General features: G+C 66.3%; 49 protein-coding genes, 3 tRNA genes and 1 CRISPR repeat array. Of the genes, 32 read left to right on the plus strand and 20 right to left on the minus strand.

Features of this window, described 5'->3' with window-relative positions; all coding sequences use genetic code 11:
- Positions 1–411 precede the first annotated feature (411 nt).
- The gene (locus tag EV666_RS18320) at positions 412–570 is read right to left on the minus strand and encodes a hypothetical protein (protein ID WP_165910050.1); all 159 of its coding nucleotides are present in this window, start codon (positions 568–570) and stop codon (positions 412–414) included.
- Positions 571–719: 149 nt separating this feature from the next.
- Here EV666_RS18320 and EV666_RS15925 point away from each other — a divergent pair, with 149 nt between their 5' ends.
- On the plus strand, positions 720–1247 hold the full coding sequence (locus EV666_RS15925) for a gamma carbonic anhydrase family protein (protein ID WP_132010351.1): 528 nt from the start codon (positions 720–722) through the stop codon (positions 1245–1247).
- A 147-nt stretch (positions 1248–1394) separates the two neighbouring features.
- On the opposite strand, the gene EV666_RS15930 is transcribed toward EV666_RS15925, so the two are convergent.
- The gene (locus EV666_RS15930) at positions 1395–2027 is read right to left on the minus strand and encodes a transglutaminase-like cysteine peptidase (protein WP_132010353.1); all 633 of its coding nucleotides are present in this window, start codon (positions 2025–2027) and stop codon (positions 1395–1397) included.
- Between the two features lie 349 nt (positions 2028–2376).
- Between EV666_RS15930 and EV666_RS15935 the strand changes: the two genes are divergently transcribed.
- Entirely contained in the window at positions 2377–3225 is an 849-nt protein-coding gene (locus EV666_RS15935; protein WP_165910051.1) for a rhomboid family intramembrane serine protease, read from the plus strand.
- A gap of 137 nt (positions 3226–3362) precedes the next feature.
- Positions 3363–3794 (plus strand): CBS domain-containing protein, encoded by a 432-nt coding sequence (locus EV666_RS15940; RefSeq protein ID WP_132010357.1) that lies wholly within the window; start codon positions 3363–3365, stop codon positions 3792–3794.
- A 152-nt stretch (positions 3795–3946) separates the two neighbouring features.
- Here EV666_RS15940 and EV666_RS15945 read toward each other — a convergent pair whose 3' ends face one another.
- The 3 genes from EV666_RS15945 to folE form a co-directional block, all read right to left on the minus strand.
- The gene (locus EV666_RS15945; RefSeq protein WP_245514486.1) at positions 3947–5065 is read right to left on the minus strand and encodes a patatin-like phospholipase family protein; all 1119 of its coding nucleotides are present in this window, start codon (positions 5063–5065) and stop codon (positions 3947–3949) included.
- 435 nt (positions 5066–5500) lie between these two features.
- Complete coding sequence (hisI, locus tag EV666_RS15950) at positions 5501–5926, minus strand: phosphoribosyl-AMP cyclohydrolase (protein ID WP_132010359.1); 426 nt, start codon at positions 5924–5926, stop codon at positions 5501–5503.
- Positions 5927–6068: 142 nt separating this feature from the next.
- On the minus strand, positions 6069–6719 hold the full coding sequence (folE, locus tag EV666_RS15955; protein ID WP_132010361.1) for a GTP cyclohydrolase I FolE: 651 nt from the start codon (positions 6717–6719) through the stop codon (positions 6069–6071).
- A gap of 545 nt (positions 6720–7264) precedes the next feature.
- On the opposite strand from folE, the gene EV666_RS15960 reads away from it, so the two are divergent.
- Positions 7265–7696, plus strand: coding sequence for an iron-sulfur cluster assembly scaffold protein (locus EV666_RS15960; RefSeq protein ID WP_132010363.1), 432 nt, complete (start codon positions 7265–7267; stop codon positions 7694–7696).
- Positions 7697–7840: 144 nt separating this feature from the next.
- On the opposite strand, the gene EV666_RS15965 is transcribed toward EV666_RS15960, so the two are convergent.
- Complete coding sequence (locus EV666_RS15965; RefSeq protein WP_132010365.1) at positions 7841–8656, minus strand: MipA/OmpV family protein; 816 nt, start codon at positions 8654–8656, stop codon at positions 7841–7843.
- A 388-nt stretch (positions 8657–9044) separates the two neighbouring features.
- Here EV666_RS15965 and yidD point away from each other — a divergent pair, with 388 nt between their 5' ends.
- Together yidD and thrS are read left to right on the plus strand one after the other, a co-directional pair.
- Complete coding sequence (gene yidD, locus EV666_RS15970; RefSeq protein WP_207906440.1) at positions 9045–9443, plus strand: membrane protein insertion efficiency factor YidD; 399 nt, start codon at positions 9045–9047, stop codon at positions 9441–9443.
- 265 nt (positions 9444–9708) lie between these two features.
- On the plus strand, positions 9709–11736 hold the full coding sequence (thrS, locus tag EV666_RS15975) for a threonine--tRNA ligase (RefSeq protein WP_132010369.1): 2028 nt from the start codon (positions 9709–9711) through the stop codon (positions 11734–11736).
- Between the two features lie 258 nt (positions 11737–11994).
- Here thrS and EV666_RS15980 read toward each other — a convergent pair whose 3' ends face one another.
- Both EV666_RS15980 and EV666_RS15985 read right to left on the minus strand, forming a co-directional pair.
- Complete coding sequence (locus EV666_RS15980; RefSeq protein ID WP_132010370.1) at positions 11995–14118, minus strand: AI-2E family transporter; 2124 nt, start codon at positions 14116–14118, stop codon at positions 11995–11997.
- A gap of 153 nt (positions 14119–14271) precedes the next feature.
- Positions 14272–15264 carry a hypothetical protein gene (locus EV666_RS15985; protein ID WP_132010371.1) on the minus strand — a complete coding sequence of 331 codons (993 nt, stop codon included), beginning with the start codon at positions 15262–15264 and terminating at the stop codon, positions 14272–14274.
- 226 nt (positions 15265–15490) lie between these two features.
- On the opposite strand from EV666_RS15985, the gene EV666_RS15990 reads away from it, so the two are divergent.
- Both EV666_RS15990 and EV666_RS15995 read left to right on the plus strand, forming a co-directional pair.
- Positions 15491–16054 carry a nitroreductase family protein gene (locus EV666_RS15990; protein WP_132010438.1) on the plus strand — a complete coding sequence of 188 codons (564 nt, stop codon included), beginning with the start codon at positions 15491–15493 and terminating at the stop codon, positions 16052–16054.
- The gene (locus tag EV666_RS15995) at positions 16054–16665 is read left to right on the plus strand and encodes a flavin reductase family protein (RefSeq protein ID WP_132010373.1); all 612 of its coding nucleotides are present in this window, start codon (positions 16054–16056) and stop codon (positions 16663–16665) included. Before EV666_RS15990 ends, EV666_RS15995 begins: the two co-directional genes overlap by 1 nt.
- A 111-nt stretch (positions 16666–16776) precedes the next feature.
- Here EV666_RS15995 and EV666_RS16000 read toward each other — a convergent pair whose 3' ends face one another.
- The 4 genes from EV666_RS16000 to mbfA form a co-directional block, all read right to left on the minus strand.
- Entirely contained in the window at positions 16777–17649 is an 873-nt protein-coding gene (locus tag EV666_RS16000) for an HpcH/HpaI aldolase/citrate lyase family protein (protein WP_132010375.1), read from the minus strand.
- Positions 17650–17681: 32 nt separating this feature from the next.
- Positions 17682–18188 (minus strand): MaoC family dehydratase, encoded by a 507-nt coding sequence (locus tag EV666_RS16005; RefSeq protein ID WP_132010377.1) that lies wholly within the window; start codon positions 18186–18188, stop codon positions 17682–17684.
- Between the two features lie 148 nt (positions 18189–18336).
- On the minus strand, positions 18337–19110 hold the full coding sequence (locus EV666_RS16010; RefSeq protein ID WP_132010379.1) for an NAD kinase: 774 nt from the start codon (positions 19108–19110) through the stop codon (positions 18337–18339).
- Positions 19111–19272: 162 nt separating this feature from the next.
- Complete coding sequence (mbfA, locus tag EV666_RS16015) at positions 19273–20256, minus strand: iron exporter MbfA (RefSeq protein ID WP_132010381.1); 984 nt, start codon at positions 20254–20256, stop codon at positions 19273–19275.
- A 152-nt stretch (positions 20257–20408) separates the two neighbouring features.
- Here mbfA and cutA point away from each other — a divergent pair, with 152 nt between their 5' ends.
- Both cutA and EV666_RS16025 read left to right on the plus strand, forming a co-directional pair.
- The gene (cutA, locus tag EV666_RS16020) at positions 20409–20723 is read left to right on the plus strand and encodes a divalent-cation tolerance protein CutA (protein ID WP_165910053.1); all 315 of its coding nucleotides are present in this window, start codon (positions 20409–20411) and stop codon (positions 20721–20723) included.
- A gap of 569 nt (positions 20724–21292) precedes the next feature.
- Complete coding sequence (locus EV666_RS16025) at positions 21293–21577, plus strand: putative quinol monooxygenase (RefSeq protein WP_132010385.1); 285 nt, start codon at positions 21293–21295, stop codon at positions 21575–21577.
- Positions 21578–21746: 169 nt separating this feature from the next.
- Here EV666_RS16025 and EV666_RS16030 read toward each other — a convergent pair whose 3' ends face one another.
- Positions 21747–22724: a PaaI family thioesterase gene (locus tag EV666_RS16030; protein WP_165910054.1), complete on the minus strand. Its 978-nt coding sequence runs from the start codon at positions 22722–22724 to the stop codon at positions 21747–21749.
- Between the two features lie 448 nt (positions 22725–23172).
- On the opposite strand from EV666_RS16030, the gene EV666_RS16035 reads away from it, so the two are divergent.
- The 9 genes from EV666_RS16035 to cas2 all read left to right on the plus strand — a co-directional run bounded on the left by EV666_RS16035 (position 23173) and on the right by cas2 (position 35699).
- A complete protein-coding gene (locus EV666_RS16035) occupies positions 23173–23430 on the plus strand; it encodes a hypothetical protein (protein ID WP_132010389.1) in 258 nt (85 codons plus the stop codon).
- 182 nt (positions 23431–23612) lie between these two features.
- A complete protein-coding gene (locus EV666_RS16040; protein WP_132010391.1) occupies positions 23613–24752 on the plus strand; it encodes an epoxide hydrolase family protein in 1140 nt (379 codons plus the stop codon).
- Positions 24753–25152: 400 nt separating this feature from the next.
- Positions 25153–27257: direct repeats of the CRISPR family, unit length 32 nt; unit sequence GTCGCCCCCCACGCGGGGGCGTGGGTCGAAAC.
- A gap of 176 nt (positions 27258–27433) precedes the next feature.
- Entirely contained in the window at positions 27434–29713 is a 2280-nt protein-coding gene (cas3, locus tag EV666_RS16045; RefSeq protein WP_280990848.1) for a CRISPR-associated helicase Cas3', read from the plus strand.
- A gap of 91 nt (positions 29714–29804) precedes the next feature.
- Positions 29805–30503, plus strand: a complete 699-nt coding sequence (gene cas5c / locus EV666_RS16050) for a type I-C CRISPR-associated protein Cas5c (protein ID WP_132010396.1) — start codon at positions 29805–29807, stop codon at positions 30501–30503.
- A 195-nt stretch (positions 30504–30698) separates the two neighbouring features.
- The gene (gene cas8c, locus EV666_RS16055; RefSeq protein WP_132010398.1) at positions 30699–32468 is read left to right on the plus strand and encodes a type I-C CRISPR-associated protein Cas8c/Csd1; all 1770 of its coding nucleotides are present in this window, start codon (positions 30699–30701) and stop codon (positions 32466–32468) included.
- Complete coding sequence (gene cas7c, locus EV666_RS16060; protein WP_132010400.1) at positions 32468–33418, plus strand: type I-C CRISPR-associated protein Cas7/Csd2; 951 nt, start codon at positions 32468–32470, stop codon at positions 33416–33418. Before cas8c ends, cas7c begins: the two co-directional genes overlap by 1 nt.
- A gap of 75 nt (positions 33419–33493) precedes the next feature.
- Positions 33494–34138, plus strand: a complete 645-nt coding sequence (gene cas4 / locus EV666_RS16065; protein ID WP_132010402.1) for a CRISPR-associated protein Cas4 — start codon at positions 33494–33496, stop codon at positions 34136–34138.
- A 232-nt stretch (positions 34139–34370) separates the two neighbouring features.
- Positions 34371–35405, plus strand: a complete 1035-nt coding sequence (gene cas1c, locus EV666_RS16070; protein ID WP_132010404.1) for a type I-C CRISPR-associated endonuclease Cas1c — start codon at positions 34371–34373, stop codon at positions 35403–35405.
- 3 nt (positions 35406–35408) lie between these two features.
- On the plus strand, positions 35409–35699 hold the full coding sequence (gene cas2 / locus EV666_RS16075; protein ID WP_132010406.1) for a CRISPR-associated endonuclease Cas2: 291 nt from the start codon (positions 35409–35411) through the stop codon (positions 35697–35699).
- Positions 35700–35838: 139 nt separating this feature from the next.
- Here cas2 and EV666_RS16080 read toward each other — a convergent pair whose 3' ends face one another.
- Positions 35839–37077, minus strand: a complete 1239-nt coding sequence (locus EV666_RS16080; protein WP_132010408.1) for an ABC transporter substrate-binding protein — start codon at positions 37075–37077, stop codon at positions 35839–35841.
- Between the two features lie 332 nt (positions 37078–37409).
- Here EV666_RS16080 and EV666_RS16085 point away from each other — a divergent pair, with 332 nt between their 5' ends.
- Together EV666_RS16085 and EV666_RS16090 are read left to right on the plus strand one after the other, a co-directional pair.
- A complete protein-coding gene (locus EV666_RS16085) occupies positions 37410–37910 on the plus strand; it encodes a pyridoxamine 5'-phosphate oxidase family protein (protein ID WP_165910055.1) in 501 nt (166 codons plus the stop codon).
- Between the two features lie 314 nt (positions 37911–38224).
- On the plus strand, positions 38225–38860 hold the full coding sequence (locus tag EV666_RS16090) for a trimeric intracellular cation channel family protein (protein ID WP_132010412.1): 636 nt from the start codon (positions 38225–38227) through the stop codon (positions 38858–38860).
- 85 nt (positions 38861–38945) lie between these two features.
- Here EV666_RS16090 and EV666_RS16095 read toward each other — a convergent pair whose 3' ends face one another.
- Positions 38946–39899: an NAD(P)H-dependent flavin oxidoreductase gene (locus tag EV666_RS16095; RefSeq protein ID WP_132010414.1), complete on the minus strand. Its 954-nt coding sequence runs from the start codon at positions 39897–39899 to the stop codon at positions 38946–38948.
- 237 nt (positions 39900–40136) lie between these two features.
- Here EV666_RS16095 and EV666_RS16100 point away from each other — a divergent pair.
- Together EV666_RS16100 and EV666_RS16105 are read left to right on the plus strand one after the other, a co-directional pair.
- A tRNA-Thr gene (locus EV666_RS16100) sits at positions 40137–40211 on the plus strand.
- Positions 40212–40505: 294 nt separating this feature from the next.
- A complete protein-coding gene (locus EV666_RS16105) occupies positions 40506–41318 on the plus strand; it encodes an enoyl-CoA hydratase/isomerase family protein (RefSeq protein ID WP_132010416.1) in 813 nt (270 codons plus the stop codon).
- A gap of 173 nt (positions 41319–41491) precedes the next feature.
- On the opposite strand, the gene EV666_RS16110 is transcribed toward EV666_RS16105, so the two are convergent.
- A complete protein-coding gene (locus EV666_RS16110) occupies positions 41492–43147 on the minus strand; it encodes an FAD-binding dehydrogenase (protein ID WP_132010418.1) in 1656 nt (551 codons plus the stop codon).
- 307 nt (positions 43148–43454) lie between these two features.
- Between EV666_RS16110 and EV666_RS16115 the strand changes: the two genes are divergently transcribed.
- On the plus strand, positions 43455–43928 hold the full coding sequence (locus tag EV666_RS16115; RefSeq protein ID WP_132010420.1) for a hypothetical protein: 474 nt from the start codon (positions 43455–43457) through the stop codon (positions 43926–43928).
- A 95-nt stretch (positions 43929–44023) separates the two neighbouring features.
- Here the strand turns inward: EV666_RS16115 and EV666_RS16120 are convergent, their stop codons facing one another.
- Positions 44024–44860 (minus strand): LOG family protein, encoded by an 837-nt coding sequence (locus tag EV666_RS16120; protein WP_132010422.1) that lies wholly within the window; start codon positions 44858–44860, stop codon positions 44024–44026.
- A 402-nt stretch (positions 44861–45262) separates the two neighbouring features.
- The gene (locus tag EV666_RS16125; RefSeq protein WP_132010424.1) at positions 45263–46504 is read right to left on the minus strand and encodes an ABC transporter substrate-binding protein; all 1242 of its coding nucleotides are present in this window, start codon (positions 46502–46504) and stop codon (positions 45263–45265) included.
- 568 nt (positions 46505–47072) lie between these two features.
- Between EV666_RS16125 and EV666_RS16130 the strand changes: the two genes are divergently transcribed.
- The 5 genes from EV666_RS16130 (at position 47073) to EV666_RS16150 (ending at position 52863) form a co-directional block, all read left to right on the plus strand.
- Positions 47073–47855, plus strand: coding sequence for an SDR family NAD(P)-dependent oxidoreductase (locus tag EV666_RS16130; RefSeq protein ID WP_245514488.1), 783 nt, complete (start codon positions 47073–47075; stop codon positions 47853–47855).
- A 133-nt stretch (positions 47856–47988) separates the two neighbouring features.
- Positions 47989–49227 (plus strand): ABC transporter substrate-binding protein, encoded by a 1239-nt coding sequence (locus tag EV666_RS16135; protein WP_132010426.1) that lies wholly within the window; start codon positions 47989–47991, stop codon positions 49225–49227.
- A 310-nt stretch (positions 49228–49537) separates the two neighbouring features.
- Entirely contained in the window at positions 49538–51313 is a 1776-nt protein-coding gene (locus tag EV666_RS16140) for an SLC13 family permease (RefSeq protein ID WP_132010428.1), read from the plus strand.
- A gap of 382 nt (positions 51314–51695) precedes the next feature.
- Positions 51696–52055, plus strand: a complete 360-nt coding sequence (locus EV666_RS18325; RefSeq protein WP_165910056.1) for a hypothetical protein — start codon at positions 51696–51698, stop codon at positions 52053–52055.
- A 229-nt stretch (positions 52056–52284) separates the two neighbouring features.
- Entirely contained in the window at positions 52285–52863 is a 579-nt protein-coding gene (locus EV666_RS16150) for a hypothetical protein (RefSeq protein WP_165910049.1), read from the plus strand.
- A 118-nt stretch (positions 52864–52981) separates the two neighbouring features.
- Here the strand turns inward: EV666_RS16150 and EV666_RS16155 are convergent, their stop codons facing one another.
- A complete protein-coding gene (locus tag EV666_RS16155) occupies positions 52982–54661 on the minus strand; it encodes an MFS transporter (protein WP_245514489.1) in 1680 nt (559 codons plus the stop codon).
- A gap of 476 nt (positions 54662–55137) precedes the next feature.
- On the minus strand, positions 55138–55983 hold the full coding sequence (gene rlmB, locus EV666_RS16160) for a 23S rRNA (guanosine(2251)-2'-O)-methyltransferase RlmB (RefSeq protein WP_132010432.1): 846 nt from the start codon (positions 55981–55983) through the stop codon (positions 55138–55140).
- A 297-nt stretch (positions 55984–56280) separates the two neighbouring features.
- On the opposite strand from rlmB, the gene EV666_RS16165 reads away from it, so the two are divergent.
- The 3 genes from EV666_RS16165 to EV666_RS16175 all read left to right on the plus strand — a co-directional run.
- Positions 56281–56365: transfer RNA gene (locus EV666_RS16165), tRNA-Tyr, on the plus strand.
- A gap of 90 nt (positions 56366–56455) precedes the next feature.
- A tRNA-Gly gene (locus EV666_RS16170) sits at positions 56456–56529 on the plus strand.
- A gap of 287 nt (positions 56530–56816) precedes the next feature.
- The coding region (locus EV666_RS16175; RefSeq protein ID WP_132010434.1) for a GTP-binding protein at positions 56817–57463 on the plus strand (647 nt) is incomplete at its 3' end.

Genomic DNA, 57463 nt, shown 5'->3' on the forward strand with positions numbered 1-57463 from the left:
GCCCACGATGCCGTGGAAATGCTGCCCATGATCGCGTGGAACGCGCGCCCATCATCCGGTGGAATCAGTGCCCACCATCCCGTGGAACACGCAGCGCGTGACGTAACGCGAGAGGGGTGACGCATGACCCGGGCGGCCGCCGGCCCGCGCCGGGCAGGCGGTCGTTCGCCCATACGGCTGACGATTCCTCAGTCTGGGGCGCAATCAGGACCGGCAGGAGGCGCCTGATCCGGACTCCTGCCTCGTGGACGCATCCTGGAGGCAGCCTGATTTGGAGGTCAATCGCAATGAATGTTGAGGGTTCGCGCCTTGATTGCGCGCGCCTGAATGCTCAGGCGCGGCCGTCCCTCCCGCCGCGGGACACGTACGCGGCGCCAGGCGGCCCGTTGGCAAAGCCGCCTGAACTGGACGTTACCGGATCAGCGTGCTGACAATGACCGATACAATGGATGCGGCGAAGAACAGAAGGAGAAATGCGCCGCTGGTAATCTCGCTGTGCTGGGGTTGCTGGATCAGGTATTCAGGCGCTTTTCTAAGGGGGCGGTCGCTGCGTATTTGAGTTTCATGCATGTGATGCGCTCCGCATGGTCAAATTATACAGTCGCAAGATAAATATATTCTTTAAATCTTGATTCGGAAAGGCGGAATATTGCGGGGCGCCATGGCCCTTGACGGCGCCATGGAACCTGGATCAACGTCCCGGGACTTTGGAGGAAGCCATGTCTGTATATGCCCTCGGGAATGTCCGTCCCCAACTGCCCCAGCCCGGCGCTTTCTGGGTCGCGCCATCGGCGCATGTCATTGGTAATGTCCGTCTCGGCGAGGACGTGGGCGTGTGGTTTGGCACGGTTATCCGCGGCGATAACGAGCTGATCGACATCGGCCCGCGCTCCAATATCCAGGAGTTGTGCATGATGCACACGGATCCTGGCGCGCCAATCACCATTGCTGAGGAATGCACCATTGGGCATAGCGCCATTTTGCACGGATGCATGATCGGCGCCGGGTCGCTGATCGGCATGGGCGCGACCGTACTCAACCGCGCGAAGATCGGCTCCGGTTGCCTGGTCGGCGCCAATTCGCTGGTGCCGGAAGGCAAGGAGTTCCCGGACAACTGCCTCATTCTGGGCTCGCCGGCCAAAGTGGTGCGGCCACTCAGGGAAGAGGAAGTTGCGCGCCTGCGCGTCAGCGCCCGCCATTACGTCGAGAACTGGAAGCGCTTCGCCCAGACCCTGCAGGAGCTGTGAGCCCAAAAAGTTGCGCCCCAAAGGGTTTCGCCGGAGCGGTTTATCCCCGGATGGCGCGCTGGATGCGCCCTCCGGTCCAAGCCTGGAAAATGAAAAGCCAGCCGAACGGGCTGGCTTTTCTTCTTGCGGAGTGAGCTCTGAAACCGGTTATCGCGACGCGGTGGCCACGGGAGCCTGGGGCGCGCCAAGCGACACCCAGACATTTTGGCTGACGGCGGACTGGCGCTTGATGTAGGCGTAGCCCGTGCGCGTCCACGACAGGATGTCCTGACGGCGGTTGTCCAGCACCAGGTCGCCGCGATCGGTGGTGACCATCAGTACGGCGTGGCCTTCGCCCAGATTATCGCGCACCACCGTCACCAGCAGCGCCTGGCGGGGGTAACCCATGTCGATCAGCATGCGGCGCTTGGCCAGCACGTAGTCCTCGCAGTCACCCTTGCCGTCGTTCGGGTAGTCCCAGCGCTCCTCCGTCTTCCAGTGCTCCATGTCGGTGACCGGGGCGACGGAACGGTTGAAGTGGGCGTTGACCGCGGCGAGATCGCGCCAGCTCTTGCGGGACAGTTTGATGTGGGTGGGGGTGCGAATCTCATGGTCGCACTCACCGGCGTAGCGCTGGCAGAAGTCGACCCAGCCCATGGGGGAGAGGGTGGTTTGCAGCACCGGGGCCTTTGCCTGGCTCATGTCGGCGGGCAGGCCGGCCGTCTTCAGGTCCTGGCCCAGGGCCTGGCTGCTGAAGGCGGCGATCGCCGCGGCGATGATGAGTCCAGACCGGAAAGACACGACATAACCCCAGGGGCTGTTAACGTTTCGGTAACGATTTCACGCGCCCCCCGCCGGCGCAAGGCGCCCGGGCGGCAAACCTAAACAAATGGTAAACGCAATTACCGCCGCGTGGTTCCGGCCGGCGGGGCGGGAGTCCCCCATGGCGGCAGTTTTAAGGGGCGGACAGGCGGCCGGGGCGCCACAGGGGTGCGGCGCGCCGGGCGGCCAGGCTTTCACACGCGGGCGTTGCTTTCTGGCAGCGGCGGCGGCCGAAAGAACGACAAACGTCGCGGGGCTCGCGCGGCTGGAAGTTGAATGTGTTTCAGGCTGCTTGCGTGAATCATGGGCGGCGCCTCATGGTCGCGTCATGAGCAATCCTTCCCAGCGGCGTCAGCCCGATTCACCGCGCCCCGGTCGCGAGCCAATCTTCAACGCGCCGGCTGTCGTGGCCGCGCTGATTGGCGTTTTCCTGCTTGTGCACGGGTTCCGCGAACTGGTGAACGACGACTTCATCTGGCTGTACCAGCTGGCCTTCGTGCCGGCGCGCGTGACCTGGTGGCTGCAGCCGGATGATTTCATGCAGCGCCTTGCGGCCAGCCTTCAGGGGCTGCCGCCCGACGCCGCCGCCGGCCAGCTGGCGTTGGGGCGGCTGATCGTCGCCAGCGGGTCGCTGGCGCCGTGGAGCGTGATCACCCATGCCTTCCTGCATGGCTCATGGACGCACGTCATCCTGAATTCGGTCTGGTTGCTGGCCTTTGGCGCGCCGCTGGCCAACCGGTTCGGCGCGGCGCGGTTCACCATCTTCTTCTTCATCTGCGCCGCCGGCGGGGCGCTCGCCCATTACCTGTCGGGGCCGATGGAGGTGATCCCGATGATTGGCGCCTCGGGGGCGATCTCGGGTTGCATGGGGGCGGCGGTGCGTTTCGCCTTCAATGTGCGCGGCGGCCTGTTCGGCGGCCCCGCCAGCGTTCACCTGGCGCGGGCCGACAGCCTGGTCGACACCTTCCGCAACCGCAGGGCCATGATGTTCGCCGGGGCGTGGTTCGTCACCAATATCCTGTTTGGCGTTCTGGCGCGGCCGTTGGGGGTCAGCGAATCCATCGTGGCGTGGCAGGCCCATATCGGCGGCTTCCTCACCGGCATGCTGCTGTTCGGCCTGTTCGATCCCCACCCGGCCGGATCAAGCGCTTCTGAATGGATGCGCGATACAGACTGATTGCATTGGGGGCGGGTTGCGGACAGTATTTACGTCCGGGGCCTGACAACCGGCGCCTGCGCGTGACCACGCGGGAGCGGCGCTGGCTGGCGGTGGATGGGCAAGCGGAACGGGGAGCGGGCGGAGGGAGAGCGACCATGACAGTTGCGCGCATTCTGGCCGACAAGGGCCGGAACGTCACATCGATCGAGCCGGAAGCGTCCTTGCGCGACGCCGCAGATCTGATGGCCGGGCAGGGCATTGGCGCCGTGCTGGTCCTTGATGCGGCGCGCGCGCTCATGGGCATCCTGTCCGAACGCGATGTGGTGCGGGCGATCTCCCGGCGTGGGCCGGAGGTGCTGCGGGACGAGGTGCGGTTTCACATGACGCGCGACGTCACCAGTTGCACCACAGCCGCCGCGGTCAATGAGCTGATGGCCCTGATGACGGCCAGCAAGTTTCGCCATGTGCCCGTGGTGGAGAACGGCAAGGTCATCGGCGTCATTTCGATCGGCGACGTGGTGAAGTTCCGGCTGGCCGAAATCGAAAGCGAACACCAGGCCCTGCGCGAATATATCGCCACGGCCTGAGGCCTGGGAGCCGCTGGCCTATCCGTGGGGATGGCGCCTGCTCTTTTTGCGCTCCGGCAGATGCGAGAGAGCGGGGCAGTCGGGTTCCCGGCTGGCCGGGCCAGCGCCGGCCCGATGGCTGGGCGCGGCGGCGCGCCTGCTTTCACCCCTGCTCAGCCGGAAATGTCCGCCAGTTCCAGCATTTCCTCCAGTTCCGGCAGGCAACGCTCGGCGGCGTCCGCGCCCAGTTGCATGGCTTCCGCGGCCCGGTGGAAATCGAACAGGCCGATCTGGCCGAGGCGCGGGCTGATCATGAGATTGGGCGGATCACCGGCCAGCCGCGAGCGCGAGATGCGGTCCTGGGTGATGTTGAAGGCGTCCATCATCACCGTGCCGATGCCCGGCGCGCCGTCGGGACGGCGGGCGAAGCGGCCGATGCGGCGGGCGGCGCCAAGCGCGCCGAGAATGCCGCCGTGCTTTTCAGTCGCCCCATCCGGCGCGGCGCCGGCCACGTCGTCTTCAAGCGGCCCGTGGGAGGGGATGGTGCTGGCGCGGTTGGAGCGCAGGTCGCCGTTCAGATTGATGGCCAGCACGAACTCGGCCCCCAGCGCCCGCGCCACGGTGACCGGAATTGGGTTAACCAGCGCGCCGTCCATCAGCCAGCGGCCGCCGATGCAGACGGGGTCAAAAATGCCGGGCAGCGCGTAAGAGGCGCGCATGGCGTCCACCACCGGCCCGCGGGTCAGCCAGACCTCGTGACCGCTGCCCAGCTCCGTCGCCACGGTGGCGAAGCGGCCTGGCAGGTCCTCCATGCGCAGGCGGCCGATATCCTGCTCCAGCAGCTGGCGCAGCCGGTTACCGCTGATCAGGCCAGAGCCGCCCATGGAAAAATCCATGAGACCCATGACGCGCCGGCGGGTGAGCGAGATCGCGAACTCCTCCAGAACGTCGAGCGAGCCGGTGGCGAAACAACCGCCAACCACCGCGCCAATGGAGGTGCCGACCACCACGTCGGGGGCGAATCCGGCCTTCTCCAGCACGCGCAGGGCGCCGATGTGGGCCCAGCCCCGCGCCGCGCCGCCGCCGAGCGCCAGGCCAAGGCGGACAGGTCGTCGCGGCTGGGGCGGATTGCGCGGGCGACGCGGGGACGGCGGCGTTTGCGCCGGTTCGCCGGACCCGGCCTGCGGCGCCGCGGTGGAAGCTTCGCCTGTTTCCATGGCTTCATCGGCGGGCGCCGCGGCGGCCGGCTCCTCCTGGGGGCCGCCAGAAGGTCCGCCGCGACGAAACTGCATGAAGCTCCTTGCATCAAACATGCTGATACCTGTTCGTGACCACGCGCGACCTGCGGACGTGGAAGCCGCCGGAAAAGCCTGAAGCCCTTGCGCGAACGCACCTGCTGTCGGCCGGAGCTTCAGACCCCTGCGCACTCGCGCCGTCGCCGCCTGATCGTCCTTCTTTTTGGATGACCATGGAAATCAATATGACTGACGAAATGTTGCATGCGTGTGCAATGCGGCGTTTTCCAGTGCCTGAGCGGCGCGCGCGGAGGTCACGGCTCCCCGCTGCGCCCCGCAGGCCGGCGCGCGGGCGCAGGATCACGGCGCAAGATCACGCCGCAGGATCACGGCGCAAGAACACAGACATAAGCATATGGCGCGTCCGCATGCTGGCGGCGCGGTTACTGGCGGGCCGGCAAGCTGATCCAGGACATGGGGCGCGTGGGCGGGCTACTCCACGAACTGGAGCTGCTGGTCAGGGCGGGCGCCGGCGCCGGTTTCGATAACCCGGTAAAAGCAGCTGGCCCGGCCGGTGTGGCAGCAACCGCCATCGCCGCCCACCCGCACCCGGATCCAGACGGCGTCCTGGTCGCAATCGACGCGCATCTCGATGATGCGCAGCACCTGGCCCGAGGTATCGCCCTTGCGCCACAGGGTCTGGCGCGACCGTGACCAGAACCAGCCCTCGCCAGTCTCAATGGTCTTTTGCAGGGCTTCGGCGTTCATGTGCGCCACCATCAGGACCTCGCCCGTGTCCGCATGGGTGGCGACGCAGGTGACCAGTCCGCTGGCGTCGAAGGCGGGCGTCAGCCGGGCGCCTTCCTCAACGTCGTGGGCGGAGCCGCGCGGGGGAAAGGCGCCGTGATGATCGCACATGGCTTGGCTCCCGGTGCTGGCGAAGATGGGGGAGGCGCCGCAGCGGGCAGCGGGCCGACAAAACGGGCGCCGCCCGCAAAGGAAGCGGGCCTGGGGGAGGTCAGGGCTGGCGGCGGACCATGGAGCCGCCGGCCGCCGGCAGTCAGGCGCCGGCGCGAACCAGGGTCATGAAGCGCGCCTGCTCGGCTGGATCCTCACGGAACACGCCGCTGAAGCGCGAGGTGATCGTCATGGAGCCCTGCTTCTGGATGCCGCGCATCGACATGCACATATGCGCCGCCTCAACCATGACCGCAGCGCCGCGCGGCCGCAGGCGCGCGTCGATGGTGTCGAGAATCTGGGCCGTCATCGTTTCCTGCGTCTGCAGGCGATTGGCGAAGATGTCGACGACGCGCGCCAGCTTGGACAGGCCAACGACGCCGCCGTTGGGATAATAGGCGATATGGACCCGGCCCGTGAATGGCACCATGTGATGCTCGCAATGCGAGAAAAACTGGATGTCGCGAAGCAGGACCATGTCGTCATAGCCGCCGACTTCAGCGAAAACCCGGTCCAGCTGGGCTTCGGGGTCCTGCCGGTAACCGCCGTACAGCTCTTCATAGGCTTTCACGACCCGACGGGGCGTGTCCACCAGGCCCTCGCGATCGGGGTTGTCGCCGGCCCAGGCGATCAGCGTGCGCACCGCCGCCTCGGCTTCTTCCCGCGTCGGGCGCTCAAAATCCGGTACGGTAACCTGCTTGTCGGCGTTGGCCGGGGCCAACCGCGCGGACAAGGACTTAACCACACTGTCCATGTGGGGCCTCCCGCTGTCGATCATTACATTCCACTCTTCAAGACGCCGCCCGCGCGAACACGGGAACGGCGCGCCGGTCGCCATGCGACGCGACAGCATGCGACGCCGTCTCAACGCAAGGGTCGGTCGTCATCGCGGTGATCCGGAAGGTCGGCTCCGGCAAGCCAGCAGAGCCATGCCTGGATCAGCCGACCCCTTGTATATAGGAGAGGGGCCGGTTGATCCTAGCCCTGAATTCCCGCCGCTGGCGATTGTTGCACGCCACACCATCTGGCGCCAGCGGCGGTGGCCGGGCCATTACGCCCCCAGGGACCTGGACCGGCGGAGTCCGGCGGCGGGGGGCTTTGCCCATGTCCATATTGCGCTTATGTAACTGGTTGCGCGCTCCAGCCGCCACGGAGACGTAGGGAAATATTCCCGCAGGTCTGGTTGTCAGGGCGCTTTCCGGTCAGCCAGAACTGGCTGGCCGACCAGAGTTCGCTCTCAACAGGGAAAGCTGGAGCATTTCCGGTCGAGATTGACTGGAAATGCCCCGGGGACGCCTCATGCTCGATGACGTGTATAACCGGCGCATCCTGACGCTGGCCGCCAATATCCCGCGCATCGGCCGGCTCGACGCCCCCGATGGCACGGCGGAGGCGCACGCGCGGCTGTGCGGCTCCCGGGTCACGGTGGACGTTCGTGTGGCGGATGGCCGCATCGTGGACTTCGCCCATGACGTGAAGGCCTGCGCCCTTGGGCAGGCGTCGTCGGCGATCATGGCCAGCCATGTCATTGGCGCCGATCTGGCGGAGCTGGAAGAGCTGCGCGAGCGCGTGTGGCGCATGCTCGACGCCGATGGCGCTCCCCCCGAAGGCAAGTGGGCCGACTGCGCCCTGCTGGAGCCTATCCGCGCCTACCGCGCCCGCCACGCCTCGACCCTGCTGACCTTTGACGCGACGCTCGCGGCCCTGAGGCAGGCGCTGGGGAAAGGGTGAGGTCCGGGGGCTGGCTTTGACGCGATCATGCGCCTGGCAAGCCAGGTGCTTCAGAAGCGGCCCCGTGCTCCAAAAAAAGCGCTCTGGCCATGAAAAAAGGGCAGCCCGAAGGCTGCCCTTTGCATGCGTCGCTGGCGCGCCGGATTACCAGAGCGCGCGCATGTTGAACGAATAGGCGGCGCTGACGCCGGCCGTGTACTGGTTGCGTGAGCCAACCCGCTGGACGATGGGGCTGTCGCCGGCGTCGCCCATGAGACGGTCATAACCGCCGAACACGGTGGTGGTGAGCTCGTCGGACCAGGTGTACGAGGCCGACGCGACCACGCCCAGGGAGTTGATGCCGCCCCTGGCCTTGAAGGGCTGGACGAAGCCCGCGGTCATCAGGGCGTCCTCGAAGCGGACGCCGAACATGTTGTCGTTATAGCGGTTGCTGCCCCACTTCAGGCGTGGGCCGACCGCCAGGGTCAGCCGGTCGAAGCTCTTGACGAAGTCAAGCCCGACCGAACCGACGAAGCCATGCACATTGCCCACGGCGTAGCGCGCTTCGATGCGGGCGCGCAGGAATTCCGTCGGCCACAGGTCGAGGAAGACGCCCGGTTGCACCGACCAGCCCGCGTCGTGAATGCCCCACAGGCGACGTTCGGAACCGGAATAACGGCCAGGGCCGTAGCCCGCCACGACGCCGGCGCGCAGCCAGGAGGTGTCGTAGAGCGACAGGCTGGCGCTATCGTCCGGCGAGGTGAACTTCGGCCGTTCGCCCATATAACGATAGCTGATGGAGGGCGAGCCAAAGAACGTCATGCGGTCGGAGCCGGGCCAGGCGGACGACACGCCGATGGTGCCCTTGACCGTGACGATCCACTGGTCAGACGACACGGGCGTATTGTTGAACATGATGTCCGAACGTTCGCCATAATCCGCCGGCTGGGCCTGAACGCCTCCGGCGAAAACGGCTGGCATGACAACAGCTGCGAGGGCGGCGGAAAATCTGGACAGGCGGCTTGGCACGGCTCGGGATGCTTTCGTTGCTGCGTTTGGCGTTCAGTATACGAAAAAGATTCTTAACAGGCGGCAAGCGCCAGCCTGAATCAGCGGCAAGGTTAATGCTATGCTAACGAAACCGCCAGCGTCGGTCTGGGGCGGCAATGTGGCGGCATCGCGGCGGACAGTCCCCGGCTGGGGATATGTCGCAGGCCAGGCGCCCGTCAGCCCGATGTTTCGCAGCCAAGCGCATGGACCAGGCAGGCGCAGGCCAGGCAGGAGCACAGGCATGTGCGCCGCGCTTTCGCCACGAAGGCCCGGGCTGGCGTTCCGGCCCTTCCGATCTCATATCTGCGCGGTAATGACGATGGAACATTCCCATCTCCGCTCCCGTATCCGGCGTCTCCCGGCGCAGGCGGGCATGGCGTTGATCCGCGCCTACCAGCTGAGCCTGTCGGGACTGGTCGGGCGCCAGTGCCGGCATTTGCCGTCGTGCTCCGCCTATACGTCCGAGAGCATCGGCCGGTTTGGTCTGTGGGCTGGCGGCTGGATGGGGCTGGCGCGCATCTGCCGCTGCCAGCCGTGGGGGACGCATGGCCTCGATTTTCCGCCGCGCCGGCGCCCGGCCGGCGCCCGCTGGTGGACGCCCTGGCGCTACGGACGCTGGCGCGGCGTCGAAGATCGCGCGGACGGAAATCGCCCGGGCGTGGGGGAGGACGCCGTGAAGGGCGCCGTGAAGGACCCCACGGCCTGTTCTTCGCTGTGACTGAAGGGCCGCTTTCGCGCCGTGTAAAACGGCCGGGCGACCCGGACAGATTGCCTGTCAGGCGCATGCGGGGTAAATGCTGGCGGACGTCATGGCGCATGCGCGCCCATGCAGCCGTTGGCCGCGGCGGGCCGTCGTGACGCAGGCTGCGGCGCGCGGGCGTCCGCCCTGTCATTCACGTTTTGCAATGCGAATGAGCGCAGCTTTCAACGGCATTGCGCCAACCGCTTACCTGCCCAGTTCGCAGGAGTGAGCCGAGGATCCGATGATCAACGTTACATTTCCCGATGGCGCCGCGCGCCAGTTTCCTGAAGGCATTTCCGGTTTCGAGATCGCGAAGGGCATTTCGCCGTCGCTGGCGAAGCGCACCGTGGCCATGGCGCTGGACGGCGCGCTCGCCGATCTGGCCGACCCGATCACCCGCGACGCCAGAATCGAATTCATCAACCGGGATGATCCGCGCGCCCTGGAGCTGATCCGCCACGACGCCGCCCACGTGCTGGCGGAGGCGGTGCAGAGCCTGTGGCCGGGAACCCAGGTCACCATCGGGCCGGTCATCGAGAACGGCTTCTACTACGACTTCGCCCGCGACGAGCCGTTCAGCCTCGAAGATTTCCCCGCCATCGAGAAGAAGATGCGCGAGATCATCGCCCGCGACGCGCCGTTCACCAAGGAAGTGTGGACGCGCGAGCAGGCGAAGGAATTCTTCGCGGCGAAGGGCGAAAACTACAAGGTGGAGCTGATCGACGCCATTCCGGTGGGCGATGACCTGCGCATCTACCGCCAAGGCGAATGGCTCGACCTGTGCCGTGGTCCGCACATGACCTCCACCGGCAAGATCGGCAACGCCTTCAAGCTGATGAAGGTGGCGGGCGCCTACTGGCGCGGCGACAGCAACAATCCGATGCTGACCCGCATCTACGCCACCGCCTTCGCGAAGCAGGACGACCTTGATCTCTATCTGAAGCAGCTTGAGGAGGCGGAGCGTCGCGACCATCGTCGTCTCGGTCGCGAGATGGACCTGTTCCACTTCCAGGAGGAGGGGCCGGGCACCGTCTTCTGGCATCCGAAGGGCTGGACCCTGTTCCAGGGCATCATCTCCTACATGCGCCGCCGTCTTGCCGGCGACTATGATGAGGTGAACGCGCCGCAGATCCTCGACAAGAGCCTGTGGGAGACTTCCGGTCACTGGGACTGGTACCGTGAGAACATGTTCGCGGCCCAGTCGGCCGGCGATGAGGCCGAGGACAAGCGCTGGTTCGTGCTGAAGCCGATGAACTGCCCGGGCCACGTGCAGATTTTCAAGCACGGCCTGAAGTCGTATCGCGACCTGCCGTTGCGCATGGCCGAGTTCGGCGTCGTGCACCGCTACGAGGCTTCTGGCGCCATGCACGGGCTGATGCGCGTGCGCGGCTTCACTCAGGACGACGCCCATGTGTTCTGCACCGAGGACCAGCTGGCGGAAGAGTGCCTGAAGATCAACGATCTGATCCTCTCGACCTATTCCGACTTCGGCTTCGACAAGATCGTGGTGAAGCTGTCGACCCGCCCGGAAAAGCGCGTTGGCTCCGACGCCCTGTGGGATCACGCCGAGGCGGTGATGGGCCGGGTGCTGAAGCAGATCGAGGCGCAGTCCGGCGGCCGCATCCAGACGGCGGTCAACGAGGGCGAGGGCGCGTTCTACGGGCCGAAGTTCGAGTATGTGCTGCGCGACGCCATCGGCCGCGACTGGCAGTGCGGCACCACCCAGGTGGACTTCAACCTGCCCGAACGTTTCGGCGCGTTCTACATTGACGCCGACGGCCAGAAGAAAACGCCGGTGATGGTGCACCGCGCCATCTGCGGTTCGATCGAGCGCTTCACCGGCATCCTGATCGAGCACTTCGCCGGCCACTTCCCGCTGTGGCTGGCGCCGGAGCAGGTGAAGGTGTTGACCATCACCCAGGACGGCGACGCCTACGCCCGCGAGGTGGCCGAAGCGGCGAAGCGGGGCGGCCTGCGCGCCGGCCTCGACCTGCGCAACGAGAAAATCACCTACAAGGTCCGCGAACATTCGCTGGCCAAGGTTCCGGTGCTGCTGGTGGTGGGCAAGAAGGAATCGGCGGAGCGCACCGTGTCGATCCGGCGGCTTGGCTCGCAGGAGCAACGCTCCATGGGGCTCGACGAGGCTCTGGCCATGTTGCAGCTGGAGGCGTTGCCGCCGGACCAGAAGCGCCTGCGCGCGCCCGACGCCGTGGCCGACGCGGCGGCGGTGGAGCTGGACGGCAAGCGCGTGGTCGCTGGCCAGCTTTGAGCCGCAAGGCGCGATGAGAAGCAGGGCCTGGTGAGACGCAAGGCCTGGTGAGAAGATAAAGCGGCCCCGGAGCTCATGGCTCCGGGGCCGTTATTTTTGCGGTTTGCCTGATGGGAAGGGATGACGCCCGCAACGGGCGGGCAAGCCGGGCGCGGGCAAGCCGGGCGCGGCAAGTCGCGCGGGCATGACGGGGGCGGATGATCGGGGCGCCCGTCATATCCGTCCGTTGTGTTTCAGCCACGCTTTGGATGGGGCGTTTTATCCTTTGACGGCGGCGGCTGGCTGGCGCGGGGCGCGGAGCGGGCGGGCGACGTGGCGGGTGAACAGGCGGCGGTTGACGTCCGCGTCCGGCTCCGCGTCGGCGAGGGCGAGACGCACGGCGTCGCGCAGCCGCGTGGCGATGAAGTCGGCATAGATCGCCGGGGCGTCGAAGGGCAGCGGCGGATCGGCCTCATCCAGCGGCACGAACACCCCGACCCGCAGGGCGGGCTGCGCCCGTTTCAGCCGGCGCACCGTCTGGCGGGCGTGGGCGGCCGAGGCAACGTTGAGGTAGGCGACGACGGCCGTATCGACGCCGTCCAGCGGTAGCGTCAGCCGGCCGAATCCGGCGATATCGGAGAATGGCGCCAGGCTGGTTTCCGCGCCCTGCGCCTGGAGTGTCTGGGCCAGCATGGCCGCCGCCACGTCGTCCAGTTCGCTGCGGCCGCCAATCAACAGCAGGCGGCGGCCTTCGCCGTCCGGCAGCACCAGGGCCGGCGCCTCGGTCGCCGCCGGTTGCGCCGCGTCGTGGGCGTCCGCCTCCGCCTCCGCCTCCCTGCCGGGACGCAGCCTGGCGAGCACGCCGCGTTGCAGTCTGGCGACCGGCCCGGCGGCGCCCTGGCCTTCGGCGTTGTCGGCGCCCTCCCTGTGGTTTTCCTCCTCCGCCTCTTCCTCCAGGGCGATATCGGTCAGATTGGCGACCAGCGCCTGGGCGGTGGCGGCGAAGCGGGCGCGCTGCGCCTCGTCCAGTACGCCGCGCTGGCGGTCAGTTTCGCCGATGCGCAGCGCCGGCAGGCCGATGTCGCCGTAGTAATCGACCAGATATCCGGTTTCCAGATAATCCTCGGCGTTGTCGGTGGCCTCGTGGGGATCGCCGGCCAGCAGTCGCTGATAGAGGCGCTGGTGCGGCTCCAGCACCGGCGTGTTGCCGAGCAGCACGTCAAGAAAGGCGAACTGGGGCACGTGGCGGCCCAGCACCATCAGACAGACGGTGATTGGCGTGGAAAGCACGAGGCCAACGGGCCCCCACAGGGATGTCCAGACAATCGCCGCGACAATGATCGCCATGGGTGAAAGGCCGGTGCGGGAGCCGTAGAGCCAGGGCTCGATGATGTTGTTGCTGATGAGTTCGACCACGATGAACAGCGCCGCCGTCCACAGCAGCAGCGTCCAGCCCGGCGAGACGGCGAGGGCGAGAAACAGCGGGATCATCATGCCGATGACCGGGCCGATATAGGGCACGAAGCGCAGCGCCAGGGTCAGCAGGCCCCACAGCATGGCGTTGGGAATGCCGAGCAGCCACAGGCCAAGGGCGATGGGAATGGCGTAAAGGGTGTTCACCACCAGCTGCATGAGCAGGTAGTGGCCGACGCGGGCGCCGGCGTCCTGCAGCGCCTCGGTGGTGCGATAGAGATCCCCGGCGCCGGCCAGGCGAATGAAGCGGTCGCGCAGGTCCTCGCGCTCCAGCAGCATGAAGATCACCACGACGATGATCAGGCCGGCGGTGGCGAAGGGGCTGACCAGCGGCATGACGACGTTGCGCAGGATCTCCACCGGGCCTTCGCGGGTGACGATCTCCACCGGCAGCGGCTTCTGCTCCGCCGGCGCGGCCTCGCTGGCCGGCGCGGCGGCCTCCGGCGCGGCGGATTCCCTCTGGGGCGCCGACGGGGCAGTTTTTTCTATCTCGGCGCCGATGCGGGCGACAGCGCGGTTGATGCGGTCAATGATCCCGCCGCCCGCGCCCATCTCCTTCAGGGCCTGCACCTTCTGGACGATGTTGGCCTGATAGGTCGGGATGTTGCCCGCGAGGCTGGTGATCTGGGAGGCGACGATGAAGCTGAACAGGCCGATGATGGCGAAAGCCACGGTGACGGTGAAGATCACCGCGGGAATCCTGGGCACCGACCATTTGCGCAGGAAATTGACGATGGGCGCCAGGGTGAAGGTGAGGAGGATCGCCACCGCCAGCGGCATGAAAATGTCCCGCCCCACATACAGCAGCCCGGCCAGCACGACGAGGGTGAGCAGGGCGGCGGCTGACGGGCGGGCGATGTCCGGGGTGGTCCGGGGTGGGCTCAGGACAGGCGGGGCGGAAGGGCGGGCGGTGTCGCGAACTGGCGCCATGTATGATCGTTCCCCCTGGTGGCCCCACCCGGAAGGGCAGGGAGCGCCTCGCAGAAGGAACGCGGAAGGCGGCAAGTCGTTCCGCCTGCTGGGGGATACATTCACGTCAGCCTGCCACGTCAGCCTGCGGGCTGGGGGCGCATCAATGCCAGCCTACTGGCTGACCAGCACCTCCACATCGCGGTTGGCGCCGGATTCCACCTTGAATTCGCGCGTGTGCACCTTGCCGTCATAGCGGGCGATGACGACGTAATCGCCTTCCGCCAGCACGACGGAGGGGAATGCGCCGATCTCTTCGCGGATGACGTCGCCGCCGGGGGTCAGCACGCTGAAGGCGGTGCCGGCGAAGGCTTCGCCGCCCGGCGCCTGAACCAGCTTCAGGGTCACGACGGCGGCGCGGTGGTGCAGGGTGGCCTCGGTGATCCTGCCGGGCTCGACCTTCAGGTCGGCCCGCATCACCGCGTTCGAATCGCCATAGGTGGAAACCACATGGTAGACGCCTTCGGGCAGGCGGATGGTCACCCCCGGCGGGGCGTTCTCCACCACGCGGCGGCCTTCTAGGTCCTGCCCGACCGGCACGAATACCGAAACGCGCATCTGCGAGGACGGGATCGGCATATCGCCAACGGCGCCGAGCACCTTCAGCCCGCCGGCGTTGATGGCCAGCTTCACCTGCCTGTCCGAGGTGAGGTCGACCCGCTGCATGGCGCTGGCGTAGCCATAGGCGGCGTGCACCATGTAGACGCCGGGCTTCAGGCGCAGGGTCGGCGTCGCCTCGGTCGACTCGGCGACGGGACGGGCGATCTCGCCATTCGGGTCGGGGGCGTCGGCGTAAACCCGCCACACCACCCCGCTGTGCAGGGCGAGGCCGTGGCCGGGCGTGGAGCCAAGGGTGGCGTCGAGCGACAGGCGCAAAAGCTTCTCCGCCTGTTCAGGTTCAGGCAAAGGGGCGGTCAGCGAGCCGGCCTCGCCGTGGGCCGGCGGCGTCGCCAGGGTAGGGGCGGGCGCGGATGGGGCCGGGGTGGACGGCGCGGGCGCTGGCTCCTGCGCGGCTGCCGGGCCGCCGGTCTGCCCGGATGCGGGAAGGACAGGCGTGACAATAACCGTCGCCAAAGCGGCCATGGCGACAACCGTTTGCTTCCTCACGTTCGCATTCCCGCTATTTCACCGCCCAGACGTCCTGCCCATCCTGTGTGCAGGCCGATCACGCCTATTTTCAGGCGCCGGCGGTTGTCATGCATCGCGGCCCGTAGCGGCGCAAGCCTCGCGGACGTTATAAGAGCCCGTCTGCAAGTACCGGACGGGTCTGCCGGGTCAGCGTTTGCCCCGGAAAATCGCATGGACCCGTCAGAAAAGGTGATCCGTGACAGAGATGCTCAAGCTGATGGCCGCCCGCCGCTCGGTTCCGCCCGCCGGCCTGAAAGAGCCGGGTCCTTCACGCCCCCAGGTCGAAGAACTGTTGCGGCTGGCCAGCCGCGTGCCGGATCACGGCAAGCTGGCGCCGTGGCGGTTCATTGTCATCGCCGGCGAGGGCCGGGAGCGAATTGGCGCGGTGATCGCGGCGGCGGCGCGCGCCGACCAGCCAGGGGCGCGGCCGGAGCAGATCGAGGCGGAGCGCGCCCGCATGACCATGGCGCCGGTGATCGTGGCGGTGGTGTCCACGGCGCGGCCACACGTGAAAATTCCGCTGTGGGAGCAGGAGCTGTCCGCTGGCGCGGTGTGCATGGCCCTGACCCAGGCTGCCTGCGCCATGGGTTTCGCCACCTCGTGGCTCACCGGCTGGCTGGCGTTCGACCGGCGGGTGCTGGGGGCGCTTGGGGTCCGCCCCGACGAGCGGATCGCCGGCTATATCCATATCGGCTCCGCCGCCGCCGTTCCGCCGGATCGCGAACGGCCCGATCTGACCGAAATCGTTTCCTGGTACGGGGAAAGCTGATGTTTTACGAAGCAGACCGCCGCCGCGAGTTCCTGGCGCACGACCCGTTCAAGGCGCTGGTGGCGCCGCGCCCCATCGGCTGGATCAGCTCGGTGAGCGCGGCTGGGGCGGTCAATCTGGCGCCCTACAGCTTCTTCAACGGCTTCTCCACCGATCCGGCCATCGTTGGATTCTCCACCGGCGGCTACAAGGATTCCATCGCTTTTGTCGAGGAAACAGGGGAGTTCACGTGCAGCATCGCCACCTGGGACCAACGTTTCGCCATGAGCGAGACGTCGGCGCCGCTGGCGCGCGGCGTCAATGAGTTTGATCACGCCGGGCTTGAGATGGAGCCATCGGTGCTGGTGAAGCCGCCGCGGGTGCGTGGGGCGCCGGCGGCGCTGGAATGCCGCTACCTGCAAACCGTGCGGCTGGACGATCTGGAAGGGCGCGACACCAGCTGGAAGCTGGTGCTCGGCCAGGTCGTGGGCGTCTACATCGACGACCGCTTCATCCGCGACGGCATGATCGACACGGCGGCGATGCGGCCGATCGCCCGCCTGGGCTTCCGGGACTATTCGGTGGTCAACGAAGTGTTTTCCATCAAGCGCCCCGAAGGCGGCGGCGACTGAGCAGGCAAGCCTCATCGCGCGCCCAGCGCCCGGATGATCACGCGCCCACGCGCGAAAGTGATCAGGCGCCCACGTGATGTGACAGCCGGCGGGAGCGGGCGCGCCGCCGTTTTACGCCTGCCCGGCCCGGGCCAGCGTGCGCCGGGCGCGCAGCAGGTGCGGCCGGTCGATCATCTGGCCGTCGATGTTGATTACTCCGAGGGCGTCATTGGCGGCGAATGCGTCGACGATGGCGCGGGCTTCGGCAATGGCGGCGGCCGATGGCGTGAACCGCTCGTGAATCACCGGAATTTGCGCCGGATGAATGGCGAGCTTGCCCGAGAAGCCGTCGCGCAGGGCGTCGGCGCATTCCCTGTCCAGCCCCTCCAGGTCCCTGAGGCCGGTGAACACGGTGTCGATGGCGGCGACGCCGGCGGCGCTGGCGCCAAACAGCAGCAGCGCGCGGGCGAGGCGGAACGGCCCGGTGAACTGGCCGGCCGCGTCCCGGTTGGCTTGGGCGCCAATGTCGGCGGACAGGTCCTCCGCGCCCCAGGACAGGGCGATGAGGCGGCGACTGGCGCCGGCGTAGCTGCCGAGGCCGAATATGCTGGCCCCCGTTTCGGTGGCGACAGGCATGATGACGGTGGCGCCGTCCGGCAGGTCGAACTCCGCCTCGCGCACGGCGATCTTGGCGGCAAGATGGGAGATATCGGCGCCGCCGGACGATTTGGGCAGCACAACGCCATCGGGCGCCGCCGCCATCACCACGTCGAGATCGGCGTCCGTCAGCCCCGAATCCAGCGCGTTGACCCGGACAAACAGGCGTGGCCGCCCCGCGGCCCCGCGCGCCTCGCGGACGAAGTCCCGGGTCGTCACCCGCGCCTCGTCCTTCTGACCGATGGCGACGGAATCCTCCAGGTCGATGATCAGCGCGTCGGCGCCGGAATCCAGCGCCTTCGCCATTTTTTTGGGACTGTCGCCAGGGACGAAAAGAAAGGAGCGCATCGGGAATGTCCGGTAGGGAATCAGGCGGAAAATCAGGCGGGACGGCGGCGCATGAAGGCCTGGCGGCGGCATTCGGCCACCAGGGTTCCGTCCTGTTTGTACGCCCGGTGGATGAAGTCGACGACGCCGGCGTCCGGCCGCGATTTCGATACGCGGGCCGCGGCGACTTCGGTGGCGACGCGCACGGTGTCGCCCTCGAACAGCGGGGCCGGGAAGCGCACGTCCGTCATCCCCAGATTGCCGATGGTGGTGCCCATGGTGGTGTCGTTCACCGAAATGCCGACCATCAGGCCGAGGGTGAACAGCGAATTGACCAGCGGCCGCCCCCACTCGGTCTCGGTGGCGCAAAAATGCGCGTCGATGTGCAATGGCTGCGGATTGAGCGTCATGTTGGAGAACAGCATGTTATCCGCCTGGGTCACCGTCCGCGTCAGACGGTGGGCGAAGGTCCGGCCAACGGTGAAGTCCTCGAACCACAGGCCGCCGCGCGGATGGCGTCCGTCAGCGTCCAGCCGGGATATGTCGTTCTCGTGCGTCATGTCGCTCCCTCATTTTCCGCGCCTCTTCATTGTTGGGCTGCCCGCGGCTTCTGGCGGAATTCACGGCGATGAGCCGGGGGGCCGCTCCGCCGGCGCCGGCGCGAGCGTTGTCCCGCCGTGAAAGCCCGCCCGGATTGCCGGAACATCCTCAGTAGCCGAATTGCTCGCGCAGGATGCGTTCGTCAAGGCTGTGTCCCTGGTCGTGCAGCAGCACCAGTTGCAGGGAGGGGTCCTTGCGCACCTCGACGCGGTGCGCGCGGCGGACCTCGTGGCCGTCGGCGACGGCCGCGACCGGCCGTTTTTCAGGCTCCAGCACCTCGATGGCGATCCTGGCGTGATTGGGCAGCAGGGCGCCGCGCCAGCGGCGGGGGCGGAACGGGGCCAGGGGCGTCAACGCCAGCAACGGCGCGTTCAGGGGCAGGATCGGGCCGTTGGCCGACAGGTTGTAGGCGGTGGAGCCGGCCGGGGTCGCCACCAGAATGCCGTCGGCGGTGAGCTCTTCCATGCGCACCTTGCCGTCAACGGAAATCCGCAGCTTCGCCGCCTGATGGGTCTGGCGGAGCAGGCTGACCTCGTTGATGGCGTGGGCGGTGGTTTCATCCCCATTGTGATCGATGGCGCGCATCAGCAGCGGATGGATGATGGAGCGTTGCGCCGCCGCCAGCCGCTCGATCAGGTTATCCTCGCAATAGTCGTTCATCAGGAAGCCGACCGAGCCGCGATGCATGCCGTAGATCGGTTTGTCGCGCCCCATGAAACGGTGCAGGGTTTGCAGCATCAGCCCGTCGCCGCCGAGGGCGACGATGACTGAAGCCTGTTTGGGATCAACGCCGCCATAGCGTTCTTCCAGCCTGACCCGGGAATCCTGGGCTTCCGGATTGTCGCTGGCGACAAAGCCGATCGACGAATAGCTGCGTGGCATGTTCCGCCCGAATGCTCCACTCAAGGGATGGCGCTGGCTCACGCCTTCCCCGAACGCGGTGGGTGCATGGCGCCGCGATATGAATGACACGTCCCGCAGGACAAGGGAACCGCACGGGGCGGCGCGCCGGCCAGGCCCGTTCGGGCCAGGCCCCGGCGGCCGTCAGGCGCTGCCGATCAGGATGCCGGCCGCCAGCACCAGCGCGCCGCCCAGCACCACCTGCAGGGCGGCGCGGAAGAAGGGGGTTTCCATGTAACGGTTCTGGATCCATGCGATGGCCCACAGTTCGCAAAACACCAGCACGACGGCGACGGCGGTGGCGGTCCAGAAATCGCGGATGAGATAGGGCAGGGCATGGCCGAGGCCGCCGAGCGTGGTCATGATCCCGCAGGCGAGGCCGCGCTTGATCGGCGAGCCCCGGCCCGAGAGCTTGCCGTCGTCATGCACCGCCTCGGTGAAGCCCATGGAAATGCCGGCGCCAACCGAGGCGGAGAGGCCGACGAGAAAGGTCTGCCAGGTGTCCTGGGTGGCGAAAGCGGCGGCGAAAATGGGCGCCAGCGTCGACACCGAGCCATCCATCAGGCCGGCTAGGCCGGGCTGGATATAGGTGAGGATCTGTCGCCGGCGTTCGGCGGCGCGCTCGGCCTCCTGAACGTCAGCCGGCGTCAGTCGCTGTTCCAGCGCGTCGGCCAGCGCTTCGTGCTGCTTTTCCTGAAGGGCGAGATCGCCGAGGAGCTTGCGGGTCGCCGCGTCGGTTACCCGTTCGGCCGCCGTCGCGTAAAAACGCCAGGCCTGCTCCTCCATGGCGGCGGCGGCGGCGCGAACCCTGTCGATGCCCAGGGGGCGCACCAGCCAGTCCGGCCTGCGGGTGAAATAGCCACTGACGTGCTCGCGGCGGATCAGTGGAATCGTATCGCCGAAGCGGGCTTGATGCAGGGCGATCAGGGCGTCGCGATGGGCATGCTCTTCCGCGGCCATACGCTCGAAAATCCGCGCCGTATCAGGAAAATCATCACGCAGACCGTCGGCGTAGGCGAGGTAAATCCGCGCGTCATCCTCCTCGGAGGAGATGGCGAGGGCGAGAATTTCCTGTTCGGAGAGGGAATCGAACGGCCGGCGGCCGCCGTTGAAGAGACGGGTGAGCATGGATTTGATATCATGTCCAAAATGACAGTATATTAGAATTATTCCAAAATTTGCCGGACGGCAAGTCGTCAGGGGTTTCGCGGGCCGCTGGCGTCACGGGCTGGCTGGCTGGCGGGGCGCGCCAGGCGGCGACTGGAAAACTGGAGGCGGCGGTGAGCGAATTCGTCTTTTTGTACACCACCTTTCCCGGGGAGGCGGCGGCCGCGCGGGTCGCCCGGGAGCTGGTGGAGGCGGGTCTGGTCGCCTGCGCCAATATCATTCCCGGTATGCGGTCCATCTATCGCTATGGGGATGGGGTCGAAGAAGGACAGGAGGTCGTGGTGATCTTCAAACTGCCGGCAAAGGCCGCGGAGGCGGCCGCCGGGCGGTTACGCGCGCTTCATCCCTATGAAACGCCGGTGGTGGCGTTCCTCCACGTCGCGCCAGACGCCGCGACCGCCGCCTGGCTGCGCGAAGCCACGGGCTGAGGCCGCCGGCAGCCGACCGGGAGCCGTTGGTTTCCCGGCGCGCCGGCCGGATCCACCGTACGGCGGGACCAGACATTGCAGGGACAGGGGGAATTTTTTCTGCTTTTACAAGGCGTCAATATGTGTTAAGTCATTATTAACAACCGGTATATGCGGAGTTGCCCGCACCGGTGCTCACTCCATGAGACCCGCCCCCTCTGACCCCCTCAGAGGGGGCATTTTTGTCTCCGCGCGGCTCTGCCCTGGTCCGCGCCGGTTGTGGCCCTGATCTGATCTGGCCTGACCCCTGCTCCGCGCCCGGACGTTGTTCGTTCGGGTCGCGGGCGCCTTTCCGGGCGCTCATCTTTCCGGGGCGACCCACTTTCTGGGCGCCCCAGCTCCGGGGGCGACGTTCTCCACACGCCGCCACGGGCTGTGGTCCGCGGTTTCCATATCGGCCCAACTTGTTCTATGCCTGATGGTCCGGTGGGCGGGGCTGCGGCTGTCGTTTCCCTGTCCGGCGGCCAGAAACGTGGAAGCGCCCTGTACAGGCCAGGATCGGCCGGCGGGACGTTGATGGAGGAATACGCATGGTTTCGATCGTTGCACGGATCAAGGTCAAGGAAGGCGAGGGCGCTTCTTTCGAGAAGGTCGCCAAGGAACTGGCGTCGAAGGTGAACGCCAACGAGCCAGGCTGCGAATTCTACGCCCTGCACAAGACGGACGATCCCACCGTGTATGTGTTCATTGAACGCTACAAGGATCAGGCCGCCATTGAGGCGCACCGCAAGTCCGACCATTTCCGCGCGCTTGGCAAGGAAATGGGCCAGTTCATGGCCGGACCGCCGTCCGTGGAAGTGCTCCAGGAAGCCTGAGGCAGGCCGCGCGCAGCCGCCTCATCGACCGGTTGCCCACCGGTCGTGGCGCCCGCCTGATGAACCGGCGGGAGCAGCGCTCCGGAACAAAACGGGCCGCCCAATGGGCGGCCTTTTTGCTGGCGGACACGTCCTTGCCGGCGGATATCCGCCACCGCCATTCCTTCCGTCATTCCTGGCGCAGCAGGAAATGGCCGTAGGCGCTGGCGATCGGCTTGTCCTGGTTCTCCTGCCAGGCCTCGACCATGACGGCGACGACGCGGCGGCCTTCCTTGGTGATGCGGCAGCGGGCGTAGGTGTCCACCGGTCGGCCGGAGCGCAGGTAATTGATGGTGAGGCCAATGGGCTTTGGCGGGCGGTCCTGGCCGAACTGGGCGCTGAGCTGCAACAGGGCGGTGGTTTCCAGGAAAGCGCCGATCGTGCCGCCGTGCAGGGCGGGCAGGGACGGGTTGCCAATCAGCCTGGGCTCGAAGCGCATGACGGCGGTGACATCGTCGCCACGCTGCTCGCACTCCACGCCAAGAAACTGGGCGTAGCTCATCCGCTCCAGCATCTTCTGCGCCGGGCTGCCCGGGCTCCTGGGCGGCGCCGGCGGACGCACCGGCAGTTCGTTCAGCTTCGTCGTGTCGGGGCGGACGCTCAGGCTGGTCTTGTTGGCGGCCAGCATGAAGGTAGCCACCGCGTTGGCGATGAGGTCGCCCTCGCCCTGGTAGGCTTCCGCCCGGACGAAGGCGATGTTCTTCGTCATCTTGTAGCAGTGGGCGTGGCAATGCACCGTTTCGCCGCTGGCGGCTGGTTTCATGTAGTCGATGCGCAGGTCCAGCGTGGCGATCGCCTGGCGCATGGCCTTCTTCAGCTGCACCGAGGCGCCGCAGGTGTGATCAATCAGGGCGGTGATGACGCCGCCATGGAGAACGCCGGTTTCTGAGTCACCCGCGAATTGCGCCTGGTAAGGCAAGGCCAGGGTTGCATGACCAACGCGCGCGCTCTCAAACCGGAGGCCAAGGGCGTGGGCGTGCGGCGTGCCGCCGGCCATGCGGGCCTCGATGAATTCGAGCAAGGCGGGATCGATTTCGGCGCCGTCCGCCAGCTCTCCGGCGGCAAGGGCCCTGGCGGCGAGCTTTTCGGCGGATTCATTCGTGGTCATTGTCTGCTCGTCTCCGTCAGGTCGCCGGCGCGGGGCATGGTCCGGGAAAGCGATGCTGCTTCCGCCCGTTTCTCCGCTCCGCGTTTCCCGCCTGTCGTTCTTGTAAAAATACCGCGTTCCATTCCTGGAAGGCATGGTTGCTACGGGTTTCTAGAGCATTTTCGGGAAAAGTGGAGCCCACCTTTCGTGAAGAAAATGCGTCAAATGGCAGCGCGGGCGCGGCGGCGGGGCGATAGTTCACTGCTGCAATTGTGATTGGGGCGCGACGGCTGAATCGCGCACAAGGGGCGGCGGCGCGCAGCGACAGAAGTCCGCGCCGTCAAGCTGGAGCTTTCTGGAGGGCCGCCCCGCAGGAGCGGGCGGCAAAAGCTCCGCCCATCAACCGAAAGGAACGCCCCGCTGCTGGCGGCCATGGCCGGAGCACAGGGCGCACTGGAGGAACGTTACCGTGAACATGCTGAGGATCTTCGTTGTCGTCGCGGCCCTGGCGCCGGTTTCCGCGTTTGCCTGCACGGCCGAAGACATCAACGCGAAGGCGACCGAGCTGTCGACCTCGCTGCAGACGCTGGCGGCCAGGGATCAGCAGAAAGCCATGGAAGTCACCCAGCGCATGCAGGCCATTCAGGCGAAGCAGCAGGCGCCCGGCTCGATGACCGAAGCCTGCAAGATGTATGATGAGCTGCTCGCCGAAGTTAAGGGCAAGTAACGCCGGACCAGCTGGCGCGGAGGCCTGATGCGACCGCGCCAGTGAACAACGCCCCGGGCATTCGTCTCTGGAATATCGCTGAAGCCCACTGCAACACCTCCCCGCGGCGCGAAAAATGCTGTCTCCTGCCGGAGACAACCAGAAACGAAAAGCAGACCTGCGCGCGCGTGGGAGGGGGGATCATGACGGAGCCTGTCACGCCGTTTGTGCTGTCCGTGCCGGAGGAAGCGCTGGACGACCTGCGCCAGCGTCTGGCGCGCACGCGCTGGCCAGAAAAGGAGACGGTGGACGACCTGCGCCAGGGCGCGCCGCTCGCCGCGGTTCAGGACCTCTGCGACTACTGGCTCCGCGCTTACGACTGGCGGCGCTGCGAGGCGATGCTCAACGGTTTCGGCCAGCACATGACGCGGATCGACGGCGTTGACATTCATTTCATTCACCGGCGCTCGCCCAATCCGGACGCCCTGCCGCTGATCATCACCCACGGCTGGCCCGGCTCGGTCATCGAGTTTCACAAAATCATTGGCCCATTGGCCGACCCGGCCGCCCACGGCGGCGATCCGGCCGACGCCTTTCATGTCGTGGCGCCCTCCATTCCCGGCTACGGGTTTTCCGGCAAACCGCTGCAGGCGGGCTGGACGACGCAGCGTATCGCCGCCGCCTGGGGCGAGCTGATGGGGCGGCTGGGCTATGAGCATTATGTGGCCCAGGGCGGCGACTGGGGATCGGCCATCAGCATCGCCATGGGCGAGGCGCCGCCGCCTGGCCTCGCGGCCATCCACCTGAACATGGTGACGGCGCCGCCCGGGCGTGACCAGCGGGACGACATGGACGACCGGGAAAAGGCGCTGCTGGCCCGCGCCCGCTATTATCGCGACCAGGGCAACGGCTATGCGGTGCAGCAGAGCACCCGCCCGCAGACCCTGGCCTACGGCCTGACGGACTCGCCCGCCGGCCAGGCGGCCTGGATCTTCGAGAAGTTTTTCGAGTGGACGGATTGCAATGGCGATCCGCTCAGCGTGCTGACCCGCGATGAACTGCTCGACAACATCATGCTGTACTGGCTGCCGGCGACCGCCGGCTCATCGGGCCGGCTCTACTGGGAGAGTTTCCGTCACTTCTCCGGCGGCGAGGTGCGGGTTCCGGTAGCAGCGAGCATTTTCCCGAAAGATATTTCCCCACCAGCGCGCCGTTGGGCGGACAAACGTTTCAGTAATATCGTATACTGGAATGAACTGGATCGCGGCGGCCATTTCGCCGCCTTCGAGCAGCCGGAACTGTTCGTCAACGAACTGCGCGTCGCGCTGCGCCCGTTTCGCTGAGCCTTTTTTGCCAGAACTGGTTTCCTGCAGGTTTTCTGACCCGAAGTTTTTGGCCTGAAGTTCTGGCCGCAACAACGCGGCGGAGGGCGGTCTGAAATCCGCTCATGCCGAAAGTGGACCGTATCCCGCCGTTTGCGCGGGATGCGTTTTTCCTTGGCAGGGCGCGACCATTCTTTCCGAAGGCCAGTATTCCTACGATGCGCCGGCCAGGATGCGCCTGCTCGCGCGAACCCCAAGCTGGCCCGAAAACCCGGCGGGGTTCGCGCTCCACGCAAGGGCTTGCCAGCCCAGAGCTTTCCGCCCGGCCCCGCCTCCACCAGCCCCACTGCGCGCCGCCAGGACCCCCCTTCGCGCTGACGCCAGATTTCATTTCGCGAAATCTTCGGGTTAAAGGATAGCGGTCGCCCCCCACGCGGGGGCGTGGGTCGAAACAAGGGCGTTGTCGTTGAGGCTGGTCACGTTACGCCGTCGCCCCCCACGCGGGGGCGTGGGTCGAAACATCGGACAAACTCCAGGCGTTCGCGCTCCATGCGGGGTCGCCCCCCACGCGGGGGCGTGGGTCGAAACTGGTATGGCTCAATCGTGCTCTCGCCCATGGCGTAGTCGCCCCCCACGCGGGGGCGTGGGTCGAAACACCGCATCAGGAAAGCCATACGGCGCGGTTCGGAGTCGCCCCCCACGCGGGGGCGTGGGTCGAAACATTTGCTGTCCTTTCGGGTGAGGGCGGCGCGCTCATGTCGCCCCCCACGCGGGGGCGTGGGTCGAAACGCCAGTGGTGGCGAGGCAGCTTGCGATAATCCCGTGTCGCCCCCCACGCGGGGGCGTGGGTCGAAACAGCCAGGTGGCGGGGTTGCACCACTGGCGATCCGGAGTCGCCCCCCACGCGGGGGCGTGGGTCGAAACTTGATCGGGGCTTGATGCCGAGGTGGATTTTGCGGAGTCGCCCCCCACGCGGGGGCGTGGGTCGAAACGATCCGTGAAGCGAGCAACATCAACAGTCCGCAGTCGCCCCCCACGCGGGGGCGTGGGTCGAAACCTCGCTTGCGTCCGGCCATTTGCCGGCTGCCACGCGTCGCCCCCCACGCGGGGGCGTGGGTCGAAACTTCACCTGGCGGCGCAGCATCGGCAGCAGCCAGAGTCGCCCCCCACGCGGGGGCGTGGGTCGAAACCGACGTCGAGTTCTGATCATGCCGAAGCGTCGGCACGTCGCCCCCCACGCGGGGGCGTGGGTCGAAACTCGATGACGACGAGGCTGAAAGCGTGGTCGACGCGTCGCCCCCCACGCGGGGGCGTGGGTCGAAACGCCGCCAGTGTGGCGACGAGAAAATAGTCGTCCACCGTCGCCCCCCACGCGGGGGCGTGGGTCGAAACCAGTCCTGACGCTCCGGCCGGCGTGAGCCGGCCGCGTCGCCCCCCACGCGGGGGCGTGGGTCGAAACACGGGCATTGGCGACACGGCGGAGGAAGCGCTTGCGGTCGCCCCCCACGCGGGGGCGTGGGTCGAAACATCGACGGCGTTGCGCTGCGCGGCGACGCGACTAGTCGCCCCCCACGCGGGGGCGTGGGTCGAAACATCAACGCAGCATATGCCAACGACCGCGTGTCGCTGTCGCCCCCCACGCGGGGGCGTGGGTCGAAACATGTCGAGGGCGAGGTCACCACGGTCACCCAGGAGAGTCGCCCCCCACGCGGGGGCGTGGGTCGAAACCTCGGCTGGGAAGCATGTTTGCAGGAAAGCGTGGTCGCCCCCCACGCGGGGGCGTGGGTCGAAACGATCCACGCCAGTGGCGACAGGGCATAGTTGGCCGGTCGCCCCCCACGCGGGGGCGTGGGTCGAAACGCGCGACCGCGAGTTTGCCTGACAAAAACCCTTGTCGCCCCCCACGCGGGGGCGTGGGTCGAAACAGGTCGGCAATGATCTCGGCGCGGATCCTGGTGGTCGCCCCCCACGCGGGGGCGTGGGTCGAAACCGGGCAACGTCTCGCTGGTCGTCAATGCCGACGACGTCGCCCCCCCACGCGGGGGCGTGGGTCGAAACATCGCCCTCCCGTCCGCGCCAACAGCGGATGGCAGGTCGCCCCCCACGCGGGGGCGTGGGTCGAAACGGGTCGAAGGCTCAACAGGCGCCAAGGTCATTGACGTCGCCCCCCACGCGGGGGCGTGGGTCGAAACGGAATCTTCGGCAGCCTGTTGCGCTGCATCACGGGTCGCCCCCCACGCGGGGGCGTGGGTCGAAACACGGCATTCAGTGAGCCCGGCCGCGATCCGGCCGGCGTCGCCCCCCACGCGGGGGCGTGGGTCGAAACCTCAGTTATCTCGTGACAGACTTCGGCAACCGCGGTCGCCCCCCACGCGGGGGCGTGGGTCGAAACCAGTTGGGCCCGCAAAACCGTTCGCACAGGCTGGTCGCCCCCCACGCGGGGGCGTGGGTCGAAACAACGGCCTGGCGCATGCCGCACAGGGCGACGCCGAGTCGCCCCCCCCATGCGGGCGCGTGGATCGAAACGCATGCGCCCAGAATTTCGCGCCGCCTGGAAAGTCGTCAGAAAGTAGTGGATACCGTCGGGCGATGGCTTTTGATGGAAGAGGCGATCGTACAGTCTGGGTTCCGTTGATCCACGTGCGTTGGGGGGCGTCATGGGTCCAGAGGTTTATTTTGCGCATTCGTCTCCAAATCCGGACATGACGGATTGGGAGACGTGCCCGGTTCATTCGCATGCGGTCGGCGATATGGCCGGCGCGTTTGCCGGCAAGTTTGGCGCCAGTCGCCTGGCTAGGCTGACCGGGCAGATGCACGATCTTGGAAAATACACGCGGGAGTTCCAGCAATACATTCGGGGCGCGCGCGCAAAGGGGCCAGACCACTCCACCGCCGGCGCGCGCGAGATCATCAGCCTCGCGACCGCGCCGCAGGACAGGCTGTTCGCCAGCATCGCGGCGTACGCCATCGCTGGTCATCACGCCGGCTTGCCTGATCACGGGCTTGAGGATGGTTGCCTGGAGGGGCGTCTGGCCCGCAACGATCTGCCGGCGCTGTTTCCCGGTTGGCGCGACGCGCTCACGGCTGAGGCGCGCCAGCTGGCTCCGGAAGGTTTCAGCCCGTATCCGGGGCCGGCCAAAAAGCGGGCGGTATTTCAGGCCGCCTTCCTCGGGCGCATGTTGTTTTCCTGTCTCGTGGACGCGGATCGCCTGTGCACCGAGGCCTATTATGCCGGGCTGAAGGCTGAACCGGTCGACCGGTCGTGGCCGCGGCTGCCGGAGATCGCTGGCGATCTGGTCGCCGCCTTCGACGCCTATATGGAAGAAAAGGCGGCTTCCATGCCGGAGGCGGCGCGCGCCGCGCCGCTTAACCAGTTGCGCAACGCCATTCTGGCGCAGGTGCGGAGCAGGGCGACGATGCCGAAGGGCGTGTTCACGCTCGACGTGCCGACCGGCGGCGGCAAGACCCTGTCCTCGCTGGCGTTTGCCCTGGAGCATGCGCGCCATCACGGCATGGACCGCATCGTCTTCGGCATACCGTTCACCTCAATCGTCGAGCAGACGGCCGGAATCATGCGCGCGGTGTTCGGCGATGACGACAGCCGGCCTGTCGTTCTGGAGCATCACTCCGGGTTCGACGCGCCGCCAGCGTCTGAGGAGGGGGAGCAGGTGGATTTGGGGGGCGTCAACAAGCGGCGCCTGGCGATGGAGAACTGGGCGGCGCCGCTTGTGGTCACCACCAATGTGCAACTGTTCGAGAGCCTGTTCTCGGCGCGACCCGCGCGTTGTCGCAAATTGCACAATTTGTGTAACGCCGTGATCGTGCTGGACGAGGCGCAGAGCATTCCGCTTAATTTGCTGCGGCCCTGCGTTGCGGCGCTGGACGAGCTGGTGCGCAATTACGGCTGCACGGTGGTGCTGTGCACCGCGACGCAACCGGCGTTGCTGGCGCCGGATTTTTTGGGGGGCTTTAAGCAGGTGACAGAACTCGCCCCTAATCCGGACGCCCTGCATGCTGAACTTAAGCGGGTGACGCCCCGGTTGCGCGGCGCGCTGACGGACGCGGAGCTGGTGCAGGAATTGGCCGGGAGCCCGCAGGGGCTGGTCATCGTCAACAATCGCGCGCACGCGCGGGCATTGTATCTCGCGGCAAAGGAAGCCGGGCTGGAAGGGCTGGTGCATCTCACCACACGGCAGACGGCGGCGCACCGGCGGCGCATACTGGCAGACGTGCGCCGGCTCCTGAAAGCGGGAGAGCCGTGCCGGGTCATCGCCACCAGTCTCATCGAAGCTGGCGTCGACGTGTCATTTCCGCGCGTCTGGCGGGCGGAAACGGGGCTGGACAGCATTATCCAGGCGGCGGGGCGCTGCAATCGCGAAGGCGAGCGTCTGGCCAGTGAAAGCTTCGTGGATGTATTCACGCCAGCTGAAGTGAAGTCGCCGCCGGCGATTCAGCAACTGGCGGCAGCGTTTGGGCGCGCGGCGTCGGAACAGGCGGATTTCTTCGCCCGTGACGTCATTACGCTGTATTTTCGCGAAGTTTACTGGGGCAAGGGCGACGGTCTGGACCAGGTCAAGGTGAAAAACCGGGACGGGCGCAATCAGAACGCGGCGGTGGCGGATCTGTTTGGGATCAGCAATGCTCGGCCGGCGTTTGGCTACAGGACCTGTGGCGAGGCTTTTCGCTTCATCGAAGACGGCATGGCGCCGGTGATTATCGTGCAGGAGGATGAGCCGCGCGAAGCCATCGCGGCGCTGCGGGCCGGCGCGCCGGTCGGCGGGCAGGCGCGAAAGCTGCAATCGTGGATTGTCCAGATTCCGCCCCGCTATCGCAAACTGCTGATCGAAAACGGCCACGCCAGGTTTCTGGAAGGCTTCGGCGAGCAGTTTGCTGTGCTGACGCGGGATGATCTTTACAGCCCGGAGGAAGGGCTGGTGTGGGAGCTGGCCGATTCCATGGGGCTTGAGCAATATATTTTCTGATGATTTGCCTTGTACTTTGGTTGTTATTGTCTGAGAATGCGCAAAATGCTTGTATTTCAGCAATGGCGGCCAGCAATGGTTGGGGGGAAGCGTGAGTTACGGCGTGCGATTGCGGGTTCGCGGCAAATTCGCCTGCTTTACCCGGCCGGAAATGAAGGTGGAGCGCGTATCCTACGATGTGATGACGCCATCGGCGGCGCGCGGAATCCTGGAGGCGATTTACTGGAAGCCTGACATCCGCTGGATTGTTGACGAAATCCACGTGCTCAAGCCGATCCGCTTCCAGTCGATCCGCCGCAACGAGGTTGGCGCGAAGACGCCGGCGGCGTCGGTGCGGCGGGCGATGAAATCCGGCGATATCGGCGATCTGACGCTGGTGGTGGAGGATAATCGCCAGCAGCGCGCCGCCACCCTGCTGACCGATGTGGACTATGTCATCTGCGCCCATTTCGCGCACACCGGGCGGGCGGGGGCGGACCAGGCGGACGGCAAGCACCTCGACATCTTCAACCGGCGCGCCCGCAAGGGGCAATGCTTTCACCAGCCGTGCCTGGGCACGCGCGAATTCCCGGCCGACTTCAGCCTGATCGAACCGGATGCGCCGATGCCGGAAGCAGAGCCTGGTGATAACGCACGCCGCGGGCTTGGCTTTGGTGAGCCGCGCGACCTCGGCTTCATGCTCTACGACATCAATCATGGCGGCGATCGCGCGTCGATGTTTTTCCGGGCGACGCTGGACAGGGGCGTGGTGCGGATACCGCGGCCGGATACGCCGGAGGTGCTGCGATGAAGTATCCCGGTCACTGAATTGATTTTCTTCATTACATTTACGGAACCGTTGACTCGGGGCAGCGCTTTCGACATCCTTTGGTTGGGACCGTCGCCGTTGTCGTTCTCTGGAGACAGCGGAGCGTGGGTCGAAACCGGAAGTGTAAAGAAGAGTTGTTCGTAGATAAGGGCGGCGGTCCCGCTCGGGGGGCGACGAATGACCATGCTGGCCTCATTGGCCCGCGCCTATGAGCGGCGGGCCGCGCGCGGCGAGGCGCCGCCGTTTGGGTTCTCGCAGGAAAAAATCTCCTGGCTGATTCCGCTGCAGGCTGATGGAACGCCGGCCGGCGCGCCGGTGGATCTGCGCGAGGGGGAAGGGCGCAAGCGTAGCCCCCGGCTGATGGCTGTTCCGCAGCCGACCAAGCGCACGTCCGGCGTTGCGCCAAACTTTCTCTGGGACAAAACAGCCTATGTGCTGGGGGTGACCGCCGGTGAGGGCAAACGGACGGCGAAAGAACACGCCGCCTTTGTCGAAAGCCATCAGGACTGGCTGGCTGGCGCGAAGGATGAGGGGCTGTCAGCCTTCCTTGGCTTCCTGGGCTGGTGGCGACCGGAGCGGTTTACCGAACTCGGCTGGCCGGAGGAAATGAAGGACCAGAACCTGGTCTTCGCCCTGGAAAGCGAGCGCCTGGCCAATACCCGTATTCATGACCGGCCGGCGGCGCAGGCCATCTGGGCCGGCTTGTCCGGCGGCGGCGACAGGAACAGCGCGTTGTGTCTGGTCAGCGGCCGTCGGGCGCCGGTGGCGCGGCTGCATCCGGCGATCAAGGGCGTCTGGGGAGCGCAATCATCCGGCGCGTCCATTGTGTCGTTCAACCTCGACGCCTTTACATCCTATGGCAACGAGCAGGGCGACAATGCGCCGGTGTCCGATGCTGCGGCCGCCGCCTACACCGGCATGCTCAACCAGTTTCTTGACCGTGACAGCGGCCATCGCCTGCAAATTGGCGACGCTTCGACGGTGTTCTGGGCTGATGGCGATGATGAGGTCGCCAATGAGGCGGCGGCGGGGATTTTCGCTTCTTTCTTCGATGTCGACGACGAGGTTGAGGCGAAGAAGGTTGGCGACGCCCTGGAGCGGGTGCGGGGCAGCCTGAAGGTTCCGGACTGGTCGGCGGCGTTGGCCCCTGGCGTGCGGTTCTATGTGGTCGGCCTTGCGCCGAACGCGGCGCGCATCTCGGTGCGCTTCTATATCGAAGACGATTTCCGCGACCTGGCGAGGCTGGTGGCGGAGCACCAGGAGAGGCTGCGCATCGAGCCGCCGCCGCGCAACACCCTGTCGCTGTGGCGGATGCTGCTGGAGACGGCGACGCTGCGCAAGCGCGAGAATATTCCGCCCAATCTCGCCGGCGACTGGCTGCGCGCCATTCTCACTGGCGCGCCCTATCCGTTGACGCTGCTCAGCGCCGTGCTGATGCGCATCCGCGCCGAAGTTGGCGCAAGCGGATATCGCGCCATCAACGCCACCCGCGTGGCGATGCTCAAATCCATCCTGATCCGGAACTTCAATGTGGGGGCTCCCGTGGCGCTCGACCCAACCTGTAAGGACCCGGGCTACGTGCTCGGCCGGCTGTTCGCCGTTTACCAGCAGATCCAGTATGCGGCGCTGGGCGATGTCAACGCCTCGGTGACCGACAAATATTACGGCGCCGCCGCCGCGCACCCGCGCAAGGTGTTCACCACGCTCGCCAGCCTGTCGCAGAACCATCTGTCGCGCCTTGGCAAGCAACAGCGGGGCCGTATGGTCAATCTGGAACGGGATGTCGCCGGCATCATGGAGATGATGGAGCCGTCGGCCGATCCGTTTCCGGCCAATCTTTCCGACAGGAGCCAGGCGCTGTTTGCCCTCGGCTACTATCACCAGCGCAACAAATATTTCGCCAAATCCGACACGGCCGCAGACGCCGGCGCCGAGGGGGACGCCTGATGACGACGCTCGCCAACCGTTACGACATTGTCTTCCTGTTCGAGGTCACCAACGGCAACCCCAATGGCGACCCGGACGCCGGCAATCTGCCGCGCATCGACCCGGAAACGAACCACGGTCTGGTCACCGACGTGTCGCTGAAACGCAAGATCCGCAATTACGTGGAACTGGCGAAGGGCGCCGAGCCGGGCTACCGGATTTACGTTCAGGAAGGCTCCATTCTTAACGAGCGCCACCGCGAGGCCTATAAGGCGAAGCGCCCCGGCGACGCCAAGGTGGACAAGGAGAAGAAGCTCAACCCGCAGAGCGACGACGAGGCGCGCGCCGTCACCGGATTCATGTGCGAGAACTTCTTCGACGTGCGCACGTTTGGCGCGGTGATGAGCACTGGCATCAACGCCGGCCAGGTGCGCGGGCCGGTGCAACTGGCCTTTGCCTCGTCCGTCGAACCGATCATGCCGATGGAGATCACCATCACCCGCATGGCCGCCACCACCGAGAAGGAGAAGGCGGACCGGGACAAGGAGGATGGCGAGGGCCGCACCGAAAACCGCACCATGGGCCGCAAATACATCGTGCCTTACGGGTTGTATCGCGCCCACATCTTCGTCAACGCCAGTCTCGCCGGCCGCACCGGCTTCTCCGAAGCCGACATGCAGTTGCTGTTCGAGGCGCTGGCCAACATGTTCGAGCATGACCGCTCGGCCGCGCGCGGCGAGATGACAGCGCGCAAGATCATCGCCTTCAAACATGGCTCGGCGCTCGGCAACGCCCCGGCGCACCGGCTGTTCGACGCGGTGAAGGTGCTGCGGAACGTCGATGGCGAAAGCTACGATCCGGCCAGCCGGCGATTGGACAACCTGCCGCCGCCCCGACGCTTCGCCGACTACGAGGTCGCCATCGACCGCGCGGCCATTCCCGATCAGGTGGAGGTGCTGGAAATCCTCTGAGCCGGTCATTCCGGGCAAAAGCGGTTGCCGCTGCTATTACCCCGATACGCGCCGTCGGCCCGGGAGGTCGCCGTCATGGATCAGACGCCGGAACCCATCGCCATCTCGGCCCTGCAGCATGCGGTGTTCTGCCTGCGGCAGGCGGCGCTGATCCATGTGGAGCAGTTGTGGGCGGAAAACCGCTTCACGGCGGAGGGGCAGGTGCTGCACACGGCGGCGGACCGGCCGGGCGTTCGCACCCGCGGCGCTATCCGGCACGTGCGCGCCATGGCGCTGGCCTGCCGGCGGCTCAATCTGGCGGGTGTCGCCGACATGGTGGAGTTCCACGCCGGACCCGACGGCGAAACGCCGTTTCCGGTGGAGTACAAGCGCGGCAAGCCGAAAACACACCGGGCCGACGAGGTGCAATTGTGCGCCCAGGCCTTGTGTCTCGAGGAAATGACCGGCCGCCCTGTGCCGGAGGGGGCGCTGTTCTACGGGGAAACCCGCCGCCGCGTCGTCGTTCCATTTGACGCCGGCCTGCGGGAGCTGACGGAAAGCACGGCGCTGGCCTTCGGGGCCGTGCTCGCTACCGGCCGCACGCCGCCGGCGCAATTCAAGACGTCGCGCTGCCGGGCCTGCTCGCTGATTGAACTGTGCCGGCCAACGATGGCGGGCAAATCTGCCCTGGCGTTCCGGGCCGCAGCGGTCGGCGGCGCGCTGGAGCAGGGGCTGGATTGACGCCAGGACGCGGTGAGAGCCACCGCGCCCAAATGGGGGGCGAATGCGTCAGCAGTTTCGCGCCTCCGCATGGGGCATTTCTGTGCGAGGCGGCGGCGCGCGCTCAGAAGGCGCCGCTGCTCAAGAACACGAAGCGGATATACGGCGCTGTCGAAGCGGGTTTGTCCTGTGTTCTCCTGGAGGGCGCCCTGGCCGGATCGTGCGGGTTGCTGACGCGTTGAGAGGCGGGCTGATGAAGAAGCTGCTCAACACCGTCTATATCACCACCGAAGGCGCCGCCTTGCGCAAGGACGGCGAGAACCTGGTGGCGGAGATCGACGGCGTCGAACGGGGCCGCGCGCCGTTCCACATGCTGGGTTCGGTGGTGGCGTTTGGCGCCGTGCTGGTGACGCCGCCGCTGATCCAGGCCCTGGCCGCTGGCGGCGTTACCATTGTTCTGCTTGATCGCGCCGGCCGGTTCCAGGCGCGCATCGAGGGGCCGGTTTCCGGCAACGTGCTGTTGCGGCGGGCGCAGTATCGCGCCAGTGACGCCGCAGACGAAATCGTCCGCAGCATCGTCTGCGGCAAGGTCGCCAACCAGCGCGTGGTGCTGCAACGGGCGCTGCGCGATTACGGCGAGACCATGCCGCCGGAGGCCAAAGCCGCCATTGCCGCCGCCGTGGACAGGCTGGCGCGCATCCTGCGGCGGGCGGCGCTGGCCGGAGAGGGCATTGATGTGCTGCGTGGCCATGAGGGCGACGCCGCCCAGACATATTTCACCGTTTTCAGCCATCTGGTGCGGGCCCCGGATGAGCCGGTGCGTTTTCTCGGGCGCAGCCGCCGCCCGCCGCGCGACCCGGTCAACGCGTTGCTGTCGTTTCTCTACACCTTGCTGGTTCACGACTGCCGCAGCGCCCTGGAGGGCGTTGGGCTTGACCCGGCCGTCGGCTTTCTGCACCGCGAGCGGCCCGGCCGGCCGTCGCTGGCGCTGGACCTGATGGAGGAGCTGCGACCGGTGATGGCGGACCGGCTGGCGCTGTCGCTGCTCAATCGCCGCCAGCTGCGGGCGCGGGATTTTGAATGGCGCGACGGCGGGGCGGTGATGCTCACGGACGATGGCCGGCGCACGGTGCTGACCGCCTGGCAGGAGCGCAAGAAGGAGGAGCGTCGCCATCCGTTCCTGGAGGAGGGCGCGCCGCTGGGGCTGGTTCCACATTTGCAGGCGTTGCTGCTGGCGCGGCATTTGCGCGGCGACCTCGACGGCTATCCGCCATGGATATGGAAATAAGTCATGCTGGTGCTCGTGACCTATGATGTGCGGACCAGCGAGCCCGGCGGCGCCAGACGTTTGCGGCGGGTCGCGAAGGCATGCCGGGACTTCGGCCAGCGGGTGCAGTTTTCGGTGTTCGAGATCGAGGTCGATCCGGCGCAGTGGACCCTGCTGCGGGCCAGGCTGGAGGGGCTGATCGACCCGGAGCAGGACAGTCTGCGCTATTACTTTCTTGGGGCCAACTGGAGCCGGCGGATCGAGCATGTGGGCGCCAAACCGGCGACGGATCTGAATGGGCCGCTGATCATCTGAAGGCAGGGGCTGGTGAAAGGGGGATGCTGGCGGGCGCGCCGCATGTAAAGAAACCCGGCGACATGCGCCGGGCCTCATCTGCACCTGAAGGGCGATTACCATCGCCAGAACTTGCCCGCCGCCGGGGCTGCGGATGCGGTCAGTTGAGCATCCTGATCGCCGTCCAGTCGTCGCCTTCAAAGCGCGCCAGCTCAAAGCTTTTCAGGGGCGAGTAATCCTCCGGGGTCGTGGCGAAGTTCACCCCGGGCAGGTTGATGGGCGCCGTCATGTCGGTGAGGTTGGTGGCGACTTTCAGCAGGTTGGCGCGGGTGAGATTATCGCCGCAACGGGTCAGAAGCTGGTGCAGCACGCTGGCCATGGAATAGCCCATGAAGCCGACGTTGTCGTTCCTGTCCAGGTTGGGCAGGTGAGCGTCCAGCAGGGCCAGGTAGTCCTTCACCGCAGGGTCGTCCTTCCAGCGCGGGCTCGATACGTTGCGCGCCGCGCGCAGGCCCATCACGCCGGTCGCGGCCTCTGTTCCCGCCGGCTTCAGCAGCGAGTTGGTGGAGGAAATGCTCATCAGATACTGGGCCGGGCGCCAGGCGCTCTCACGCACCTTGCGCAGGGACTGGGAGACGAACTTGCCCATGGCGAGGTTGACGAACACGTCGGCGCCGGAACTGGCCAGCTTGAGCACCTGGGAGTCGACGGTGGGGTCGGCGGCCTCGTAGGTCGCATCGGCGACGATCATGGTTTTGGCGCGATCGCCAAGTTCGTTCCTGAAGGCCGCCACGTAGTCCCGCCCCATCTCATCCATCTGGTGCAGGATGGCGATCCTGGCGTCGGGGGAGGCCTGGAGCAGGTGGCGCGCCAGCGCCCTGGCTTCGGTGGCGTAGAGCGCCGAGCCCGGCGTGGTCCAGGGGAAGTTCTTCGGATCGTTGAAGCGCGCCGCGCCCGTACTGATCATCAACTGCGGCACCTTGCGGGCATTGAGATACTTCTGCACGGCGGTCTGGCAGGCGGTGCCGGTTGAGTTGAACATGGCCAGCACCTGGTCGCTCTCCACCAGGCGACGCGTCGCTTCCACGGTTTTGGGCGGGCTGTAGGCATCGTCGGCCGAAAGCAGCTTCACCTGCCGGCCATTGACGCCGCCCTGCCTGTTGAGGCGCTCAAAATAGGCCATCTGCACGCGGCCGGACACGCCGACATAGGAGGCCGGCCCGCTGAACGGCATCGTCTGGCCGATGCGGATCTCATGATCATCGGCGCCCACATCATACGCGCCTTTGGCGATGGCTGGCGAAGCAACGCCGCCCGCGCCGGCGACAGTCGCGAGGCCGGCGAGACGCAGCAGGTCGCGGCGGGACAGGCGCGGGGCGCGGGCAATGGTGTCTGACATGAACTTTCCCTCGGGGACGATGTTTTTATCTGGAAGTCCGGTTGTCGCCGGCGCTGACAGATAGGCGGCGACCGGGGATTAGCGCAACCTGTTGACGTTTTATTCTGCGCATGGGCCCGGATATCGCCCTGCTGTTCACAAGGCGCAGGCGACAGGACTGGAAGCGCCGGCTCAGGGGCATGACCGGGCGCCGCGGCCCAGAAAACCGGGCCAATTCCATCGGCGTCCGCCTCGCGCGGCCGGCGCTGGCCATGGCGCGCGGCGGGAACAAGACCGCGCGTCAATCGTTGTCAGTTGCTTGGGGAAGGGGCGTGCGGATCAGGACGAGGCAAATGACCCTGTACGGCAACCTGTCCCAGGAAGAGGCCGTCGACAAGGTCTGGGAGCTTGTCGACGCCATCGGCGTCTGCATGCTGGTGACATGGGATGGTGAGCGCCAGCGCTCGCGGCCGGTCGCCGCCCGGCCGAACCGTGAGCGCCACGCCATCTACTTTCTCACCGATGAAGCGAGCGCCAAAAAGGATCAGATCCATCGCTTTCCGCTGGTTTCCCTGAACTTCGCTGATCACCACGGCAACAACTATCTGGCCGTGTCGGGCCGGGCCGACGTCTCCGATGACCGGGTGATGATCAGGGAAATCTTCAGCGTCAACGATCGCGCCTGGTGGGCCTCGCCGGAGGATCCCGCCATCCGGCTGATCACCTTCCAGCCCGAGGAGGCCGAAATCTGGGGCGGCCTTGGTCGTCTGCGCGCTGTGGTGGCGCTGCTCCGGGCGGCCATTTCAGGCGCCAACCCGCGCCTGGGCGACAGCCGCAAGGTCAGCGGGCTGTAGGAGCCGCCCGGGCGTGAGGGCAGGCCGGTCAGATGTTTTCCCTGCGCATTCCGCGCATCGGCGATCTTGCCAGGCGCGGCCCGTAGCGTGGGCGCCACGCAGGATAGTGACGGGCGAGAAGCGGATGCGGCTTGCTTGCCGCTTGTTGGCGCTGCAGGTCCCCGCATTCCCCTGGGGTCCCATCCATCGGCCGTTAACGCGATATTGGCTATCTTTTTGAACTGGCGCGCTTTAACCACGCCGGGGCGTATCTGTTGCGCGGAGCGGAAGGTCCGGGTGCGGCAGGCGCCGTTTCCATTTTCCGGGCGAGATCCATGAGTCTGGACGCTGCGTATTATCTTCAGGTTCTCTATCTCATCGCCATTGTCGCCGAGGCGGTGACGGCGGCGCTGGTGGCCGGGCGCCGCTCCATGGATTGGATGGGCGTCGCCATGCTCGGGCCAATTACGGCGCTGGGCGGCGGCTCGGTGCGCGATGTGCTGCTGGGCCGGCATCCCCTGTCCTGGGTGGAGCATCCGTCGTATCTGCTGATTACAGCCGGCGCGGCGCTCGCCACCATCGCGGTGGCCCGTTACATGCACCACCTGCGCAAACTGTTCCTGTTTCTGGACGCCATCGGCCTTGTGGTGTTCACGGTGATTGGCTGCAATATCGCCATCGCCATGCACATGCCGTTTGTCATCGTCATTGCTTCCGGCATGATCACCGGCTGCGTGGGCGGCGTGCTGCGCGACATGCTGTGCGCCGATATTCCGCTGCTGTTCCGCACCGAACTTTACGCGACGGTCTCCATCGTCACCGGCGTGCTGTATGTGGGCGGGCAGATTATAGGCGCCCCCCATGACGCGGCGACGGGAATTGCCATGGCCATTGGCCTGAGCCTGCGCATGCTTGCGCTGCGCTACGGCTGGAGCATGCCCAAGTTCATTTACACCCACACGTTGCACTGAGACGTTCGAAAACCCGTGCGTTCATGCTTCCGCGCCGGGGCCTGACCGCGCGGGCCCTTTGGCCGCGCGGCGTAAACGACCGGTTTCAGGCGCGCGGGCGCAGGGCGGCGAGCCGGTCGATCTGGCTCCAGAAGCTGCTGATGGTGTCATCGATGATCTGCTGCGCGGTTTTGATCTCCCTGATCAGCCCCGAGCTTTCGCCAGCCGCGCCGGAGGTGCCGTCGACGTCGCCGTTCACATACAGCCGGTCGATGATGTCCTTGTAGGGAAGCTGTTCGCGCTCACCTTTCAGCACCGCTTCGGCGTAAGGGGTTTTAAGGCCGCGCATGCGGGCGCCGGGCGGATTGTCGATCAGGGCCGTGCCGGCGCTGGGGGCGGCGACAATGGCGCGCTTGTAATTCTCGTGCACCGGGCTTTCCACCGACGCGACGAAGCGTGTGCCCATGGTGACGCCTTCGGCGCCCAGGGCAAAGGCAGCCGCCATGCCGCGCCCGTCAACCACGCCGCCAGCGGCCACCAGCGGCACGTCCACCGCTTCGCGCACCGCCTGCAGCAGCGCAAAGCTGTGCACTTCTTCCGGGTTGCGCACGCCAGCGGCTTCGGCGCCTTCGACAATCAGGCCGTCGACGCCAGCGTCCACCGCCTTTCTCGCGCCATACAGCGTCGCGGTGGCGTGATAGACGACGACGCCAGCGTCTTTCAGAATGCGCACGTAGCGGCCAGGATCGCCCGCTGACGTCGTGACGAAATGGATTTTCTGCTGCAGCAGCCAGTCAATGATCGCCCGCTCTTCCGCCGGGTCCTCCTTCAGATAACGCACCGGCAGATTGACGCCGAAGGGCGCATTGGTGGCGGCGCGGATGGCGGTGAACTCGCGCGTGGTCATGGCGAGATCACGCGATGTGCTCTCCAGCAGGCCAAAACCACCGGCGGCCGAGACGGCCGAGACGAGCGGCGCGCGGGCAATCCAGGTCATTGGCGACTGGAAGATCGGAAAACGGGCGCGCGTATGCGCGACCACGCGGTTACCTTCGAACATGAACGTTCCTCCCGGATGCGGACCACCTTCGCGGTGGAATTTGGCTGGCGCGATCATGGCGGCGCATCCGCCGCCTGAAAAGCCCGCGCCGGCGTGCGGCCAGACGGACACGCGTTCTACGAATCCACCGCTGGCGCAACCGGCAATCTTGCTTCAGCAGCCAAATATTGATACCCGACGATCAAAGCGCGGACATATCGCGCCGGGCAGTCAGCATGCCTGTTGACCGCCATATGGGCCGGCGTAGCACAGCGGTAGTGCAGCGGTTTTGTAAACCGAAGGTCGGGAGTTCGATCCTCTCCGCCGGCACCATTTTTGTATTCAGCTGACATTTTCTGGATGCTTTGCCGTACGGCGCGCGCTTTGCGGCGCGGGGCCGGTCTGGCGTGGGCCATCGGGCGGGCTTGCCGACCGGCGCGCGACCCTTGCGGCGGCGACTTTGACGCCATGTCCATCCCGGGTTCACGTGGTGGCGACAGGTCGCGATTTACCTGCGTCTGTGGCAACGTCGGGAGGGGCTTTCCAGTCTCTGGCGGGGCTGCCATCATCCTTGCCAACAATATGGCGTCCGCGCGCCCAGGGCGGATGGCGCGGCATGGGGAGGCAATGGTGACGCAACAATACGTCACGACGGAGCGCGGGCTGGGGCCGGAAGGCCGGATCGCGGTTGTAACTTTTGACCGGCATGATGGCGTTAACGCCCTTTCGCCCGACGCGCTCAGGCAACTCACCGACGCGGCGCGCGGTTTTGAAGATGATCCGGTGACCTCGGTGGTGGTGCTGAGGGGTGGACCCAGGGCGTTTTCCGCCGGGTTTGATCTGAAGGACCCGGAAGGGCGTTCGCGGGCGGACATGAATCTGGGCGATCTGCGCCGGCATCTGCGACTTGGGCCGCGCCTCACCCGGGCGTGGCACGACATGGACCAGATCACCATCGCGGCGATCGAAGGCTTTTGTATTGGCGGCGGCGCGGCCCTGGCCGTCGCGCTCGATTTTCGCGTGATGGCGCGTGACGCCCATATCCGCGTTCCGGAAATTGGTCTTGGCATGAACATGAGCTGGCAGAGCGTGCCGCGCATGCTGCATCTGATCGGACCGGCGCGCACAAAACAGGCGGTCATCCTGGCTGACCAGCGCATTGCAGCCGCTGAAGCACGGGAATGGGGGCTCGTGGAAGAACTGGCCGATCCCGGCCATGCCTTCGATGTGGCCATGGCGCTTGCCGAAAAGGTTGCCGCGCAGCCGCCGATACCCACCGCCATGACCAAGCAGACAGTCAACCGGCTGACGCACGCCCTGGATGATCTGGCGAGCCATATGGACGTGGACCAGTTTGCTCTGGCCAGTCTCACCGAAGACCATCGCGAGGGCGTCGACGCATTCCTTCAACGGCGCAAACCGCGTTTTCAGGGCAAGTAGGCTGGCGCGCCCGATTGTGCATGACGTATTTCTGCGGACCCAGGATGAGGGGGGTTAATTTACTTCCGCGCCACCATGGTTTCTTCAAGAAAACGGCTGTGACCTTGCGCGCAATGCCGTGACCCGGCTGGGGGGGAGGGGGCGCTGGCCGGGCGTGTTTCCGGAAGGACGCCTCAGCCTGCCGCTTTTGCGGCGGCGCGGCCGCTCTGCCGGCCCGAAAACAGGCAGCCGCCGAGAAACGTGCCCTCCAGCGCCCGGTAGCCGTGCATGCCGCCGCCGCCAAACCCCGAAGCCTCTCCCGCCGCATACAGGCCTGGAATGATCTGGCCGTCGTCGCCGAATACGCGGCCGTCCATGTCGGTTTCGAGGCCCCCCAGCGTCTTGCGGGTCAGGATGTTGAGCCGCACGGCGATCAGTGGGCCGTGCCTGGGGTCGAGCAGGCGGTGCGGAGCGGCGGTGCGAACCAGCCTGTCGCCCAGATAACGGCGGGCATTGTGGATGCCCATGATCTGGCTGTCCTTGGCGTAGGCATTGGCCAGTTGCAGATCACGGGCCTCCACCTCGCGCCGGGCCCGTTCAGGGTCGAGCATGCCGTCGCCAGCCAGCCGTTGCATGCCGGCGAGCAGGTCGTCGATGGCGCCGGCCACGACGAAATCGGCCCCGTGCTGTTTGAACGCCTCAACGGGGCCGGTGGCCCGCCTGCCGATGGCCCGGCGCGCCACCAGCCGCCAGTCGCGCCCGGTGAGATCGGGGTTCTGTTCCGAGCCGGAAAGGGCGAATTCCTTGCGAATGATTGATTGGGTGAGGATGAACCAGGAGTAATCGGCGCCGGTCTGGCGCAGGTGCGCCAGCGTTCCCAGGGTGTCATAACCGGGATAGCAGGGCGCCGGCAGGCGGGCGCCGTGGGCATCCAGCCACAGGGAGGACGGGCCAGGCAGGATGCGGATGCCGTGACCGGGCCAGATCGGGTCCCAGTTCTGAAGGCCCTCCACGTAATGCCACATGCGGTCGCCATTGATCAGCCGGGCGCCGGCCGTCTGGGCGATGCCCAGCATGCGGCCGTCCACGTGGGCGGGAACGCCAACGACCATGCGCGCCGGCGGCGTTCCCAGCCGGGCTGGCCATGCCTGGCGCACCAGCTCGGGATTGCCGCCGACGCCGCCGCTGGCGACAATCACGGAAGGGGCGGAGAAGGCGAATTCACCGGTGATTTCGCGATTGCTGCTGACGCCGCGCGGCGCATCGTCGTCGGCCAGCACCGCGCCGCGCGCGCCCGTAACGGCGCCGCCGGAGCGCGTCAGTTCGTCCACGCGATGGCGAAAGCAGAAGCGGATCAGGCCCTGGGTTTCGGCCGCCAGCGCCCGCCGAGCGAACAGTTCAACCACGCCCGGCCCCGTTCCCCAGGTGACGTGGAAGCGCGGAACCGAATTGCCGTGGCCCAGGGCGCTGGCGCCGCCCCGTTCAGCCCAGCCGACGATGGGGAAAATGCGGTGGCCCATGGCGCGCAGCCAGGCGCGCTTTTCGCCGGCCGCCCACGCCACATAGCTTTCGGCCCAGCGCCGCGGCCAGTGGTCTTCCGCGCGATCGAAGCCGGCGGCGCCCAGCCAGTCCCGCCAGGCGAGCTCCACGCTGTCGCGGACGCCCAGCCGCCGCTGCTCCGGGGTGTCGACCAGAAACAGGCCGCCAAGCGACCAGAAGGCCTGACCGCCGAGATTCTGGCGCGGCTCCTGATCGAGCACGATAACCCGCTTGCCCGCGTCGGCCAGTTCTGTGGCGGCGACGAGGCCGGCGAGGCCAGCGCCTATGACAATTGCATCCGCGTCCGCCATGGCGCTCCCTCCACAAGGCGCTTTAACCCAGGGGAGTGTGGCGCGCGCGGCCGGGTGGCGGCAAGCCGTGCTTTGGCAGGGGCGGCGAATCGTTTTGAGCGCCAGGCACGCGGGCGACCACGTGCATGTGCGTTGGCGCACGCGGGCGCTTGCCCCAGCGCCATAGACTGTTGTTGGTTGCATCATTATTCAGGGCCTGCTTCGCTGCCGGCCTCTGGCTTCCGGCTCCCCGCGTCGCCGCCCCGTCGGGCGGCTGCTTTTTTGCCACGGGCTTTCGGAGCTTCATTCCAGGAGCGTGGATTTCGCCATGTCGACCAGTCCCTATAGCGCGCGGGTTTCCATGCAGCTTGCGGCTGAAAGGCAAAAGGATGAGGCCCGGCGGGCGCAGGCTGACGCCAGCCGCGTGATGCGGCGCAAGAGCTTCCAGTTGGCGGCGGCGTGGCTGGAGAACGCCGTGATCGCGGCGGTTGACCGTTGCGTGGCGGAGTGTGGCGGCGCGGTCCTGATTGATTGCCGCAACAATTTCACTTCAGAGGCGCAGGACGCCTACAAGAATCCGCACGTGGTGTTTTCCATCCAGGAAACCGGCGGCATGGCCGGGACGCAGTACGAGGTGTTCGTGGCGCATAGTCTCGTCTGTGTTCACAGGATCCGCCATCACATGCGTCAGCCCGTGACCGTTCCCGGTTTCGCCGGGCCGCAACTGGTGGGCGCTGCGCCCATGGATCTCGGCGCGGCCATCGTGCGCCTTGCCCTGGAAGAACACCAGCGCGGCGCTTAGCTTCGCGCCAGCTTTTCGCGGAAAGAACATTTTTCTGATGGAGGGAGGGACGCGGCGTCCGGCAAAAGCGGGCGCCGCGTCGCCGCATCGGGCGGTCAGCCGGGCGGCATGGTGGTGACGCCGCGGCGCACCAGAGATTCCCAGCCTTCCTCCGCCGTATCGGCGTATTCGAACAGCTTGATATCTTCCGGCGAAATCGCGCCTTCTTCCACAAGGGCGTCGAAATTGATGATCCGCTGCCAGTAGGATTTGCCAAACAGCACGATGGGGATGCGCGGCGCCTTGCCGGTTTGCTGTAGCGTCAGCACCTCGAACAGTTCGTCCAGCGTGCCGTAGCCGCCAGGGAAGATCGCCAGGGCATTGGCGCGCATGGCCAGGTGCATCTTGCGCATGGCGAAGTAGTGAAACCGCAGCGTCAGTTCCGGCGTCGAATAGGGGTTGGGGCGCTGCTCATGCGGCAGGGTGATGTTGAAGCCGATGCTGGGCGCGCGCACGTCGGCGGCGCCCCGGTTGGCGGCTTCCATAATGCCCGGGCCGCCGCCGGTGGCGATGACATTGTCGCGCCAGCGGTTGCGGGGCGCGAAGGCGCCGCCGCGTTCGGAAGCAATGCGGCCGAACTCACGCGCCTCGTCGTAGTAGCGCGACTGGCCGCGCATCCACGCGACATGCTTCTGTTCGTCGGGAGTGCGCGCCGCGGCGGCGGCTGTTTCGACCTGCTCGGGCGAAGGGATGCGGGCGCTGCCGAACACGATGATGGTGGAGCGGATGCCCCAGTCCCGCAGGGTCAGCTCCGCCTTGGCGAATTCAAGTCCAAAGCGGAAGGCGCGCATCTCGTCGCGCAGCAGGAAATCCGTATCCTCAACGGCCAGCATGTAGCTTTTCGACAGGCCATTGCCGCCTGGAGCCGCGCCATTCTCCACATTATCCACCATCAGTTTTTCAGCATCCTCTGGTTCGTCGGCCGGCCCGGTCCCATGCCCGCGCGGGCGCCCGGCCGCAGTTCTTCTCCGGCGTTACAGGTTCCTGCGCCCTGTTACCGCTTCCCGCGCCGCAGGCGGCCCTGGCCGCACTCTGGATGGCGGGGCGGGGTGCGTCAATCACCGGCTGGATGGCCCGAAAAGGCCCCGTGAAGCCGGTGAACAGAACCGGAAGCGCGGCGTGCTGGCGGCGAACCCGCGCCTGAAAAACCGCCGGCGGGGGCGTCGCTCGCAAACATCGTCTGCAAACATCGTCTACGAGCATGACCCGCGAGCATCGCCGGCGCCCGGGCGCCAATAAAAATGGCCCGCGCCAGGAGCGCGGGCCATGATGTCGCCAGCAGGACTGACGGCGGGTTACTTCTTCTTTGTTTCGGTCACGGCGGAAATCACGCCGCCTTCAGCCACCCAGCGGTCGCCCTTGAACACCATGATCTGAAGCTCTTCGAGCGGGAAGTGGTCGGTTTCCGAGGTCTTCATGGTCAGGCCATTGTAGACCATGCGCGGCGCGAAGCCGTCGAGGCTCAGGGCCTGCTTCATGACGTTCTCGCGGGTGAGGTTATCGCCTGCCTGACGCAGCACGTGGGTCATGGCGTCGGCCATTGCGTAGCCGATGGCGTAAAGGCTGTTGTTGATGTCGCCATCCGGCATGTATTTGGCCATGAACTCCTTGAACTGCTTGACCTCGGCGTCATTGGCCAGGGTTGGATCGCTCGCGTCCTTGATGAAGGTGGCGGTAATCGCTCCCTGGGCGTTCTCAAGGCCGGCCGGAACCAGCACGGCGCCGACCTGGGAGGCGACGTTGTTCAGGATGTGAACCGGGCGCCAGTTCAGCTCGCCAAGTTTGCGGGTCGACTGGGCGGCGAACTTCGGCGTCGCCAGATTGAGGAACAGGTCGGCGCCGGAAGCCTTCAGCTTCACCATCTGCGAGTCGACCGTCGCGTCCGACAGGTCGTAGGGCGCCTCGGCGACGATCATCGAGACCTTGTCGCCCAGGCCATCCTTCACGCCCTTGTAAATGTCCTTGCCGTAATCATCGTTCTGCACCAGCACGGCGATTTTGGCGTTGGGGTATTTTTCCTTGATCAGATTGGCGTAGACGCGGCCTTCGGATTCGTAGGACGGGTTGAAGGGCAGGGTCCACGGATGGGCCTTGGGGTCCGCGCCGAAACGGGTGCCGCCCGACGACAGGAACAGGTGCGGGACCTTCTTCGCGTTCACATATTTCATGATCGCGGTGTTGGAGGGTGTGCCGAGCGTGCCGAACAGCGCCAGCACTTCATCGCTCTCGATCAACTTGCGGGCCTGTTCCACGGCTTTCGGCGGGCTGTAGGCGTCGTCGTAGCTGATGAATTTGATCTTGCGGCCGTTAACGCCGCCCTGATCGTTGATCATGCGGAAATAGGCGTCCATGGTCTTGCCGACCACGCCATAGGCGGACACCGGCCCGCTGTAAGGGACGAAATTGCCGATCCTGATCTCGGTGTCGGAGGCGCCGGGGCCATATTTCTTTTCGGCGTGGGCCGGGCCGGCCATGGCGAAGGCGGCGACCGTGGTGGCCATCAGACTGGCGATGAACGTGCGTTTGGTCAGGCGCATCAAGCTCTCCCTGGAAGTTCTGATTTGACCGGAGGCGCGAGCCCCGGCGTTTTGAGGTCGCAGGTGGGCGGCGAAGCGGCGACTCCGCGCGCGATCCCGTCTGCTCTCCAGCAGCCGTCTAGAGCAAAAAGCCCTGAGCTTGAACTCGAAAACTTGCCGCCTGGGCGCGCGCCGCCAGGCGAGCGGCGCCCCGTTCGATAGGCGCCGCCCCGGCCAGCTGCGCAAACCGGCTGCCTTTTGTCGCATGGTTTCCGGGGCTTCGCTTTCCCGGATGGCGGCGCGGGCATGCGCCCGCATGCGCTTGACAGCGGCCGGAGGCAAAAGCATTGTCCAGGTGGATAAAAAATATATGGGAGGAACAGCTGCAAGGAGGCTTCAGGCCGCCTCGCGCATCCAGGCCTGTTGCGCGCCGTGTTGCCCGCGCGCCGGCCGTACACTCCACCCATGCAAACTGTCATCCGTGAACCTGCGCCACCGCACGGGGCGCCGGGTCGCGTTCTGTCGCGCCTGCCTGGGCCGCCATGAACTTCATGGCGGCCAACGACGGTCAACCTGAAGGATCCTGTCTGTGACGCCGCCCTACAAGAAGCTCGACCGTTCGTTGCGGAACCGCATTGTTTTCGTCACCGGCGCGGCCAGCGGCATGGGCGCCGCGACGGCCCGCGCCTTTGCTGACGAAGGCGCGCGGGTGGCGGTGGTCGACATTCGCGCCGACGGCGCGGAAACCGTGGCGGCGGCCATCCGCGCCGATGGCGGCGACGCCCGGGCCTTCGCCCTCGACGTGGCCGATGCGGAGGCCGTGAAGCGGGTGGTGGACGAGGCGGCGACGCATTTCGGCGGGCTGGACTGCCTGGTCGCCAACGCCGGCATCTCGGTTTACGCGCCGATCGACGCGCCGGACTATGATGAACGTTGGGCGCAGGGGCTCGCCGTGTTGCTCACCGCCCAGCAGCGTCTGGTGCGAGCCGCGTTGCCCTGGCTGCGCAAATCCGACGCGGCGCGCATCGTCACCATCGCCTCCACCGAAGCGCTCGGGGCCACGGCCGGCCACAGCGCCTATTCCGCAGCAAAGGCCGGCGTCACCGGCCTGACCCGTTCACTGGCGGTGGAGCTGGGACGCGAGGGCATCACCGTCAACTGCATCTGTCCAGGGCCGATCGAAACGGGGATGACCGCCGACATTCCGGATGAGAGCAAGCAGAAATACGCCCGCATCCGCACCGCCATGCGCCGCTATGGCCGCCCGGAAGAGGTGGCGCACATGACGCTGAGCCTGTGCCTGCCCGCCGCCTCATATCTGACGGGCGTGGTGATCCCGGTGGACGGCGGCCTCATGGCGCGCAACGCCTGACAGGCCGACGCCCGGCTTTTCCAGTATTCACCGGAGCGCGGCGCGTTTTCAGATGGCCCGCAGACGGCCCGTCGCCGCGCCCGCGTCCCGGTCAATGTCAACGACAACGAACCCTCCGGAGTTAACAGCAGTCATGTCGACCCGTTTCCTGTCCCGCCGCGCGCTGATGGCCGCGGCGGCCGCGTCCGTGCTTGTGTCCGCCACCGCGCTGGCGGCGGAGAAAAAATACGACGCTGGCGCCAGCGATACCGAGATCAGGATTGGCAACACCTATCCCTACAGCGGTCCGGCGTCGTCATACGGCATCATGGGCGCCACGGAGGCGGCCTACTTCAAGATGGTCAACGAACAGGGCGGCATTAACGGCCGCAAGGTGAAGTTCATCAGCTATGACGACGCCTACAGCCCGCCCAAGGCGGTGGAGCAGACCCGCAAGCTGGTGGAAAACGACGAAGTTCTGGCGATCTTCAACACTTTCGGCAGCCCGGCCAACAGCGCCATCCAGCGTTATCTGAACGCCAAAAAGGTGCCGCAGCTGTTCCTGGCCACCGGCGCCTCGAAGTTTAATGATCCGAAGAACTTCCCGTGGACCATGGGCTTCCAGCCCAATACGCGCGATGAGGCGCATGTTTACGTCGACTTCATCAAGAAGGAGCGGCCCAACGCGAAGGTAGCGATCCTCTACCAGAACGACGACTTCGGCAAAGATTACCTGGAAGGCGTGAAGGAAGCGCTGGGCGCGGACTACAAGAAATATGTCGTCGCCGAGGTGGCTTACGACATCTCCGAGCCGACGGTGGATTCGCAGCTTTTGCGGATGCAGGCGTCCGGCGCCGATACGGTGCTCAGCTTCTCCACGCCGAAATTTACCGCCCAGAGCATTCGCAAGATGGCGGCGCTGAACTGGAAGCCCCTGCACATCGTCGCCACGGCCAGCGCTTCGGCGGCGATGGTGATGCGCCCGGCCGGCCTGGAGAACTCCCAGGGCGTGATCACCTCGTCCTACATGATGTCGCCGGACGATCCGGGCTGGAATGACAACGCGGACATGAAGGCCTGGCGGGCGTTCATGGAGAAGTACATGCCGGGCGCCGACATGGGCAACAGCGGCCACATGTACGGCTATGTGGTTTCCCAGGCCATGCACAAGGTGCTGGAAGCCGCAGGCGACAACCTGACCCGTGAGAACATCATGAAGCAGGCCAGCAACCTGAAGAATGTTCACATCAAGGGCTTCCTGCCAGGCATCACCCTCAACACCGCGCCTGGCGACCATGCGCCGGTCAAGCAGATGCAGATGGTCCGCTTCAAGGGCGAGGGCTGGGAGCGCTTCGGCGACGTGCTGGGCGCGGCGAGCAAGCCGGCTCACTAAAACGCTCTCCGGCAGGCCGCGCCTTGGCGGCGCGGCCTGGGCGCATCCAGGCTGACGGCGCCGGGATGCGCCGTGCCGGCTGATCTGGCGCGCTGCGCCAGAACGACCTCGCCAGGCGGCCGGATGGCTGCCCGGCTCCCGCCGCCCGTCCGGGATGCGCCGGAGCGTCCGCCTCGTCGCCGGCGCCGGTTTTCCGCCGCCATCACGCGGATGTTGGCGCTGCGCGTCTTCCATGGAACTGGCGACCATTCCACTGTGTTGCGACAGAAGCGCGGTCATTCCCGCCCGCGCGCCTGACCGGGACGCCTGTGTGACCACACCGCAAATCCTGTCCGTCGTAACCCTGATCGCCATGATGGCCATGTTCATCTGGGGGCGGTTCAGGTACGACGTCACCGCCTGTATCGCCCTGATCGCCGCCGTCGCCATCGGCATTGTCCCACCGGCGGACGCCTTCAAGGGCTTCTCGGACGACATCGTCATTATCGTCGCCTCGGCGCTGGTGATCTCCGCTGGCGTGCAGCGTTCCGGGGTAATCGAGCTGGCGCTGTCGCTGGCCGCGCCGCGACTGACGCGGGTGCGCACGCAGTTGCTGGCGCTGACCGTGACCGTTGGGGTCGCTTCCGGCCTGGTGAAGAATGTCGGCGCCCTGGCGATGCTGATGCCGGCGGCCTTCCAGATGGCGCGCAAGAGCAAGGTCAGCCCGTCGGTGTTCCTGATGCCGATGGCCTTCGCCTCCCTGCTTGGCGGCCTGACGACGCTGGTTGGCACCTCGCCCAACATCATCGTCAGCCGCGTGCGCGAGGAGATGACCGGCAAGCCGTTCAGCATGTTCGATTACTTTCCGACCGGTTTTGGCCTGCTCATCGCCGGACTGGTCTTCCTTGCGTTCGGCTACCGGCTGCTTCCCCGCGACCGACGCGCGCCGCCGGACCTGAGCGACGCCCTTGATATCCGGGGCTATTGCACGGAGGCGTCGATCGGCGAGGGGTCGCCGGCGATCGACGAAATGGCGCAGGATTTCGCCGCCCGCCATCAGGGCGAGGTCACCATCGTCTCGGTGCTGCGCGGCCGGCTGCGCAGCTCCGCCTCGCCATTCACGGTTTTGCGCAAGGGCGACACGCTGATCCTCACCGGCGAGCCCGACGCCCTCGAGCGGGCTATCGCTCACGACCGGCTCACCCTGGCGGGCCAGGATCGCGAGGCGCCAAAGGGGGCTGAGGGCGACGAGGTGGCGGTTGTCGAGGTGGTGGTGAACGCCAGTTCGTCACTGATTGGCCAGACGGCGGAGCGCCTGCGGCTGCAACAGCGACACGGCGTCAATATCATCGCCATTTCCCGTTCGGGGGAGCGGCTGCCGCGCCAGCTTGGAGCGACGACGCTGCAGGCCGGCGACGTGATCGTGTTGCAGGGCCCCCGCAGCATCCTGCCGGAGAAGATGCGCCATCTCGGGCTTCTGCCCCTGGCGGATCGCGCCCTGCGCCTGGGCAGCGCCCGCGCCGGCTGGGCGCCGCTGATCATTCTGGCGGCGGCGATGCTGGCCACCGCGACGGGCGTCGTTCCCGTGGCCATCGCTTTTTTCGCCGCGGCTGGCCTGATCGTGGTGAGCGGGGCGCTGACCCTGCGCGACGCCTATGATGCGGTCGAGTGGCCGATCCTGATCATGCTGGCGGCGTTGATACCTGTCAGCGATTCCTTACGCTCCACGGGCGCCTCGCAGATTATCGCCACCCATCTGGCCAGCGTGGCCACGGCATTGCCAGGTTGGGGCGCGGTGGTGTTGATCATGGTCGTGGCCATGGCTGTGACGCCGTTCCTCAACAACGCAGCCACGGTGATGGTGATGGCGCCAATCGCGGCGGTGTTCGCGAAGGACCTGGGCTATCGCCCTGAAGCGTTCCTGATCGCCACGGCGATCGGCGCCGGCTGCGACTTTCTCACGCCCATCGGTCACCAGTGCAACACGCTGGTGTTTGGCCCTGGAGGCTACAAATTCTCCGATTACGCCCGGCTCGGGGCGCCGCTGTCCCTGCTGGTCGTGCTGGTGGGCGCGCCGCTGGTGCTCTGGTTCTGGCCGCTGCATTAGGGATGGCTGGCCCGACCTCCGGGCCTGGCGTATCTGGCCGGAGCCCTGGCGGCGTTCACGGAAATGTGTCGATCGGCCCCAGGCCGCGCCACGTCCGGGGGAGGGGGCCGATCATTCAGGACGTGGCGAACGCGCGGGGCTTGCGACGTGATGATCGCCCTGGCCATGGCGCTACAGGTCATGGCGCTACAGGTCATGGTTCGCTCGCCATGGGGCGCTGATCATCGGTCGCTGGTCATGGGGCCGCTGGTCATGGGCCGCCTGGCCCTGCTGGCGGGGGCGCCTCGGAAGGGACCGGCCGATGACGCCATGCTATGTCCAGAATTCGCGTGCTGAATCAGCCGAAGCCCGAACCAGGGCATGGAGGTTAAGGAGTTTCCGGATGGTGGAGATGCAACACAGGGGCCGGTCGACGCCGGCAAGGCTGGCGGGCGCCCCCAGGGCCGTGGTTCTGGCGGCGGTGGCGATGCTCGGGGCAGGCGGCGCCCTGATGGCGACGACGTCCGGCGCGGCCGCCTGGTGTCGTGGTCCGGGTTGCTATGGCCCGCCGCCGGCGGCCGGCGTGATCGGCGGACTGGCCATTGGCGCGCTGGCCGGCGCGGCCGCCGCCGGTGCGCTGGCGCCGCCGCCCCCGCCGCCGCCGGTCGTCTACGACGAGGGCCCGGAATGCTACATGACGTCACGCCGCGTCTGGGTTGAAGGCCTGGGTTGGCGCCGTCGCCAGATCGAGGTCTGCGACTGATCGCGTCAGGTTACGACGGGTCGTGTGCTACGACGCGTTTCTGCGGACCGCTCCCCGGCAGATATCAGGTGGCGGTGCGATATTGGTGCGTATAAATCAGTATAATCCTAGGATCCCGGTGCTTTCGCGCCGGGATTTTTGTTGTGACTACATTTCGCCATAGTCATATGAAGATAATTACGTGATCAGGTTTGGTTTGATCGTTCTCTCCGTTACGGGAGGCTTGACGATGTCTGTGCCTGCTTTGAGATTCGCGCATACCGGGCTGTCCATGCGTCCGTGGGTGCTTCCAGCCGCCGTGCTGGCCGGTCTGCTGATCTGCATGCCAGCCCCGGTGGAGGCCCAGGGATTTCGCCATGGCGGCGGGCCGCATTTCGGCGGTCCCCGTTTTGGCGGGCCGCATTTCGGCGGCCCAGGCTTTCGTCCAGGCGGTTTCAGGCCAATGGGGCTGAGGCCGGGATGGGGTGGGCCCCGGCCATACTTCCATCCCGGGCCGGTCCTGCGACCTGGCTGGCGGCCCTATCCGGGGTGGGGCTACCGGCCCGCGTACTGGCGTCCCTATTACCGCCCCTACTATTACTATGGACCCGCCTATTGGGGCGGCGGCCCGTATTACTGGAACGACGGCTACTGGAACGCTGGCTATCCGATCGCGGCGGGGATTGCCATCGGCGCGGCGGCCGCGGCGGCCAGCCACCCCACCTATACGACCGTATACACCCACGCCCCGTGTTATCGCGCGCCGAGGCGCGTGCTGGATCACGGACGCTGGGTGCGGCGGGTGGTCACCATCTGCTACGACAGGTGACCGCCCTGGCCCCCCCCGGGCGCATGCGGCAAAAGAAAAGGAGGCGGGGATTGGCTCCCCGCCTCCTTTGTTTCTGGCCCATCAGGCGCTTCTGGCCGCCCGGGTTCCGGGGATGGGTCTATTTGGTGTCGAAGGTCTCGATGTCCCGATCCTTCGTCTCCGGCACGCAGATCAGACCGATGATGAAGGTGGCGACCGCGATGACGATCGGATACCAGAGGCCGTAGTAGATATCGCCCGTCTGCGCCACCATGGCGAAAGCCGTCGCCGGCAGCAGGCCGCCAAACCAGCCGTTGCCGATATGATAGGGCAGCGACATCGAGGTGTAGCGGATGCGCGTGGGGAACAGCTCCACCAGCGCGGCGGCGATCGGCCCGTAAACCATCGTCACCAGCAGGACGAGGATGAACAGCAGTCCGATCACGCCCGCCACCTGCGGGCGGAAAACGTCGAACGGATGCGCCATCTTCACCACGCCGGCCTGGGCCGCGGCGAGCGGATAACCAGCCTGTTGCAGCGCCGCCGATAGCGTCGTCCTGAAGTTGGCGTCCCACGGCACTGTCACGTCGTTGACCCGCACCGAAACCGGCGATCCGGCCGGGGCCGGCTCCGTGGTGTAGCGCACCGATGATTTGGCCAGGAAATCGCGGGCCAGATCACAGGGGGCGGTGAACACCCGGGTGCCGACGGGATTGAACAGGTTGCCGCACTGGGCCGGATCGGCGACCACCGTCACCTTGACGTTCTCGATGGCGCGCTCGAGCGCGGGGTTGGCCAGGGTGGTGATCTGCTTGAACACCGGGAAGTAGAGAATGGCGGCGATCAGGCAACCGGCCAGGATGATCGGCTTGCGGCCGACCTTGTCGGACAGCCAGCCGAAGAACACGAAAAAGCCGGTTCCCAGCACCAGCGACCAGGCAATCAGCAGGTTTGAGGTGTAGCCATCCACCTTGACGATCGATTGCAGGAAGAACAGCGCGTAGAACTGGCCCGTATACCAGACGACGCCCTGACCGGCGACGAGGCCGAACAGCGCGATCAGCACGAACTTGAGGTTGCGCCATTCGCCAAAGGCTTCCGAAAGCGGCGCCTTGGAGCGGGTGCCTTCTTCCTTCATGCGCCTGAAAGCGGGGGATTCATCCAGCTGGGTGCGGATCCAGACCGAGATGGCAAGCAGGATGATCGACACCAGGAACGGAATGCGCCAGCCCCAGTCCGCGAAAGCCTGCTCGCCGACAATGGTGCGGGTGAACAGGATGACCAGCAGCGACAGGAACAGCCCGAGGGTCGCCGTCGTCTGGATCCAGGACGTATAGTAACCGCGCCGGCCATGGGGGGCGTGCTCGGCGACATAGGTGGCGGCGCCGCCATACTCGCCGCCGAGGGCGAGGCCCTGGAGCAGGCGCAGGGTGATGAGGATGATGGGCGCCAGAATGCCGATGCTGGCGGCGTTGGGCAGGACGCCAACGATGAAGGTCGACAGGCCCATGATCAGGATGGTGATCAGGAAGGTATACTTGCGGCCGACCAGGTCGCCGATGCGGCCGAACACAAGGGCGCCGAACGGTCTGACAAGAAAGCCCGCCGCGAAGGCGAGCAGGGCGAAGATATCACGGGTGGCGGGGGGATAGGCGCTGAAGAACTGCGCGCCAATGATCGCAGCCAGCGATCCATAAAGATAGAAATCGTACCACTCGAAAACCGTGCCAAGCGAGGAGGCGAAGACAACCTTCTTCTCCTCCCGGGTCATGGGGCGCCGCGTGGCCACGCCCCGTGATACACCTGCTTGTATTGTCATTCCAACCTCCCTGAACGTCGTGCTGATGCTGACGCGCCTGGCCCTGGGGCAGGCTTCCGGGCTGGTCTCACCCGGTGAAGGTCATGGCTGGCATGACGCCCGGGCGACCAGTCGTGGTCGCGGGTGGAAGGCTAGTTTCCGTGTGACGCCGTGTCGCTCAGTAATAAGTATATCAGTAATAGGTCTAATAATGATTGTCCGTGATATGGATGTGTTTTTGTATATTTTCCATTGAGGTCAGGGGGCCCTGCGCCGGATACTCCGGGCCGGTCTGGGTGGCGGCGGCCGGCTGGATGATGGCCCCGCGAAGATCGCGCCCAACAAGGCGTCGTTCACGCAAACTTCCGCCACGCAGATCTCCCCACGCAGATCTCCGCCCACGCAACCCGCCGCCCGGCAAGGCTTCAACGCGGTCGGCGCGCCTGTCGGTTCCGTCCGGCGGAAGCTTTGGCCTAGTTAATCCGTCTCAATCCATCTCAATCCGCCTTGGGCGGGCAGGCGCGCGCCACCGCGTAAAGCGAGATGGCCGCGGCGTTCGAGACATTGAGGCTCTTGATGCGTCCTGGCATGTCGAGGCGCGCCAGGGCCTGACACCGCTGGCGCGTCAGCTGGCGCAGGCCCTTGCCCTCCGCGCCCAGCACCAGGGCGAGCGGGCGGCGCATGGGTACGTCCTCGAGAACCGACTCGCCCTCCGAATCAAGGCCGATGCACATCACCCCGCGCTCGCCCATGGTTTGCAGGGCGCCAGCCAGATTGCGCACGGTGACGATCGGCACGTATTCCAGTCCGCCCGAAGCCGATTTGGCGAGCACGCCGGTGGCGGCGGGGCTGTGCCGCGCGGTGGTGATGATGGCGCTGACGCCGAACGCCGCCGCCGTGCGCACGATGGCGCCGACGTTGTGGGGATCGGTGATCTGGTCGAGCACGAGGAAGACGCCATCCTGCGGCATCGATTCGATGGTGGGGGCGTCGAGCGGCTCAACCTCGGCGTATAATCCCTGGTGCACCGCATCCGGCCCCACCAGGCGGTCAATCTGTTCAGGGCGGACAATCTCGGCGGTTATGGCCGGGAAAAGGCCCGCCTCCTGCAGGCGGCGCTGGGCGTTCTCCGTCACCAGCAGGCGCAGGAAGGCGCGGTTGCTGTTGGCGATCGCTTCCGCCACCGGCCGCCAGCCGTACAGCACCACCGTGTCTTCCGCGTGCTCTGGCCGGTTGGCCTTCCATTCCGCCCGGGCTGCTTCACGCCGGGCATGATCTGGCCGGCGCCTGGGGCCACCGGGGGCCTGGTTGCGACGATGGGGGGGCGGCCTGTTGGCGGACATGGGCGTTTTCCAGGGAATGGCCTTCGCGGCGCCACGGAACGCCTGCCGCACATGGCGGGTGAAAGCCTGAATAGCGCGGCTGTTCTGCACGCTTTGCAACCGGTTGTCGACCTCTGGCGCTGCCGTCGCGGCGGGCCGCGCCAGGCGGTAATCCACATGTCCTGACAATTTGCGCGACCGGGGGCGTTGACAGCGTCGGCCGCTCTCCGCATAAGAGCGCCACGTTGCTGCGGCGCTTCGCTGGCGGCGACGGACCCGGGGTGCTGGCGAGCATCCCGCGGACATTCCGGACGATGAGGAGGGATGCCCGAGTGGTTAAAGGGGACGGACTGTAAATCCGTTGGCTACGCCTACGTTGGTTCGAATCCAACTCCCTCCACCATCGGCTCCGGAATAGTTTCTTGCGTCAGCACATATCCAGGGCATAATCCCGGCGGACCGGGGCTGGCGCGGTTATATTCGCCACCGGCGCGCGGGTGTAGCTCAATGGTAGAGCAGCAGCCTTCCAAGCTGAATACGAGGGTTCGATTCCCTTCACCCGCTCCACTCCCGGACATTTTCTTCAAAATACCCCTCATGACGTCGGCGTCACGGCGTGCTGGAACGCTTTCCTTGTGAACGTCACGTTCGCCGGCAAGCTTCGCGCCGGTTGGGTCTTGAAAAGAAAGCGCATCGACTGCATGTCCGCGCAAGTTTGATTTTGCAAACCACACCCGGAATTTGCTAGGGAAGCGCGCGTCGCAGCCCCCGGCGGCAAAAACCTGCCGGGGACGGGCGCGGCGATGCTCCCGGGGCACAGTTGTCGGGAATGTTTCCCGTAACAGGAAAGCAAGATGGCCAAAGAGAAATTTTCGCGGACGAAGCCGCACTGCAACATTGGCACGATCGGCCACGTTGACCACGGCAAGACGTCACTGACCGCTGCGATCACGAAGGTTCTTGCGGAGAGCGGCGGGGCGTCGTTCACGGCGTATGACCAGATTGACAAGGCTCCGGAAGAGAAGGCGCGCGGCATCACGATCTCGACGTCGCACGTTGAGTACGAGACGGCGAACCGTCACTACGCGCACGTGGACTGCCCCGGGCACGCCGACTACGTGAAGAACATGATCACGGGCGCGGCGCAGATGGACGGCGCGATCCTGGTTGTGTCGGCGGCTGACGGCCCGATGCCGCAGACGCGCGAGCACATCCTTCTGGCGCGTCAGGTTGGCGTTCCGGCGCTGGTCGTGTTCATGAATAAGGTCGACCAGGTTGACGACGCCGAGCTTCTTGAGCTGGTCGAGCTTGAGATCCGCGAGCTTCTGTCGAAGTACGAGTTCCCCGGCGACGACATTCCGATCGTCAAGGGCTCGGCGCTGATGGCGCTTGAGGACAAGTCTCCCGAGATCGGCCGCGACGCTGTGCTGAAGCTGATGGAAGAGGTTGACGCCTACATTCCGCAGCCGGAGCGTCCGGTTGACCAGCCGTTCCTGATGCC

It is taken from the genome of Camelimonas lactis (assembly GCF_004342915.1).
In the GTDB taxonomy this organism is placed as follows: Bacteria; Pseudomonadota; Alphaproteobacteria; order Rhizobiales; family Beijerinckiaceae; genus Camelimonas; species Camelimonas lactis.

Coding starts and splice junctions, on each gene's coding strand:
- EV666_RS16030 (WP_165910054.1), bottom strand. CDS start 22,724: ATGACCACGAATGAATCCGCCGAAAAGCTCGCCGCCAGGGCCCTTGCC.
- cas2 (WP_132010406.1), top strand. CDS start 35,409: ATGCTGGTGCTCGTGACCTATGATGTGCGGACCAGCGAGCCCGGCGGC.
- yidD (WP_207906440.1), top strand. CDS start 9,045: ATGGAACATTCCCATCTCCGCTCCCGTATCCGGCGTCTCCCGGCGCAG.
- EV666_RS16105 (WP_132010416.1), top strand. CDS start 40,506: ATGGTGACGCAACAATACGTCACGACGGAGCGCGGGCTGGGGCCGGAA.
- EV666_RS15995 (WP_132010373.1), top strand. CDS start 16,054: ATGTTTTACGAAGCAGACCGCCGCCGCGAGTTCCTGGCGCACGACCCG.
- EV666_RS15980 (WP_132010370.1), bottom strand. CDS start 14,118: ATGGCGCCAGTTCGCGACACCGCCCGCCCTTCCGCCCCGCCTGTCCTG.
- EV666_RS16005 (WP_132010377.1), bottom strand. CDS start 18,188: ATGACGCACGAGAACGACATATCCCGGCTGGACGCTGACGGACGCCAT.
- hisI (WP_132010359.1), bottom strand. CDS start 5,926: ATGTGCGATCATCACGGCGCCTTTCCCCCGCGCGGCTCCGCCCACGAC.
- EV666_RS15925 (WP_132010351.1), top strand. CDS start 720: ATGTCTGTATATGCCCTCGGGAATGTCCGTCCCCAACTGCCCCAGCCC.
- EV666_RS16095 (WP_132010414.1), bottom strand. CDS start 39,899: ATGTTCGAAGGTAACCGCGTGGTCGCGCATACGCGCGCCCGTTTTCCG.
- EV666_RS16000 (WP_132010375.1), bottom strand. CDS start 17,649: ATGCGCTCCTTTCTTTTCGTCCCTGGCGACAGTCCCAAAAAAATGGCG.
- EV666_RS16025 (WP_132010385.1), top strand. CDS start 21,293: ATGGTTTCGATCGTTGCACGGATCAAGGTCAAGGAAGGCGAGGGCGCT.
- EV666_RS15990 (WP_132010438.1), top strand. CDS start 15,491: ATGCTCAAGCTGATGGCCGCCCGCCGCTCGGTTCCGCCCGCCGGCCTG.
- folE (WP_132010361.1), bottom strand. CDS start 6,719: ATGGACAGTGTGGTTAAGTCCTTGTCCGCGCGGTTGGCCCCGGCCAAC.
- EV666_RS15940 (WP_132010357.1), top strand. CDS start 3,363: ATGACAGTTGCGCGCATTCTGGCCGACAAGGGCCGGAACGTCACATCG.
- thrS (WP_132010369.1), top strand. CDS start 9,709: ATGATCAACGTTACATTTCCCGATGGCGCCGCGCGCCAGTTTCCTGAA.
- EV666_RS15945 (WP_245514486.1), bottom strand. CDS start 5,065: ATGCAGTTTCGTCGCGGCGGACCTTCTGGCGGCCCCCAGGAGGAGCCG.
- EV666_RS16120 (WP_132010422.1), bottom strand. CDS start 44,860: ATGGTGGATAATGTGGAGAATGGCGCGGCTCCAGGCGGCAATGGCCTG.
- EV666_RS18325 (WP_165910056.1), top strand. CDS start 51,696: ATGGTGGAGATGCAACACAGGGGCCGGTCGACGCCGGCAAGGCTGGCG.
- EV666_RS16110 (WP_132010418.1), bottom strand. CDS start 43,147: ATGGCGGACGCGGATGCAATTGTCATAGGCGCTGGCCTCGCCGGCCTC.
- cas4 (WP_132010402.1), top strand. CDS start 33,494: ATGGATCAGACGCCGGAACCCATCGCCATCTCGGCCCTGCAGCATGCG.
- EV666_RS15960 (WP_132010363.1), top strand. CDS start 7,265: ATGCTCGATGACGTGTATAACCGGCGCATCCTGACGCTGGCCGCCAAT.
- rlmB (WP_132010432.1), bottom strand. CDS start 55,983: ATGTCCGCCAACAGGCCGCCCCCCCATCGTCGCAACCAGGCCCCCGGT.
- cas7c (WP_132010400.1), top strand. CDS start 32,468: ATGACGACGCTCGCCAACCGTTACGACATTGTCTTCCTGTTCGAGGTC.
- EV666_RS16040 (WP_132010391.1), top strand. CDS start 23,613: ATGACGGAGCCTGTCACGCCGTTTGTGCTGTCCGTGCCGGAGGAAGCG.
- EV666_RS16125 (WP_132010424.1), bottom strand. CDS start 46,504: ATGCGCCTGACCAAACGCACGTTCATCGCCAGTCTGATGGCCACCACG.
- cas8c (WP_132010398.1), top strand. CDS start 30,699: ATGACCATGCTGGCCTCATTGGCCCGCGCCTATGAGCGGCGGGCCGCG.
- EV666_RS16150 (WP_165910049.1), top strand. CDS start 52,285: ATGTCTGTGCCTGCTTTGAGATTCGCGCATACCGGGCTGTCCATGCGT.
- EV666_RS16085 (WP_165910055.1), top strand. CDS start 37,410: ATGACCCTGTACGGCAACCTGTCCCAGGAAGAGGCCGTCGACAAGGTC.
- EV666_RS16010 (WP_132010379.1), bottom strand. CDS start 19,110: ATGCCACGCAGCTATTCGTCGATCGGCTTTGTCGCCAGCGACAATCCG.
- EV666_RS16080 (WP_132010408.1), bottom strand. CDS start 37,077: ATGTCAGACACCATTGCCCGCGCCCCGCGCCTGTCCCGCCGCGACCTG.
- cas1c (WP_132010404.1), top strand. CDS start 34,371: ATGAAGAAGCTGCTCAACACCGTCTATATCACCACCGAAGGCGCCGCC.
- EV666_RS18320 (WP_165910050.1), bottom strand. CDS start 570: ATGCATGAAACTCAAATACGCAGCGACCGCCCCCTTAGAAAAGCGCCT.
- mbfA (WP_132010381.1), bottom strand. CDS start 20,256: ATGCTCACCCGTCTCTTCAACGGCGGCCGCCGGCCGTTCGATTCCCTC.
- EV666_RS15935 (WP_165910051.1), top strand. CDS start 2,377: ATGAGCAATCCTTCCCAGCGGCGTCAGCCCGATTCACCGCGCCCCGGT.
- EV666_RS16115 (WP_132010420.1), top strand. CDS start 43,455: ATGTCGACCAGTCCCTATAGCGCGCGGGTTTCCATGCAGCTTGCGGCT.
- EV666_RS16155 (WP_245514489.1), bottom strand. CDS start 54,661: ATGACAATACAAGCAGGTGTATCACGGGGCGTGGCCACGCGGCGCCCC.
- EV666_RS16135 (WP_132010426.1), top strand. CDS start 47,989: ATGTCGACCCGTTTCCTGTCCCGCCGCGCGCTGATGGCCGCGGCGGCC.
- cas3 (WP_280990848.1), top strand. CDS start 27,434: ATGACGGATTGGGAGACGTGCCCGGTTCATTCGCATGCGGTCGGCGAT.
- EV666_RS15965 (WP_132010365.1), bottom strand. CDS start 8,656: ATGCCAGCCGTTTTCGCCGGAGGCGTTCAGGCCCAGCCGGCGGATTAT.
- EV666_RS16090 (WP_132010412.1), top strand. CDS start 38,225: ATGAGTCTGGACGCTGCGTATTATCTTCAGGTTCTCTATCTCATCGCC.